41 protein-coding genes and 1 tRNA gene are annotated in these 55727 nt (G+C 54.2%); 8 read left to right on the top strand and 34 right to left on the bottom strand.

Going from position 1 to position 55727, the window contains the following annotated elements:
- Window positions 1–242: 242 nt before the first annotated feature.
- Window positions 243–1064: an AraC family transcriptional regulator gene (locus HYD27_RS27760; protein ID WP_219220745.1), complete on the bottom strand. Its 822-nt coding sequence runs from the start codon at window positions 1062–1064 to the stop codon at window positions 243–245.
- Between the two features lie 122 nt (window positions 1065–1186).
- Between HYD27_RS27760 and HYD27_RS27755 the strand changes: the two genes are divergently transcribed.
- Window positions 1187–2473: a Gfo/Idh/MocA family protein gene (locus HYD27_RS27755; RefSeq protein WP_219220744.1), complete on the top strand. Its 1287-nt coding sequence runs from the start codon at window positions 1187–1189 to the stop codon at window positions 2471–2473.
- A 167-nt stretch (window positions 2474–2640) separates the two neighbouring features.
- Here HYD27_RS27755 and HYD27_RS27750 read toward each other — a convergent pair whose 3' ends face one another.
- Both HYD27_RS27750 and HYD27_RS27745 read right to left on the bottom strand, forming a co-directional pair.
- Window positions 2641–4431, bottom strand: coding sequence for a cache domain-containing sensor histidine kinase (locus HYD27_RS27750; protein ID WP_219220742.1), 1791 nt, complete (start codon window positions 4429–4431; stop codon window positions 2641–2643).
- Window positions 4428–5180 (bottom strand): response regulator transcription factor, encoded by a 753-nt coding sequence (locus HYD27_RS27745; protein WP_219220740.1) that lies wholly within the window; start codon window positions 5178–5180, stop codon window positions 4428–4430. The genes HYD27_RS27750 and HYD27_RS27745 overlap by 4 nt, the downstream gene beginning before the upstream one ends.
- 255 nt (window positions 5181–5435) lie before the next feature.
- On the opposite strand from HYD27_RS27745, the gene HYD27_RS27740 reads away from it, so the two are divergent.
- Genes HYD27_RS27740 through HYD27_RS27730 form a run of 3 tightly spaced genes read left to right on the top strand, consistent with a single transcriptional unit; the run spans window position 5436 to window position 8599 of the window.
- Window positions 5436–6776 (top strand): ABC transporter substrate-binding protein, encoded by a 1341-nt coding sequence (locus HYD27_RS27740; RefSeq protein ID WP_219220738.1) that lies wholly within the window; start codon window positions 5436–5438, stop codon window positions 6774–6776.
- 30 nt (window positions 6777–6806) lie between these two features.
- Window positions 6807–7748, top strand: coding sequence for a carbohydrate ABC transporter permease (locus HYD27_RS27735; protein WP_309242137.1), 942 nt, complete (start codon window positions 6807–6809; stop codon window positions 7746–7748).
- A gap of 2 nt (window positions 7749–7750) precedes the next feature.
- Complete coding sequence (locus tag HYD27_RS27730; RefSeq protein WP_219220734.1) at window positions 7751–8599, top strand: carbohydrate ABC transporter permease; 849 nt, start codon at window positions 7751–7753, stop codon at window positions 8597–8599.
- 95 nt (window positions 8600–8694) lie between these two features.
- Here HYD27_RS27730 and HYD27_RS27725 read toward each other — a convergent pair whose 3' ends face one another.
- The 11 genes from HYD27_RS27725 to HYD27_RS27675 form a co-directional block, all read right to left on the bottom strand.
- Complete coding sequence (locus tag HYD27_RS27725) at window positions 8695–10086, bottom strand: MATE family efflux transporter (protein WP_219220731.1); 1392 nt, start codon at window positions 10084–10086, stop codon at window positions 8695–8697.
- 88 nt (window positions 10087–10174) lie between these two features.
- Window positions 10175–11923: a prenyltransferase/squalene oxidase repeat-containing protein gene (locus HYD27_RS27720; RefSeq protein ID WP_219220728.1), complete on the bottom strand. Its 1749-nt coding sequence runs from the start codon at window positions 11921–11923 to the stop codon at window positions 10175–10177.
- A gap of 29 nt (window positions 11924–11952) precedes the next feature.
- Window positions 11953–12906, bottom strand: coding sequence for a sugar phosphate isomerase/epimerase family protein (locus HYD27_RS27715; RefSeq protein WP_219220726.1), 954 nt, complete (start codon window positions 12904–12906; stop codon window positions 11953–11955).
- 32 nt (window positions 12907–12938) lie between these two features.
- Window positions 12939–13811: a carbohydrate ABC transporter permease gene (locus HYD27_RS27710; protein ID WP_219220724.1), complete on the bottom strand. Its 873-nt coding sequence runs from the start codon at window positions 13809–13811 to the stop codon at window positions 12939–12941.
- 25 nt (window positions 13812–13836) lie between these two features.
- Window positions 13837–14739, bottom strand: coding sequence for an ABC transporter permease (locus HYD27_RS27705; RefSeq protein ID WP_219220722.1), 903 nt, complete (start codon window positions 14737–14739; stop codon window positions 13837–13839).
- Between the two features lie 75 nt (window positions 14740–14814).
- On the bottom strand, window positions 14815–16422 hold the full coding sequence (locus HYD27_RS27700; protein WP_219220720.1) for an extracellular solute-binding protein: 1608 nt from the start codon (window positions 16420–16422) through the stop codon (window positions 14815–14817).
- A complete protein-coding gene (locus tag HYD27_RS27695) occupies window positions 16419–16835 on the bottom strand; it encodes a hypothetical protein (protein ID WP_219220718.1) in 417 nt (138 codons plus the stop codon). Before HYD27_RS27695 ends, HYD27_RS27700 begins: the two co-directional genes overlap by 4 nt.
- A gap of 115 nt (window positions 16836–16950) precedes the next feature.
- The gene (locus HYD27_RS27690) at window positions 16951–19200 is read right to left on the bottom strand and encodes a helix-turn-helix domain-containing protein (protein WP_219220716.1); all 2250 of its coding nucleotides are present in this window, start codon (window positions 19198–19200) and stop codon (window positions 16951–16953) included.
- 1333 nt (window positions 19201–20533) lie between these two features.
- Window positions 20534–20704, bottom strand: a complete 171-nt coding sequence (locus HYD27_RS27685) for a hypothetical protein (protein WP_219220715.1) — start codon at window positions 20702–20704, stop codon at window positions 20534–20536.
- A gap of 65 nt (window positions 20705–20769) precedes the next feature.
- Window positions 20770–21912 carry a glycoside hydrolase family 88/105 protein gene (locus tag HYD27_RS27680; protein ID WP_228745388.1) on the bottom strand — a complete coding sequence of 381 codons (1143 nt, stop codon included), beginning with the start codon at window positions 21910–21912 and terminating at the stop codon, window positions 20770–20772.
- 14 nt (window positions 21913–21926) lie between these two features.
- Complete coding sequence (locus HYD27_RS27675; protein WP_219220713.1) at window positions 21927–25067, bottom strand: alpha-mannosidase; 3141 nt, start codon at window positions 25065–25067, stop codon at window positions 21927–21929.
- A 127-nt stretch (window positions 25068–25194) separates the two neighbouring features.
- On the opposite strand from HYD27_RS27675, the gene HYD27_RS27670 reads away from it, so the two are divergent.
- Window positions 25195–26124, top strand: coding sequence for a helix-turn-helix transcriptional regulator (locus HYD27_RS27670; RefSeq protein WP_228745387.1), 930 nt, complete (start codon window positions 25195–25197; stop codon window positions 26122–26124).
- 181 nt (window positions 26125–26305) lie between these two features.
- Here the strand turns inward: HYD27_RS27670 and HYD27_RS27665 are convergent.
- Window positions 26306–26389, bottom strand: a tRNA-Leu gene (locus tag HYD27_RS27665).
- A gap of 148 nt (window positions 26390–26537) precedes the next feature.
- On the opposite strand from HYD27_RS27665, the gene HYD27_RS27660 reads away from it, so the two are divergent.
- Window positions 26538–26921 carry a hypothetical protein gene (locus HYD27_RS27660; protein ID WP_219220711.1) on the top strand — a complete coding sequence of 128 codons (384 nt, stop codon included), beginning with the start codon at window positions 26538–26540 and terminating at the stop codon, window positions 26919–26921.
- 229 nt (window positions 26922–27150) lie between these two features.
- Here the strand turns inward: HYD27_RS27660 and HYD27_RS27655 are convergent, their stop codons facing one another.
- From HYD27_RS27655 to HYD27_RS27595, 13 genes are all read right to left on the bottom strand, one after another.
- On the bottom strand, window positions 27151–28437 hold the full coding sequence (locus HYD27_RS27655; RefSeq protein ID WP_219220708.1) for a glycoside hydrolase family 18 protein: 1287 nt from the start codon (window positions 28435–28437) through the stop codon (window positions 27151–27153).
- 171 nt (window positions 28438–28608) lie between these two features.
- Window positions 28609–29505 carry an SDR family oxidoreductase gene (locus HYD27_RS27650; protein WP_219220707.1) on the bottom strand — a complete coding sequence of 299 codons (897 nt, stop codon included), beginning with the start codon at window positions 29503–29505 and terminating at the stop codon, window positions 28609–28611.
- A 233-nt stretch (window positions 29506–29738) separates the two neighbouring features.
- The gene (locus HYD27_RS27645) at window positions 29739–32525 is read right to left on the bottom strand and encodes a glycoside hydrolase family 3 C-terminal domain-containing protein (protein ID WP_219220705.1); all 2787 of its coding nucleotides are present in this window, start codon (window positions 32523–32525) and stop codon (window positions 29739–29741) included.
- Between the two features lie 280 nt (window positions 32526–32805).
- Window positions 32806–33057 carry a hypothetical protein gene (locus HYD27_RS27640; protein WP_219220702.1) on the bottom strand — a complete coding sequence of 84 codons (252 nt, stop codon included), beginning with the start codon at window positions 33055–33057 and terminating at the stop codon, window positions 32806–32808.
- A 69-nt stretch (window positions 33058–33126) separates the two neighbouring features.
- Entirely contained in the window at window positions 33127–33456 is a 330-nt protein-coding gene (locus tag HYD27_RS27635) for an ArsR/SmtB family transcription factor (RefSeq protein WP_219220699.1), read from the bottom strand.
- 168 nt (window positions 33457–33624) lie between these two features.
- Window positions 33625–33813: a hypothetical protein gene (locus HYD27_RS27630; RefSeq protein WP_219220696.1), complete on the bottom strand. Its 189-nt coding sequence runs from the start codon at window positions 33811–33813 to the stop codon at window positions 33625–33627.
- A 111-nt stretch (window positions 33814–33924) separates the two neighbouring features.
- On the bottom strand, window positions 33925–36216 hold the full coding sequence (locus tag HYD27_RS27625) for a carbohydrate-binding protein (RefSeq protein WP_219220694.1): 2292 nt from the start codon (window positions 36214–36216) through the stop codon (window positions 33925–33927).
- A gap of 181 nt (window positions 36217–36397) precedes the next feature.
- Window positions 36398–38698, bottom strand: a complete 2301-nt coding sequence (locus HYD27_RS27620) for a GH36-type glycosyl hydrolase domain-containing protein (protein ID WP_219220693.1) — start codon at window positions 38696–38698, stop codon at window positions 36398–36400.
- 124 nt (window positions 38699–38822) lie between these two features.
- Window positions 38823–40400 (bottom strand): type 2 periplasmic-binding domain-containing protein, encoded by a 1578-nt coding sequence (locus tag HYD27_RS27615; protein WP_219220691.1) that lies wholly within the window; start codon window positions 40398–40400, stop codon window positions 38823–38825.
- A gap of 94 nt (window positions 40401–40494) precedes the next feature.
- Window positions 40495–41361, bottom strand: a complete 867-nt coding sequence (locus HYD27_RS27610) for a carbohydrate ABC transporter permease (protein WP_219220689.1) — start codon at window positions 41359–41361, stop codon at window positions 40495–40497.
- Between the two features lie 2 nt (window positions 41362–41363).
- Window positions 41364–42218: an ABC transporter permease gene (locus HYD27_RS27605; RefSeq protein WP_228745389.1), complete on the bottom strand. Its 855-nt coding sequence runs from the start codon at window positions 42216–42218 to the stop codon at window positions 41364–41366.
- A gap of 449 nt (window positions 42219–42667) precedes the next feature.
- A complete protein-coding gene (locus tag HYD27_RS27600) occupies window positions 42668–44248 on the bottom strand; it encodes a response regulator (RefSeq protein WP_219220685.1) in 1581 nt (526 codons plus the stop codon).
- Window positions 44245–46077 (bottom strand): cache domain-containing sensor histidine kinase, encoded by a 1833-nt coding sequence (locus tag HYD27_RS27595; RefSeq protein WP_228745385.1) that lies wholly within the window; start codon window positions 46075–46077, stop codon window positions 44245–44247. Before HYD27_RS27595 ends, HYD27_RS27600 begins: the two co-directional genes overlap by 4 nt.
- A gap of 176 nt (window positions 46078–46253) precedes the next feature.
- On the opposite strand from HYD27_RS27595, the gene HYD27_RS27590 reads away from it, so the two are divergent.
- Together HYD27_RS27590 and HYD27_RS27585 are read left to right on the top strand one after the other, a co-directional pair.
- The gene (locus HYD27_RS27590; RefSeq protein ID WP_219220683.1) at window positions 46254–47573 is read left to right on the top strand and encodes a putative DNA modification/repair radical SAM protein; all 1320 of its coding nucleotides are present in this window, start codon (window positions 46254–46256) and stop codon (window positions 47571–47573) included.
- The gene (locus HYD27_RS27585) at window positions 47564–48403 is read left to right on the top strand and encodes a TIGR03915 family putative DNA repair protein (protein WP_228745383.1); all 840 of its coding nucleotides are present in this window, start codon (window positions 47564–47566) and stop codon (window positions 48401–48403) included. The genes HYD27_RS27590 and HYD27_RS27585 overlap by 10 nt, the downstream gene beginning before the upstream one ends.
- Before the next feature lie 120 nt (window positions 48404–48523).
- On the opposite strand, the gene HYD27_RS27580 is transcribed toward HYD27_RS27585, so the two are convergent.
- The 6 genes from HYD27_RS27580 to HYD27_RS33010 all read right to left on the bottom strand — a co-directional run bounded on the left by HYD27_RS27580 (window position 48524) and on the right by HYD27_RS33010 (window position 55282).
- A complete protein-coding gene (locus tag HYD27_RS27580) occupies window positions 48524–49366 on the bottom strand; it encodes an aldo/keto reductase (RefSeq protein WP_219220682.1) in 843 nt (280 codons plus the stop codon).
- Window positions 49367–49526: 160 nt separating this feature from the next.
- Entirely contained in the window at window positions 49527–51911 is a 2385-nt protein-coding gene (locus HYD27_RS27575; protein WP_219220679.1) for a phosphoketolase family protein, read from the bottom strand.
- A 387-nt stretch (window positions 51912–52298) separates the two neighbouring features.
- Window positions 52299–53021 carry a GntR family transcriptional regulator gene (locus HYD27_RS27570; RefSeq protein WP_219220677.1) on the bottom strand — a complete coding sequence of 241 codons (723 nt, stop codon included), beginning with the start codon at window positions 53019–53021 and terminating at the stop codon, window positions 52299–52301.
- A gap of 414 nt (window positions 53022–53435) precedes the next feature.
- The gene (locus tag HYD27_RS27565; RefSeq protein WP_219220675.1) at window positions 53436–54197 is read right to left on the bottom strand and encodes an SDR family oxidoreductase; all 762 of its coding nucleotides are present in this window, start codon (window positions 54195–54197) and stop codon (window positions 53436–53438) included.
- A 22-nt stretch (window positions 54198–54219) separates the two neighbouring features.
- Entirely contained in the window at window positions 54220–54588 is a 369-nt protein-coding gene (locus tag HYD27_RS27560; RefSeq protein ID WP_219220672.1) for a MerR family transcriptional regulator, read from the bottom strand.
- A 541-nt stretch (window positions 54589–55129) separates the two neighbouring features.
- The gene (locus tag HYD27_RS33010; RefSeq protein ID WP_375373950.1) at window positions 55130–55282 is read right to left on the bottom strand and encodes a DUF6809 family protein; all 153 of its coding nucleotides are present in this window, start codon (window positions 55280–55282) and stop codon (window positions 55130–55132) included.
- Between the last annotated feature and the right edge of the window lie 445 nt (window positions 55283–55727).

Below are 55727 nucleotides of genomic sequence, written 5' to 3'. Positions count from 1 at the left end.
CCTGGAATTTAACATGGAAATCCGAAGCCCGGTCCTCCTGGGGTAGGGGGAAGTGTGTCTTTTTCTCCACTTCGTCCATATTTCCTATGGATAGTCTTCCTTTTTATGTTATCTTTCGTGAGAGGTAATTTCAGGTAGGCCTTGTAGCTATGGGCTTTCGAAATTCAGGATAAATTCTTATATTTGCACAAAATCAATATTGACCAAGCTTCCCCGGAGAAACCGCCTTTGGACCGCATCTTTTATTCCCCCTGGTTCTGCTTCCGGTACTGCAGCGGCGAGCGTCCGGTAAGCCCCTTGAACACCCGCCCAAAATGGGCAATGCTCTCAAACCCTGTCTCCCGGGCGATCCGGGTCATCGGCCAACCGGTCCCCTTCAGCAGAGCCTTCGTCTCGCGGATGCGGACGTAATTCAGGTATTCGATAATTGTAAACCCTGTCGTCTGCTTGAACGTCCGGCACAAATACGCCTGGCTGATGAAGAAATGCTCCGCAATCCCTCCAAGCGTCAGCTTCTCGCCATAATGGATATCCAGATATTCGATGATGCCGTAGACTCTGCGCTGCCCCTCGCTCTGCTCGGGAGCCAGGGCCGGGGGCTTCGCCTTGCGGATACGGTCCAGCCGGATCAACAGCTGCAGCAGCAGCGTTTGCAGATAAGGCTTGCTCCACAAAGCTTCCTCCCGCTGCTCCCGCAGCATCGCCTGGAACAGGTCGGCAAGCTCCCCTTGCTCATGGGCAGTAGGCCGCAGCAGAAAGCTCTCTCCCTGGAACATTCCGGTCCAGTCCGCCTCCAGACCTGCCGCGGGCCTCAGGAACAGATCATCGAAGTTGATCAGAATCCGCTCATGCCGCGAGCGGTTCCGGCTGGTCGTGCGGTGCAGCTGATTTTTATTGATAAAGACCAGATCTCCCGCCTGCAGGGCATAGATACGGTTATGGATGTAATAGTGCCGCTCCCCGGACAGCAAATAATAGATTTCATAGAAATCATGGAAATGATCGGTGTCCATATTGAAATTACCGGTCCGGCTGAGCTGCTCTACCTGAAAAAATGATTCCATCCCTCATCTCCTCCAAGGATAAAATATGCATACTTTTCTCTAAATTGAACTAAATAACGTTCACTTTTTGCATTTCCTATACTATAAAATAGAATCAAATCTAAGTAAATGGAGTGATCCCCTTGTCCAAAAAGAAATATGCGATCGTCGGCACCGGCGGCCGGGCCGAGTTTTTTTACGGCGAGCTTGTTACCGCTTACAACGAAACCTCCGAGCTGGCGGCATTCTGCGATGTCAATCAGACGCGGATGAATTTCGCCAACCATATGCTCACGGACAAATACGGCTACCATGAGGTGCCCACCTACAAAGCAGAGCATTTCGACCGCATGATTGAAGAGACCAAGCCTGACTTCGTACTGGTGACCACGATTGACCGCACGCATCACAAATATATTATCCGCGCCATGGAGCTGGGCTGCGATGTGATCTCCGAGAAGCCGATGACCATCGACGAGGAGAAATGCCGGGAGATCTTCGACGCCATCGAGCGCACCGGCAAGAACCTGCGTGTGACCTTCAATTACCGGTATGCCCCCCATAACACGAAGATCCGCGAGGTCATTATGGACGGCGTGCTGGGCGAAATCCTGTCCGTCAACTTCGAGTGGCTGCTGAACACCCAGCATGGGGCGGATTATTTCCGCAGATGGCACAGGGACAAGCGGAACAGCGGCGGCCTGCTGGTGCATAAATCGACGCATCACTTCGACCTGATGAACTTCTGGCTGGGCTCGCAGCCGGACACCGTCTTCGCCATGGGCGATCTGCGGTTCTATGGCAAGGAAAATGCCGAGAAACGCGGCATCACCGAGTTCTATCAGCGTGCCTATGGCAGCAAGGCGGCCGAGAATGATCACTTTGCCCTGCATCTGGACCGCAATGAACACCTGAAGAGCATGTATCTGGACGCCGAGCATGAAGACGGCTACCAGCGGGATCAAAGCGTCTTCGGCGACAACATCAGCATCGAGGATACAATGAACGTCATGGTCAAATACAAGAATAAAACGGTCATGAACTATTCGCTGAACGCCTACATGCCCTGGGAAGGCTTCATTATTGTCTTCAACGGCACGGAAGGACGCATGGAGGTTCGCATCACCGAGCAATCCTACGTTAATTCCGGCGGCAAAAAGGAAAACGAAGGCGCGCTGGAGGGCGTGGACATTACCATCTATCCGCACTTCAAGGAGCCTTACCGCGTCCAAATCGAAGGCGGAGAGGGCGGCCACGGCGGCGGTGATCCGGTGCTGCTGCGCGATATTTTTGATAAAAAGCAGGAGGACCGCTTCAACCGTGCAGCCTCGCACAAGGATGGCGCCATGTCGATTATGACCGGCATTGCCGCCAACCGCTCCATCCGTACCGGGCAGCCGGTGAAGGTCGATGACATCTGGAAGATGTAATCCATTGACAGATGGCCTGTAAACAAGCAGAAACGGCTACGCCGTCCTTATAAGGACGGTATCCGTTTCAGCGAGAAAGATAAGGCTAATTTTTAGCGTGAAACATATAAATTCTTTAGATAAAGGCGCGCCTTCCGGCCGGAACCGGACAGCACGCCTTTTTCAGGCTACGAGACATCCAGCCGCTCCCTCCCGGACAGCGCAGCCTCGTTCCAGATACACGGCACTATAAGCTCCACCTTGGTCCCAAAGCCGTGTTTGCTTTTGATGGTCAGGCTATAGGCGCGGTCGTACGTCAGCTTCAGCCTTTTGTTCGTGTTGTAGAGCCCCAGGTGCTCCGTCCGTTCCTCGCCCAAGTCCAGCCGCTCCCGGACCTCCCGCAGCCGCTGCGCCGTCATCCCGACCCCGTTGTCGATCACACTGAGCGACAGCCGCTCCCCTTTCCGCACAAACTTTACCTTAATGAGGCCCCCGCCCTCCTTTTCCTTGATCCCGTGATAAATGCTGTTCTCCAGCAACGGCTGCAGCACAAGCTTGAAGGTGTACAGCCGGGCCAGCACTTCATCGTATTCATAGATCACATCGAACTTGTCCCGGTAGCGCTTCTTCTGGATATTCACATAGCTGATCGTGTTGCCAAGCTCGGTCTCCCAGGTCACGGTCTCAGTCGGATTGCTGAAGGAATACGAGAGGATGTCCGACAGGTCCTCAATCATCTCGCTGGCTTTGTTCGGCCGGCCGGTCAGCGCAACCGATTCCCAGTAGACAGAATGCAGCGTGTTGTACAGGAAATGGGGATTAATCTGGGACTGCAGCGCCAGCAGCTCCATGACCTGCAGCCGGTACTTCTTCTCCAGCAGCTGGGTGCGGATATAGCGGTGCTCGATGAAATGCGTAATCATATTCTGGACAATCAGCGAATACTCGTCTTTGACCCTCGCGGGCGGCTTCAGCGGCATATGGCTGTCATCGGCGGCCTTGATCATCATGCGGATCATCTTGAGCTGCTTGTAGTTGCGGCGGATCAGCACAAAGGTCAGCAGAAAGCCGCAAACGACCGAGATCCCCACAAATACCAGCGTGTAGGAAAGGATGCGGGACGGCGTCTTATACAGCTCCGAATGGGGAATGACCGAGATATATTTCCATTTATAGCGTTCGGACTCCACCTTGGTTACATTCACCTTGCCCTCCGGCGTGTCCATATCGAAAAAGGCTTCCGGCTGGTCCGCAATCTCGCGGATATCCGACTGCTGCGGCAGCTCCCCGCGCCCGTTGGAAAAAATCACCTGGTTGGCTTCATCCAGCACAAACATTTGCTGCGCGGGATACCGGGTAATGTCATTCAGCAGACTCTCGATATATTTGGGCCGGATGTTAAGAATGATCGCGGTCTTGCGCGGCACCAGCACATTATAGAAGGTCACCACCGCGGTCGGGTTCGTCTCAAAGGAATAGAAGCGGAGCTCGCGCCTTGCCGTCCATTTGGCCGGAGGCCCCTCATAGCGGCTGAACTGCCCGTACCAGTCCGTATCATAGAAATGATCCAGCGTCACCAGCCCGTCTACGGAAGACAGAAACCGGTTGTACGGATTATCCACATACAGGTAGAAGGACTGAATATAAGGCTTGGAGCTTGTAAAAGCGTTAAGAAAGCTGGAAATAATCCGGTTCGTATTCGAGCTCTCATACGTGTATGAAGGATTCTTAAGCACGGCGGACAGCTCGTTGAAGATATCCGCATTATCGTACAGTGCAAGATAAAGCGTATCAAGTTCATTCAGGATCATTTCCAGCTGGGTCTTCGATTGCTGCAGCAGGAAGCTGCTGTTCTGGTTAATGTCCGACTTGATATCGCGTTGAGTCGAGAACATCGAGAGCGAGCCCAGAAGAATAATCGGGATCAGCAGTGGAACCAGAAAGGTGGCGAGCTGTTTGATGAAATATTTTTCTCTCATGGGGACGCCGGGCCGTTCCGGTATTCTGTGGGCGTCTTGCCATAGTAGCTTTTGAAGGTCCGGGTGAAGTTTTTGGCGTTGCTGTAGCCGACCAGCTCGCTGATCGTATAGGTTTTGTAGCTCATATCCTGCAGCAGTCCGGCGGCCACCTCCATTTTATGCTGAATGACAAAGTCCGAGAAATTCTGGCCTGTCTTTTGTTTGAAGAAAAAACTGAGATAGTTGGCGTTCATATGGACCAGCCTGGCCGCCTGTTCGAGCGAGGCGTTCTGGTAATTTTTATGCACATATTCCTTGATCTGCCGGATAATAAAGCTCTCGCCGCTTCCCTGCAGATCCTCTGCGGGTGAAGGGGCTTCCTCCGGGCTGCCTGCCTCCAGCTCCTCCCGGAGCTTGACGAACACATCCAGCAGCACGTGGTATTTCGCCGGCTTGAGCACATAATTGCTGACCCTGTAATGCAGGGCCTGCCGGGCATATTCAAAATCACGGTATCCGCTCAGGAAGACCACCTTGATATTCCGTTTGCTTCTATATAGATCCTCGGCCAGCTCAATTCCCGACATGACAGGCATCTTGATATCCGTCAGGACAATGTCGACCCGCGTCTCCCCCTCAATGAAGCGCAGGGCCTCCTGTCCGTTGCCGGCCTGGCCAATGATATGAAACCCAATTTCATTCCACGGAAAATAGCTGGAGAGCGCCTCTCGCGTCTCCGCTTCGTCATCCACAATCAATAGGTTATACATCTCGCCACCTCGCTCCCAGGATGTAATGTAACTGCTTACATTAAGTATAACAGAACCATGGAGACTTATTGTATGCCATTCGTAAGGCAAGCCAAACTGCTGTAAAAATGATTCCTTTCACAACATCAGGATACCAGGCCGCCCTTTTAGCGTTTAAAATGATACCCTATTCTAAGATTGGCTCCCTTATAAAAACACTCGGGGCGTCCTATAATTAAAAGCGCTTACACTAAAGCATTTAAAAGGAGAATGACCATGAAAAGAAACAAATGGGGGGCCATAGGCCTGGCATCTCTGCTGCTCGCTTCCCTTCTCGGCGGCTGTTCCTCCGGCAATTCCAACACGGACGCCGGTGCTGACGGCGGCAAGAACAGCGGCTCGGATCAAAAGGTGACGCTGCGCTTCAGCTGGTGGGGCGGCGAAGACCGCCATGCCGCAACGCTTGAAGCCATTGAGGCTTATAAGCAGGTTGAGCCAAACGTCACCATCGAAGCGGAATACCAGGGCTTTGACGGCTATGAGCAGAAGATCAAAACGCAGCTCGCGGGCAAAACCTCAGCCGACATCATGCAGCTTGACCTGCCCTGGCTGCAGGAGCTGACCAAGAAAGGCGATTTCTTCCTCGACCTGAAAACGCAGGCGGAATTCGACGCTTCCGGTTTTGACCAGGACTTTCTGGACAATTACGGCATGTACGACGGCAAGCTGGCCGCTGTGCCCACAGGCGTCAACGCCTACTGCCTGATCATCAACAAGTCGCTGGCCGACAAGCTGGGTGTGGATTCGGGTACCGAATGGACCTGGGATACACTTCTCGAAGCCGGCAGGAAGCTCCACGGGCAGGACAGCTCAAAATACCTCCTGCTGACCGACCATGCGGCGCTGCGCCAGGATATGGCCACCATGCTGAAGCAGCGTACCGGCAAGCAGTGGGTTCAGGAGGATTACTCGCTGGGCTTCACCAAAGAGGATGCGGCGGCGAGCTTCGACTGGCTCTATCAGGCCATGCAGGCCGGTGTCTACCAGCCGCTGGGCGAAAGCGATCTCTTCTTCGGCAAAATCGACCAGAATCCGAAATGGATCAATCAGGAGATTCCAATAGCTCCATCGATGAGCAGCATTCTGCCATCGCTTAAGACAGTGCTGCCGGAAGGCACAGAAGTCATTACAGGTCTTCCTGTCATTGCCAAGGATGCCAAGGATTCCGGCGTTCTCGTCAGACCCTCGCAGCTGTTCGCCGTCAGCAATGACAGCGCCCACAAGACCGAAGCGGTGAAGTTCCTCAGCTGGTTCATGAATGATCCCGACGCCGCCGCAATTCTGGGCGATGTCCGTTCCGTACCGCCGGTCAAGTCTTCGCAGGAGGCTGCGGTAAAGGCCGGTAAAATTGACGCCGCCATTACCAACGCCGTTGAGCTTGGCCTCAGCCATGCCGGGCTTGTCGACAACGCCATCGCCAACAACTCCGAGGTGCAGAAGATCATGGATGATATCGTGCAGAAGGTCAGCTATGGCAAGTCAAATGCGGAGCAGGCAGCGGATGAGCTGATTACCAGCCTGACCTCCAAGCTGAAAGACCTCCAAGACAGAGAATAAACCGCCCCATAGGAAGGGAGAGAACCTGCCGTGTCTATATCACAGCCTGTTCTGAAAAATGTGCAGAAATCCGTTCGCAGCAAGGCCAAGGTTAAAAAAAATTACCAGTATGCCGGACTTCTATATATCCTGCCCTGGCTGATCGGCCTGCTGATCTTTCAATTGTATCCGTTTATTTCATCCCTGTATTATTCCTTCACCGACTACAATATGGTCAGCACACCGAAATTCATCGGGATGGAGAATTACCGCAAGATTTTCACGGAAGATCCCGATTTCTATCAATCGCTGAAGGTGACCGGCATTTATGTGCTGCTGGCTGTTCCGGTCAAGCTGGCCTTCGCCCTGTTTGTCGCCATGCTGCTCAGCGCCAAGCTGAAAGCCATTAACTTCTTCAGAACTGTCTACTATCTGCCCTCCATTCTGGGAGGCAGCGTAGCGATTTCCGTCTTGTGGCGTTTCCTCTTCATGAAGGAGGGGGTCATCAACAGCCTGCTGGCCCGGCTTCATCTGGGGCCGGTCGACTGGCTTGGCAGTCCGGACATCGCCCTGTATACGCTTGGACTGCTTACCGTTTGGCAGTTTGGCTCCTCGATGGTGCTGTTTCTGGCAGGCATACAGCAGATACCGAATGATCTGTATGAGGCCGGCTCGATCGACGGCGCTTCCCGGTTCAGCATGTTCTTCCGCATCACCGTGCCTATGCTGACGCCGATTGTGCTGTTCAACCTGGTGATGCAAATGGTCAATGCCTTCCAGGAGTTCACCGGGGCCTTTGTCATTACCAACGGCGGGCCGATGAAATCGACCTATCTGTATGCCTTGAAGCTCTATGAGGAGGCCTTTACGTTCTTCAAGATGGGCTATGCCTCAGCGCTCTCATGGGTTTTGTTCCTGATTATTATGGCAGTCACCGCTGTTATCTTCAAAACATCGGGCGGCTGGGTACACTACGAGGACGGGGGGAAATAACAATGAGAGAATTGCAGCACGACAACAGGAACTCCTGGTTCAATTATATCTTTCTGATTGTGCTCGGCCTCGTCATGGTGTACCCGCTGATTTGGCTGTTCACCTCATCCTTCAAGACCAACGCCGATATCTTCGGCTCCAGCCGCCTGCTGCCGACAACCTACGTCTGGGATGCCTATAAGCTGGGCTGGCAGGGAACGGGACAGTATGGATTTCAGGACTTTTTTATCAACACGCTGAAGCTTGTCATACCGACCGTCATCTTCACCATTGTGTCCAGCGTGCTGGTGGCCTACGGGTTCGCCCGGTTTAACTTCCCGCTGAAGACATTGCTGTTCTCGGTCATGATCGCTACCCTGATGCTGCCGAATGCCTCGGTGATGATTCCGCGGTACATTCTGTTCAATAAGCTGGGCTGGCTCGACTCGTATCTGCCGTTCATCATTCCTGCCGCCTTCGCCACCAGCGCCTTCTTCATCTATCTGATGATCCAGTTCATCCGCGGGCTGCCGCGCGATCTGGATGAAGCGGCGACCATCGACGGCTGCAACTCCTTCACTGTGCTTACCCGTGTGCTGCTTCCCTTGTGCAAGCCGGCCATCTTCTCCGTCGGGATCTTCCAGTTTATGTGGACCTGGAATGACTTCTTCAACTCCATCATCTACATCAGCAGCGTGCGGAAATTCACCGTATCGCTGGGGCTGCGCCTCTCGCTGGACGCCTCCTCTGCCGTATCCTGGAATCAGGTGCTCGCCATGTCCGTTGTCAGTATCGTCCCTTGTGTACTGCTGTTCTTCTTCTGCCAGAAGTATTTTGTCGAGGGCATCTCGACTACCGGGCTGAAGGGATAGCCCGCGCGTACACAGCAAAAGAACCCATCCTCCGCCAAATCGTGGACAATGGGTTCTTCTTTATATTACAGCCGGGACTCTCCGCAGCCTTTGCTTCAAATGACCTTATGCTGGTACCACTTCTCCCCGAGAAAGCGCCGGATGAAGATGAAGCCCCGCACACCCCACTCACAGTTCATCGCCAGCCATACCCCGATAATGCCCATATTCAGCACGATGCCCAGGATGTAGCCCAGCACGACGCGGAACAGCCACATGGACAGCATAGACACCATGGAGGTGAACTTGGAATCACCGGCCGCACGGAGCGCGGAAGGAGTAATGAAGCTGATCGACCATAGCGGAATCTGGGCAATCGAGTTGATCAGAAAGACAATGAAAATATCCCGCACAATCTCCTCAGGCGGATGAAACAGCGACACCAGCGGATTAAATATCGGAAAGATCAGCAGCGCCATCAGGGCAAAGGAGGCTGAGGCCAGCCACAGAAACGATTTGACAAATTTGCGCGCATCCTTGGTGTTCCGGCTTCCCATACATTGGCCGACGACCGTAATCAGGGTCAGCGACAACGCATTGGCGGGGATCTGCATAACCCCGGCGAGCGAGGAAGATATCGCATTCGTGGCTATCGCATAGGTGCCGAGGCTGACAATGAAGATCTGCGTCAGAATCTTGCCGCCATTGAAGAACATCTGCTCCGCCGCAAACGGCAGGCCGATGAACATAATTCTTCGGAGCATCGTCCAGTTCAGGACCAGCAAATCCCGGATCTTCACATGCAGAGTGCTGTCGAGCCGGAACAGGTAAATCAGCGAGCAGACCGCTGCCAGATACCGGGAAGTGTTGATCGCAATGGTCATCCCGAACACGCCCATATGCAGCCCGTTGATGAATAAAAAGTTCAGCAGCACGTATGAAAAGTTCATAATGAGCGAGAGCACCAGCGATACCCGGGTTCTCCCGATGCCGCGCAGCGCGCCGCATACCGCCTCCATCACAGCAATTCCGAGATAGGACAGGCTGCTGCCGATCAGATATGTGCGTGCGTTCGCCATGACCTCCGGAGAAGCCGCGCCGAACAGCAAATGCAGCAGCGGCCCATGAAAGATGATTCCGAACAGCCCGATGGCAAGAGCCATTAAAGAGACAGACGACACCGCGCCAGCAGTCGCCTTCGACACCATCAGGTCATTGCCGCTTCCCTTGTACTGGGCTACGACAACCGTCCCCCCGGTTGATACCGCTATGAACACGCTGATCAGAAAAATATTAAGTGAATCTATCATATTGACCGCACTGATCGCCGCCACTCCGGACGAACTGATCATCGCAGTATTCACAACATTCAGCCCGACCACAAAGGCCTGGTCTACCAGAATTGGGATGAACAGGGCTATAATCTGACGGTAATCAATGGAATCCCCGGAAAAATATTTATCGAGAAACAGACGCCTCTGCTTCACCTTTACCTTGGGCTCTAGCATAACTTCACTTCTTTATATTAGAATTTAGGCCTCGTAATTCTAACATATAAGGTGCAGAAGTCAAGGAATCTTCCAGTCGCTTCCTCTATCAGCCTCTTAGCAGAGAAGGTGATAGGCTCAACGTGAACGTCTTGTCAAATGGGGTCATCAGATTGACCAGCACCGCCTTGCAGTTATTCTGCAGCTTCGCCTCACGTACTGCAGGCGCCAGATGCTCCTGCCCGCCCCCCGTCAGTTCTATCCAGTCATCGCCGCAGGTGTAGCGGAGATTGCCGCCGCTCCAGAGGCAGCAATCCTCTTCTATAGCCTTCAGTTCCCCCGAGGTGAAGCTTCCTTCGCGGCCAAAAATAAAGGACAGCTGTGCCATGACTTCGCCGGGCTCATCTCCATGCAGCCGGATGGTCCAGCCGCTGTCCGCGCGCTGTACTTCCGCCTCCACACGAAACGTCTGCTCATGTGTAAGCGGACGGCTCTGGTGCGGGAGCAGGTACCAGGGACTGACCGCAGCACCGGCCGTCGGCGGAAGAAGCGCGCCTTCGACCGGTCCGTAATACCCCTTCTTCTGCTCTCCCGCCAGTCGGTATCCCCCGGGCAGCCTGGTCATTTCCTGCATCGGCACAAATCCCGGATAAAAATAAGATGCCAGCTGCACGGCCAGCAGCCGCACGGCACCATGGCGCAGCGCAAAAAACGACGGCGTCTCCGTGATCAGCGTCACGCTGGTGTCTCCATCCCTGAGGCGGGCGACCGGCGCCCCGAAATCGGTATGCAGCCGGCTGTGGAGGATCCGCCCCTGATGGCCGGCCGACTCCATGCTCTGCAAATAGGCATGCCGCAAAAAATCCCCGTTCAGTATCTTCTCATAGTTCACGGGCAGGGCCGCCACTGTCTCCGGCGGCTGCTGAAGCTCCGGCTCGAGCAGCATCCGCACCAGCACGTTGACCGAGCTGACACCCGGATCGGCAAGCGCGCGCCCCGCCCGTTCCGCCATGCCCGCGAACAGCGCGTCCTTGTCGGAACGGGCCAGAATAGCGTAAGGCAAATAATAGGGAGACAGATCGTGCACATTTCCCAAATCCTGCCGCCCGGAATAATCGGTTACGACCTCGCCCGTAGGATGGACCAGATAGACCATCATGTGCAAATTCCGCCGGACCGGCTCCAGCAGCTGCGGCCGGCCGAGCAGCCGGGCGGCATGAATCAGCATGATGTCGCTGACTGCGCTGTAAATCCCGTTGCTGCGCTCCGTCCATTCCCCGTCCGGGGTAATATCCATGCCTTCCGCCAGCCACTGGTCGGCCCGCTGCACTGCCGCATCCCCCCCAAACAGCTCATACAGAAATCCAAGCGCAGCGCACAGCACCCAGCGGTGATTCGGGGTGTGGCAGCCTCCCGTAAGCATGACGGGAAGGGTTCGCTTGAGGAACAGCCGCATGTTGTCCAGCACCGGCTGCAGCGGCAGCCATGCCTGCTGCTCCAGCAGCCGGTACAGCTGGGCATAGCCTACGACAACAAAGGCTGTATCCGGCGGAGAATGATAATTCGTCCAGCCCGGGGAGATGGAGCCGTCCTCATGCTGGGCGCGCAGCACGAATTCCGTCGCCAGCAGCAGCCGGTCCAGCAGCTGCCCGTCCCGGTAGTACCTGGAATCCGGGTTCGCCAGAGCCGCGCCCCAATAACACATGTCAGTCGGCGTGCCTGTCGTATGATTAACCCAGGCAACGCCTGTTCCCGGATCAATTGTACCCCCGTAGTATCGGCTATCCGGATCAAGCACCTGCCGGGATAAGCCTGTCTCTGCCGCTATGTCATTTCTGGCCACCAGTTGCTTGTACATTGTGCTCCCCTCCAAATCGTCATTCTGCTTCATGTGGCCTGCCCTCTGCCTGCAAGCTTAGCCGCAAGCAGGCGGTGGCTTGCATGGATTTCCCCCGGCTGACAGGCCGCCTTCAGCTCATACACCTTAACCTGCGCCCGTTCAATCATCGGCAAGTAAGCATCATAGAAATCCGTATTCCCGCTGTTCACATAGGGACACCAATGGTCAGAGAGGCCAATCGCCTCATGGATGTGGACGCCTACAATATCCTCCATCAGCCCTTCCATTTCCCCCACGCTGTCGTACAACCCCAGCCGGTCCATCATTATTGCATGGCCGGTATCATACCAAATGCCCACAGGCGCCCCCTTCAGCGCCCCTATAATCGTTTTGGCTTCCGCGAGCGTCGGAAGCTGCTGCGGCCTGGAGCGCGTCTCGATGCCAAAACGGACATGCAGCCCCTGGGATGCCGCCCGGTTGCATACTTCATCCAGGCTCTCGATGATTGTCTGCACATAACCGGCGCTGTAAGCTTCACGCCGTTCCAGCAGCTCCGCCCATTTGCTGCGGTAAGCTTCTGAATCTCTGCCTTGCCCGCTGTAAATCTGCTCCAGCTCCTTGCTGATATCATTCGGAAAAGGCACTTCGCCGGGATGCACCACAACGGCTTCACCGCCGTAGCGCCGGGCGTATTCGGCCGAGCGTATCAGCAGATCTACCGCCCGCTGCCGTTTCTCCTTATCCTCAAAGCCCAGCAGCACGGAGTCTGTGCCATAATCGGGGTCCGGCACATGGGGAAAGGTGTTATGGACACTGGATATACCGATCTCCCCCCGCTCAATCATTGGCTCAATCGCGGCCAGCATCGCTTCCGTCACATTATAGTTCAGCTCCACCCGCCGGAACCCGAGCCCGCGGATTTCCCGCAGCATCGCATCCCCGGCAGGCTGGCGCTTAATATTCCAGCAAGTTGAGAATGAAAATTCGCCTTTGTCCTCCATTTCCCTGTTCTCCTTTCTGTACGTGTTGCCGCTCAGCCTTTGACGGCTCCAAGCATGACGCCGCTGACAAAATATTTCTGCAGCCACGGATAGACGGCAAGGATCGGCACCGTAGCGAAGATGACCGTAGCGGCCTTAAGACTCTCCGGTGTCAGCGGCGTCCGGTTGGCGCCTTCCAGCTGCGTCAGTTCGGAGACCATATTGTTCTGCACCATCTGGAACAGCTTCAGCTGCAGCGGATACAGATCCGGATTGTTGATATACATCAGCGAATCCTGGAAGCCATTCCAGCGGCCCACCGCATAGAAGAGCGACAGCGTAGCCATAACCGGCATGGACAGCGGCAGCACAATGCTCATCAGAGTGCGGAAATGGGAGCTGCCATCGATTTCGGCCGATTCCTCCAGGCTGGGCGGAATGTTGTTGAAGAAGGAAATCAGAATAATCAGATTGAACGGGCTGACCAGACCGGGCAGGATAAGCGCCCAGACCGAATTAAGCATGTGCAGATCGCGGATCAGCAAGTATTCGGGAATAATCCCCCCGCTGAAAAACATGGTAATGATGATTACATACATAAAAAACTTGCGGCCCTTCAGTTTACTCTTGGTCAGCGGATAGGCTGCCGCGATCGTGAAAAGCATGCACAGCACCGTGGTGGCCACCGTCAGGATAATCGTGAAGATCAGCGAGCGGATCATTGCGTTGTCGGAAAACACTTTAACGTATGCATTCCAGTTGACTTCAATAGGGAAGATCGTCACTTCTCCGGAAGTGATGGCCCGGTTCGAGCTGAGCGACACGGCAATCACGTGCAAAAACGGAGCCAGACAGAACAAAACGAACAGGGTCACACACGCAATATTGACGGTATCAAATATCCGGTTTGAGGTACGTTCACTCATAGCACTCCGCCTCCTTCCTTCTTTATCATAGAATGCCGTCTCCGGTCACTTTTTTCGAAATATAATTGGAGCCGAGAATAAATACCAGCCCCACCACTGCCTGGAACAATCCGACTACGGTAGCCAGCGTGTATTGTCCCGATTCCAGACCGATCCGGTATACGAAGGTGCTGAGCACATCGGAATATTCACGCACAGCCGTATTACCGATAATATAAGGACGGTCGAAGCCGATGCTGACCATTTTTCCGAGATTAAGGATCAGCAGCGTCACGATGGTTGGCTTGATGCTCGGAAGCGTAATATAGCGGATTTTCTTGAGCCTGGTTGCCCCATCCACTTCAGCCGCTTCAAACAGCTCGCGGTTGACGCCGGTCAGCGCCGCCAGATACAGGATGGTTCCCCAGCCGGCACTTTGCCAGACCCCCGTGAACAGATAAGTGATCAGCCACGGATTCTTTTCCGTCAGAAACGGAATGGGCGAAAGGCCCAGACCCTGCAGCACTTCGTTCACCATACCGGACTGGTTGCCGAACAATTGATATACGATTCCCCCGATGATCACCCAGGAAATAAAATGGGGAATGTAGAGGATGGTCTGCGATATCTTTTTGAACCATACCGTCCGGATTTCATACAGCATAATTGCCAGGAGGATCGGGGCCGGGAAAGAGACGAGCAAATCGAGAAAATTCAGCATAAAGGTATTGCGCAGGGTAGTGTAAAACTCTCTCATTCCAAATACTTCGCGGAAGGCGTCGAAGCCGATCCACTCACTGCCGCCGATCCCCCGGAACAGATTGAAATCCTTAAAAGCGATCTGCACGCCATACATCGGACCGTAGCGGAAGATTACAAAATAGATAATAGGCAGCGATAACAGCGCGTACAGTTGCCAATACCGTCTAAAGTAGGACGCTTTGCTCAAGTCGGTCTCCTCCTATGGAGAAAAACCGGGTGGAGCGGCAATTCACCTCCCCCCCGGTTCTCGCTTTATATTCGTTTATTGAGCCTGAAGCTCCTTAAGCCCCTGCTCCAGCTCTTCCTGCAGCTTGGCTCCGCCCAAGGACATGTAGTCCTTCATTTCCTGCTCGTAAACGGATTCGAATTGCTCCGGCTTGACCATCGCCGTCTTTACAATAATTACGGCCAGCTTGTCATTGAGTGTGGTGCCGTATTGCGATTCCGCTTCAATCGGCTTGCCGAAGACAATCGGGCCGACCGTGTCGGTGTTGGCAATCGCAATCGATTGCTTCAGCATCTCCTGGTTGCGTTCCGGGAAGCCGCTCACCCAAGCTTTTTCATTGGTGGCCTGATCGCCGATATTCTTGCCGTTGGAGATAATCGCCATGTCGCCCGCATTAAACAGACGGTCGGCAAACTCCTGGGAGACATCTGCTTTAACCACCGGTATACCGTCCACCAGATCATAGTTTTCTCCTTCAACGCCGCTGTACATATCAATCAGATTGTTGCCTGAAGCCATCCAGTCCAGATACTTAACCGCTTCCACTGCGCGTTTACTGCTCTTCGGAATCATGATATACATGCCGTTCGAAGCATAGCGGGATTTGATGTGCTTGTTGTCTACATTGGCGTTGGTCAGAACGTCCACCGGAACCACCTTGCTTCCCTCCACATTTTTGTAGAGATTATCAAGGGTGCCATCGGCGTAGAACAGGACATCCACATCCTCGGACCAGTAGCCTACATTGCCGTTCTGAATATCCTTGGCGAGCTGGGTTTTATCCTCATCCAGACTGAAATCCTTGCTGATCAGCCCTTCGTTGTAGAGCTTGTTGAGAAATTGCATCGCGTCCTTAAAGCCCTCGTGCAGCGGCAGCTCGTACCGCTGGCTGTAGGTCAGATCGCCGCTGACCGGCTTCATGAAGGCATAGATCAGCGTCTCGAACTGGGCCGGAGCCAGCGCCATGCCCATCGGGATGTTTTTGCTGCCGAGACCGCCCGGGTCCTTCTCTTTAAACGCTTTCAAGGTAGTGTACAGCTCATCCGTCGTCGTCGGCACCGGCAAGCCCAGCTTATCCAGCCAATCCTGGCGGATATAAGAGCTGTAACGGCCCGTAATCGCCCGTTTGCCCGGGACCGCATACTGCTGGCCTTCAAGCTGGCCGAATGCCAGCGTATCCTCGCCAATAAATTTCTTCAGATTTGTGCCGTATTGATCAAGCAGCTCCCCGACATCGGTCAGGCCGCCTTGCTGGGCATAGCGGTAAAACACGCTGGAATCATACGTAAATACAATATCAGGCACATCGGTGTTGCTTGCCATCAGTACGTTCAGCTTCGTAACTTCCTCTGAGCGCTGAACCGGTACAAATTCGACATCAATGTTGTTCGGATCACCGAATCTTTCCTGTACCAGCCGGGTCAGATAGTTGTTGGTAATGGTATGAGGCGCCGGGCTGCTGCCGCGGTCGAACACCTCCACCTTCAACGTGACGCGCTCTCCCCCCGGTGATGCTGAACCTCCATTTGCGGTATTGGTGCTGGAATCGGAGGAGCAGCCCGCCAGCAGGGCTACGCCCATTACTGCGGCCAATCCTATCCCGGTTGCCTTCTTCAGAACTCCTTGGTGTACGTTCACTGTCATTTGTTCATCTCCTTTGCCTTTACGGGCTTTAATGGTGACTTTATGATCCCCCAACATCTCCTGTACCTAAGCATCGTCCCGATTATGTTTGCGTTGCCTCCTGTTTCTTGGCTGCATGCTGCACCGGGATGACCACAGTATTTCATGAATTTCGGGAGTCTGACAATAAACCAGTTTCGGATGCCGCTCCTGCCGGGAAATCGGACTTTCTGTTTATCGGGCCAACCATTTTCGTAGAATAAACCGCTTTCAAAAAATGTGAAAAAAGAGGCCGCATCCATATTTGCATACTCCTGACGGAGGTTTGCGCGCAGGAATGCGGCCTTAACTATATTAGGACTTACTAAACCGGCTTTGGCAGCGGCGGAGGTGAATGCTTGAACTGCCGGCCGCTGCCGCTCCAGCAGTTCCATACTTCCCCTCCGCCACTTTTGCCTTCCGGTTAACCAAAAATAAGTTCAACATCCCGCCTTCCGGACCGTCAGGCAAAGCCTGCTTCGCCGGTGCACCTTGAACAAAACCTGCGCTTCAGGCTCTGGAGGCTCCGCGGCGCTTCGAAGAGCGGTAATCCCCCGGCGTGATTCCGGCAACCCGCTTGAATACCCTTCCGAACGTAATGGCATTGGCGTAGCCCACCTGGAGCGCGATATCCTGCAGCGAAGCTTCCGTCTCCAGCAGCAGCCGTTCCGCTTCCTTCATCCGCAGCTCGGTAACGAAGTCAACAAATTTCATTTTGAATTCTGTTTTGAACAAGTAGCTGGCATACTTGCCGGATACCTGAAACCGGTCGCTTAAGTGCTTCAGGGAAAGATCGGGATTGGCAAAGTTTTCTTCAATGTAGTTTTTCATCTCGTTCACCATAGCCCGGTAGCTTTTGGTCTCGCTGACGGAGATGTAGGTGCGGAATAAATCCGTCAAATACTCAAATAGAAGGCCCTTCACTTCATCAATCGATTCCGCCTCTTCCAGCTCCTTCAGCCGTACCGAAGCATTCTCCGCCGACAGCTCCTCCTGCAGCTGCTCCGACATTACGGCCACTTCCCGGCTCAGCATTTGCAGCATGGCCTGGATCAGAGAGCGGATATCATCATCCTGCAGAAAATCCTGTTCGAACGCGGCAAAAATCTGCTCCAGCCGCTCCCGCCATTGGCCGCTGGACATCCGGAATTGCTTGACAAACTCGGCAATCATCTGCAGATAGGTGTACGTTTCAAGCAACGGCTGGCGCGCTTCGCCGCATTCCGCCAAGGCGATATCTTCATGCATCAAGAGCTTGTGCTGCATTACATACTCCGCCGCCGCATAGGACTCCCGAATGGTGCCCGGGCCGGCCGCCGCCGGGCCGATGCCGAAGCTGAGGGAGATGCGCAAATTCTGCTCTACCCAGGAGCGGCAGTCCTCGGCGAAGCTGCGGATTTTGGCGGTCATCTCCTCATCGCTTCCGTTTGCCAGGAAGAGAACCGCTGCCCGGTCAGTGCCTATCCACTCCGCCCAGCCCTGCAATTCCGCACCCCGCGCCAATTCCTGGAAGACATTCATCAGGGCGAATTTGAGCGTGTTCTGGTCGCCCCTTGTATACCGTTCCTCAAACACCTTCTCATAACGGTTAATCTCGCTGAGCACCACCGTAAAGCGGGAGGAGGAATGGGCTCCGGTGAGCGGCGACAGCTCCTCCAGCCGCTGGACCGCATTGTCCGGCCGTTCGCTGTGCAGCAGATCGGTGAACAGCTTGCTGCGCTGCAGCAGCAGATTCTCCCTGCTTTTCTTGTCATAATCCGTCATATGGTTGATCAGATCCTCCAGCACTCCGTCAATAAGCATCATTTCGTCCGGTCTGTTGGCGGATTGGTCCATCATCCGGATCTGATGGCCTTCAATCCGGTTCATAATCACCTGAATCGGCTTGTAGTTGCGCCGGGTAACATAGACCAGGTAAACAATCCCGCACGCAACCGTGCCGATGGCAATAGCCACCCAGAGATAGGAAACTACCGACACCCAGCCGAACAGGTTTCCGGCCTTGATCCCGCTGGAGAACGTCCAGCCAAGTCTTTCCAGGTAAAGGGTGTTCAGCTGCTTGCCGTTCTTGGCGCCCTCACTGTCCGAATTCGCCTGATACACAGTCTCCCCGTCGCTGCCGAGAATGGTCAGGAAGGAGAGCTGCTCATTGACCATGCTGTCAACCAGCTGCTCAATCCCGCTCATTTTAATATTGATGACAAGCACACCCTCCGAGCCAAAGGGCAGGGGCATGTCTTTATTTATCGTAAGCACACGCACAGACGTGCGCTGAATGAATTCATCCTTGTACTGACGGGCGGGCTGCCAGCCTCCCGGCAGTGTGCCGGAAGCAATGCGGCCAATCCAGTCTTCGTCTACAAATCCAGAAACATTCTTTAATCCGGTTTCAGTTAAAACGCTTTCATTTATTTTGTCGTAGAGGTAAATAGACTGAATATAGGGAGATTCCCGGGTCAGGCTGCGCAGGCTTTGGGCAACAGCATAGACGGCTCCCATATCCGCCCGTCCCTGATTGTTGAAATATCGCTTGTAGGCATCACTGCGTTCGGCGGCCTCCAGCACCGACAGTTCGACTTCCTTAATCGTCCGGTCCACATTATCCACGAGATAACTGGCAGAGATGCGGTCCGCCTTCTTGGTTTCCATTCGTGAAATATCATTGATAAACACAAAAGAGGCAAAAATCAGGATCGTCACGGTAAGCAAAAAAATAGGAAAGTAGGACAGCAGCAATCGGCGATACCAGGTGCGGAACAATAGACTACCCCCTCCATACAACCGTTTGGATACCTGACCGTGGTTCGGCTGCTCAATGCACGCGCCGTTCCCCAAAGCTCGGCTGCGCTTTCATAGACGGAGCCTCCGTCCGAATTGCTGCCATTATAGCACAGGCGGCCCAGAACCGGCTAACGGGGAAAATAATGGATTCCCGTAAAAAGCATCTTCTATGACTTGCCATTATAAAATTGTGATCATCACCTTTCCCTCACAATTTGGATCCTGGATCATCCCTAGTGGAAAAAAAATACAACTAATCCAACGCATTCGGATTCTGGATCATCACTAGCGGGAAAAAGTACAACTAATCCAGCGCATTCGGATTCCGGGTCATCCCTAGTGGGAAAAAGTACAACTAATTCGGCTGAAATCAGCCATATGGGGTGAGCAGGCCTCTATGAAGTGTACAAAATCCCACTAAAGCCCGTTAAAGCCAGAATTCCAGCCCATTAGTGTTACTTTTTCCACTTCGCTTGCGTTTCCTATGAATCTCCTTGCGTTCCATCAGCTTTTCAGGTCCGCCGGTTCCATTCCAATACATTCAATTACCTTTTTGGCTCAAAAGCAAAATCAGCGGTTGACGAGGTGAATGAAGTCCGCTGCGGATTCAGAGGGTCCTTCCGATCCCGCTGTTAAAGCCCGGTTTCCTGATTGGAATAAGATTACAGGTGGAATTCAGATGGAGCCAGCTTTTTCCCACGATACCTTTAAGACCTTTCCGTCCGTATAAGTGTACTAATTCTTACGAATTCCACTTTACTCCATTCCACTTCACGTCCCTGCCCCGGTAGTAGCCTCGGTTGGACCCGCTCTATTCCGCGCTTCCTCCTGCAAAACATAGAATCCGCAGGTTCAGCACGGCTGCCACGAATTTTAACTCACCCCGATTTTATACACGCCTTACCCACAGCAAAAGAAATTTATAATATCCTAAACAACAAGCAGAAACGGATACGCCGTCCTTATAAGAACGGTATCCGTTTCTGCGAGAAAGATAAGGCTAATTTTTAGCGTGAAACATATAAACCCGAATTTCGAAAGTAAGTATCCACAAATCATCTAAAAAGCTCTACACGAAGGGATTTCTTGCTAAAAATAGCTTGTACCAAATGGGTGATGGAAAAAGAGAGTTTATCCCTTGTCCTATCTGGATGGGTTCAATTCACTTTCGAAATTCAGGATAAATTCTCTTTTGAAAAATGCCGGATTCACACAGCCGCAGCCGTGCAACCCCGCATTTACAGCCGCCCGTGCCGCACATCCTGCAGCAGCGCGATTGTAGCCGCCCCGGTGCCGGCTCCCCGACATTGTCTCACAGCAGGCCGGACCCGATATGCTCCCGGAAGCAGCGCACTTTTCCGCCGTCATCGTAAAAAATACTAGCCCCGTTGGCAAAATGCGGCGCATTGGCGGTCTCCACCGCCTCCTCCACATCCTTGACCGGATCGCCGGCGGCACAGGTGCGAAGATTTCCTCCCGCCAAATTTTCATGGCCTGAGTGACCCCGTCAAACACTTTCGGACCGATCCCCCCCTACCCCGGCAAGCCTCAGCAATGATACAGAGCTTCGCTGAGCGCGGCCAGAGCCATCGCCTGACCGTATGCCATGGGGGCTATAAGGATGCCCTTATAATCTTCCTTGGCTGCACCGATCGGTGTGCCGCCCGATACGCCAAGCACTGTACCTTCATCGTTAATTCTGTCCAGCACAGCCTGAATCGCTCTCAGTGCCGATTCAGCCCATGCCTCCGGCAGCAGCCCACTGCGCACACCATGCAGAATACCGCCTGCAATGGCAGCCGACCCGGATGTTTCTGTATAACTGTCCGGATCATCCAGCAGCGTATGCCACAGTCCGTCCGCGCTCTGGCAGGCGAGCAAGGCTTCCGCCTGTGCGTGCAGGATTTGTTGAAGATATGTGAAGACCCCGCTGTCCAGATAGGGATGCATCAGCTCCAGATATTCCGGCAGGCCGAGCGTAAACCAGCCGTTGCCGCGGCACCAGAAGGCTTCACTGAAATTGTGCCGGCCGCCAAAATGCCAGCCGTGGAAGAACAGTCCCGTCTTTTTGTCATACAGGTATTTAATATGCAGCAGCAGCTGATGCAGCGACGTTTGCCGCCATGCGGAATTGTCGTATTTCACTCCCATTTTTGCCGTAAACAGAACGGCCATGAACAGCGTATCGATCCAAATTTCGTTCTCATGGAGTGAGACTTCATGCTTGCCAGCGCCTGTTGTCACATGCTGGTAGCCTTGCTCCGGCGTCCGGGGCAGGCCATGCATCAGCCAATTTGCCCATTCAAGGCTCAGTTCCTCAGCCTCCTCCAGTTCCATCAGCGACAGCAGCGGGGCTGTCGTATTGATGTTCCTGCCCGGCAGGCCCTTCTCCAGCTGGCGGGCCATCCACGGCCTGGCATAAGCAAGATAACGGCCGTCCCCGAAATGACGGTCAAGCTTTTGCAGACCATACAGCCCGACTCCCTGCGGCCAGTCCCATTCCTCCATACCGAAATCCCGGGCAAAATAGCCCCGCCGGCCCGCATCCTCCCCTAAGTTCTGCAGCTCGGCTTCGTTATCCGGCCGCTCAAGCTGCAGCAGCTTATCCGTCACACGGTTCAGCTTCCCGATGATTTCGGCCTTGTTCACCCGGCTGTTGCCCATCTGTTGCGCCGACCCTTCTCCTGCCATGCCCCGATCTCCTTTCATATTTGCCCCAGCTTAATCCGGAAGGTCCTGATCTCATAAGGCTTGATCCGGAATTCCATTTCATCCTCATGCCACTCTCCCAGCGGTTCCTCCATTAAGCTGCATTCCTGCCAGGACACTATGGAGTAGGCACTTTCCACACGCACCAGATTCCGTGAACCGGCATATTCATGCAGGCGCAGCACAACCCCGGTACCGTCTTCCGAGCGCTTAATGGCATCAATCAGCACATGTCCGCCCCCGATGGAGAACAGCGGCCCGCCTTCCAGCCGTCCCGGCACAATACGCAGGGGATTATTCAGCTCCCACGCCTCCTGGACCACACCGCCCTCCACAAAATCACCCGTATGCGGATAAAGCGCATACGTAAAGGAATGATGGCCCTGATCCTGCTCCGGATCGGGGTGAACGGCCGTTTTCAGCAGCGTCAGCCGCAGCACGCTGTCCTTGATGTCATAGCCGTATTTACAGTCGTTGAGCAGAGCTACGCCATAACCGGTCTCGCTGACATCGGCCCACTGGTGGCCCACCGTCTCGAAACGGGCATAATCCCAGCTTGTGTTCCAATGCGTCGGCCGTTTGACGTTGCCGAACTGGATATCATAGGTCGCTTCCATAGCATGGATATCAACCGGGAAGGCCACTTTCAGCAATTGATTATGCCCATGCCAGTCCAGCTCAGTGCGAAAATCAATTCTGGGCGTATCGCGGTAGAAAATGATATGCTGCACAATCGTTGACCGGTGAAATGTCCACGACATGCGCAGCACCGCCCGCAGCGGACCGTTCTCGACCAGCTCACACTGCGTAAGCTGCGAGATTTCCGTCATTTTCTCCTGGTAGAATATATCGATGTCCCAGGCTTCATAATCCAGCGGCTTATCCTCGAATACCTGGAGCACATTTCCGCGCTGTCCGGGTGCCAGAAGCTCGCGTCCACTCCGGCGGTCGCGCAGCGAAGTGAAATGGCCCTGACCGTTCCAGACCGCTTCAACCAGCGGTGTCGCCAGGCGGCCTGCGGCAACAGCCGCAAGCTGCCCCGCCTCTTCCGCGAGGGTATCCTCCGCCTGCCTCCGCACAAATTGCAGCACCGCTGTGCCAAGTGCGGACACGGAAGGAACATACACCAGGCTGCCGCCGTCTGCCGTCCGCTGTTGTTCCAGCCGCTGTCCGGCGGCGTCAAGGAAGATGTCTGCATCCGCAGCTTTTCCCGGCAGCTCGACATAGCGCGGACGGTCCCAGGCCGAGCTGTTCAGCAGTGTGGAGTATTCCAGCCCGCCGGAATTGCCTCCGGCTTCCCCTGCGCCTCCGCCGTTAATTAATGCCAGCGACCGCGCCTCCCCCTCCGCATATTCAAGGTCGCTGTCCTCGTAGACCTCCTTTATCGACGAACCGGGGATAATATCATGAAACTGGTTGCGCAGCAGGATTTCCCAAATCGCGCGCAGTTCAGCCGCCGGATACGCCGTTTCCAGATCGCCGCGTCTCACACCGTTCAACGTGTGCAGCCACTCCGCATCCCGCAGCAGTAATTCCAGGCGCCGGTTGTACTTTTTATTGCGGGCTTGAGAGGTGTAGGTGCCCCGGTGGCATTCGAAGTATAATTCGCCGTTCCACGTATGCACGTACGCTTCAGATTTCTCAATCCGCTCATGCAGTCCGGCAAAATACTCCCCTGCGCTGCCCATATTCAGCTTCGGCATGCCCGGAAGCTTATCGAACCGTCTCCTAAGCTCCAGCATCTCCCGTGTAGGTCCGCCGCCCCCGTCGCCCCAGCCGTAAGCGAACAGCAGATGGTCGCTGAGCTCCTTATCCTGGTATGAATTCCAGATTCCGCGCAGCAGAGCGGCCGTCATCCGGCCATTATACGTATACGCATCACCGTTCTTCTCCGAGGTGGTGATGAAATGCGTCAGAATTTCCGAACCGTCAAGCCCCCTCCACCGGAAGGTGTCATGCGGCATCCGGTTGAACTGGTTCCAGCTGATTTTGGTCGTCATGAACGTATCGATGCCCGATTTGCGCAGAACCTGCGGCAGCGCCCAGCTGTACCCGAACACATCCGGCAGCCATAGATACTTGCTCTCGATGCCGAACTGCTCGCGGAGATAGCGCTTGCCCGTCAAAATCTGGCGGACCAGCGACTCGCCGGACGGGATATTGCAATCCGCCTCCAGCCACATTGCCCCTTCCGCTTCCCAGCGGCCCTCCTTGATCCGTTCTGAGATCCGCCCGAACAGCTCGGGATAGTCCTGCTTCAGGTAGTCGTACAATTGCGGTTGTGTTTGCAGGAATTGATACTCCGGAAATTCCTCCATCAGCCGCAGAACGGTAGAGAAGGAACGTGCCGTCTTCTCCCGCGTATGCTTCAGCCGCCACAGCCAGGCGACATCAATATGGGTATGGCCCACGGCGGTAATCGTCATGCCAAAGGTTTTGGGCATGGCATCAACAGCCTGGTTCAGGCGGGCCGCCGCCCGGTACAGTGAGCTGATATGTTCTTCCGAGCCGGGCTCCGACCAGTCGATTTCCCGGAACGCGCCGCTCAGCGCTTTTTGGAGCCACTGCTTCTCCGGCTGGTCGCCGCCCAGATAGCGGCAAGTGTCCAGCGCAGCCTGTGACATATAGAACAAATCCTCAATCGTCTCGTCCAGATAGCCAATCACGGCCTCGCTGATCCGGTGCTCCTGAACGACGGGCGGCCCCCCGCCCTCCAGACCGGACCACAGCCGGAAGACCAGTTCTACCGTCTGCCCGCCCAGCTCCGCGCCAAAAACAACCTCCCTGTGGTTCGTATCCACGCCTTGATACGGCGTCCCGTTCACATACAGCAGCGATTCGAACCCGGAGTTATTGAAGCTCCCCGATTTGCCGAAATCAAATCTGCCGGCGAGCTTGAAGCCTGCTCTGCTCTCGGGCAGCACCACCACCGCACGCAGCCAGACATAACGGTCACGCCCCCGCCACTGCTCCTGCAGCTTGATTGTGCCATGAAACGAAACGGCTGCCGGATAGACGCCATTAACCCCGTCCTCATCCTCCGCAAGCTCCAGCTCCGTAAGCTCCAGTACCTGGAGATATCTGTACTTTCCAATTTCGGCCTGGCGCCGGATCAGCTTCTCCTCTGTCAAAAACATACTCCCCACCCCTTTGTATCCGTTTTCACATCGCCACTATAGCAAATCCCTCCGCTCAAAAACTACTTTATTTTTGCTGTAATGACCCTTATACCTTGCAAATCTTGCTTTTTCGGACATATAATAAATGAACATTACAGAAGAAGGCGGCGAGCATATGCTTGAAAGCGACTTGTTGTATGAGCAAGGGTACAGCGTACGCATCAACACTCCGGCCGATCCGCTTTTTTATTACTTTGATTATGACCAGCGGTCCCACAATATCAATATGGAGTTTCAGCATTTTCATGATTTTTTCGAGATTCATATATTAATGGATTCAAGAGCAACCCATATCATCGAAGGAAATGTACATGCTCTTCAGCAGTATGACATCGTTCTGCTTCGTCCCTGCCGGCTGCACAAGACCCAGTATCCCGTAGGCCCGCCGCATAAGCGGCTGATCATCAACTTTGCCATGCCCAAAAATGTACCCGGTTTAGAAACCGCTTACAAAATTATGCTGCTCCCTTTCGGGGAGGAAGTGCCGATCTACCGGTTGACGGGAGAGCCGCGCAGAGCCGTGTTCGATCCGCTTAACGCCATCTTCACCTTGTCACACAACGCTTCGCCGCTGAACCCGGTGCTGATTCACAGCCTGTTCCAGCAATTTCTCTGCGCTCTAACCCGGCAGCGGGACATGAACAGCTATGTGCTGGAGGAAATCGGGAACGCTATGATGCAAAAAATATATTCCATCACCGCTTACATTCATAGCCGCTACGGCAGCGAGCTGTCGCTTGATACCATCTCCAAGGAATTCTATATCAGTTCCTATTATTTATCGCACCAGTTCAAATCGGTCACCGGCTTCACACTGACGGAATATATCCAGATGACCCGGGTCCGCAAGGCCCAGCAGCTATTGATTCATACCCGGCAAAAGATATCCGTCATCGCCGAGCAGTGCGGGTTCAACAGCTTCTCGCAGTTCAACCGCATCTTCAATAAGCTCAGCGGCATGTCCCCGTCTGCGTTCCGCAAGCAGCAGGCCAAAGCGGCCTTGCACTCTTATTAGATGGAGCACAGCGAATCAATGAGCCAAGCAGAAACGGCTACGCCGTCCTTCTAAGGGACGGAGTGTTTCAGCGAGAAATAGAAGGATCATTTAGTGTGCAAGGCAATATAATTTCTTAGATTTGTACAAAAAAAGCTTCCGGACTGCCCGAAGGGCAATTCAGAAGCTTTCCTCATGATTATGCGGTCGAGAGGACTCGAACCTCCACGGTATTGCTACCACACGGACCTGAACCGTGCGCGTCTGCCAATTCCGCCACGACCGCAAATTTATGAAATGCAACGCAAGAGATAATATATCATGATTCTTACGTGAGAGCAAGTTGTTTTTTTAAATAAATTTCTGGAATGCACAAGCACCCCGCCATTCTCTGAGTAATATAAGAGTAAATAGTACAACGAGGTGAATGACAAATGGGACAGCCAACCAAGATACGCAAGCGGGCAAAGGAACTGAAGGGGCGGCCGGTCTGCATTACGCTTCATGACGGACGTTCATATGTAGGCTATATAACCGGAGTTGAAAAGGAAGTGCTGATTCTCTCCAGACCCCATACCCGCAAGGCATCGGCCAAAAAATCTTCCGCCCGTTCGCGGAAAGCGGAAGTCTCCGGCTTCATGCCGCTTCTGGGATCATTCTTTGGGGGCTCGGGAGGCGGTTTAGGAGCAGCGGGGCTTGGAGGCGGGTTACGCTTCCTGGGCATGATACAGAAGGCAATGCCGGTGATGAAGATGGGCTACGGTATGATTAAGTCCATTCGGCCTTTTTTTAACGGGCTGAAAGGGTTAATGGGGTAACAAGCTTGCTTGTACGCCCGCCCTTATAAGGGACGGGGTGTTTCAGCGAGAAATAGAAGGATCATTCAGTGTGCCAAGCATATAAATTCTTAGATTTCGAAAAAAGACACCCCGCAAGGTGTCTTTTTGTTTGCGCCCGCCCATTGCTCTGCCAGCCCGTCGCGTTCATTCAAACGGGAGGTTCATCCGGCAGCGGCCGAATCGCAGAGCCTGCTTTCCGTGAACTTGTTTATCTTTTGACCACATTGAAGTTATCTTCAATCAGCAGCCAATTCTGCGGAAAGGGAAGCCCCAGCTTCCAGTAGCTGATTCCCCTGAGGCCCAGCTCCTTCAGCAGAGTGAACTTCGCCTGAACCGAGCGGGCATCCTCGAACCACACCTTGTGCGGATTGCCGGAATCATCGGTGTAGTCGAAATGCGGCGCCTGATCGTTGTAATCATACTGAATGGCCGCGTTCCGGTTTCTGGCCAGATCAATCGCCGCCTGGGGGCTGAGCGCCCGGGCGTAAGCTCCGCCAGCGACATAAGGCAGGGTCCAGTCATAGCCGTATAAATTCTGCCCCATCATAATCTTGGACCCCGGCATTTCGCTCAGGGCATATTCCAGCACCCTGCGGACAGGGCCTATCGGGGAAACCGGCATCGGCGGCCCTCCGCTATATCCCCACTCATACGTCATAATAATTACAAAATCGGCAACCTCTCCATGCACCCTATAATCATGGGCGGTGTACCAGGCACCCATCTGGGTTCTGCTTGTTTTGGGCGCCAATGCCGTGGATAACAGGAAGCCTTCCTGGTGAATCACGGCCGCAGCTCTGCGGAGAAAGGCATTATATGCCTCACGGTCCTCCTGACGGAGGAACTCGAAATCAAAATGAATGTCCCGGAAATTCAGCTGCTTCGCCGTGGTGATGATGTTCGCCAATAACCGGTCCTGGACAGCCGGATCATTCAAAATGATCTGCCCCAGCTCAGAGCTGAACTGCGCATTCTCCAAGTTCGTCACGACCATCATCAGTGTCACCCGGTTTTGCCCGGCAATCGAGGCCAGGCCGTCCAGAGGCGGTGCCTCCAGGGAGCCGTCCCGCTGCACCCGGAAGCTGAAGGGAGCCAGATAGGTGAGATGGGGTGCTGCCTCAGCCGCGGCATCCCTTAAGCTCTGGGATACCTCTTCCCCTCTTGGCTCTATATAGGCGTTAATTTCCGCATCCCGCTTCGGCTCCGGCGGGATATACAAGCGAAACCCTATCTGCAAGGGCTGGCTCACAGACAGCCGGTTACTGTCAGCGAGGATATTCACATTAAGACCGAACCTGCGGGCGATGCTGTACAAGCTGTCCCCCGGCTGCACCCAGTAATACATACCCGCTATGGGAATCACCAGCGTTTGACCAACCACCAGCCTGCCGGGTGCAGACAGTTGATTGGCTTCGCTGATTTCATCCGCGGGCACCTCATAGGCCTGTGCTATGCCATACAGGGACTGGCCCGCTTGCACCACATGAATTTGCATATTAACCCCCTCTTCATCCACACACAACGAATGATATATTTTATTCGGTTGAGTGAAGGGGTATGCGGACTTTGGCGGAATGAACCGGATCTGCCTGTCCGCCGGCCGGTCTTCCTGCTTAAGCTGACCGGCAGCCTGCCTGGCCTGGCCGCAGCGGCTTCGCGCCCGCGCTTATGGCGTTGGCATGCCGCCGTTGGCATTCAGCGTTTCACCGCTGATGTAGCTTGACTCCTGGCTGGCCAGGAACACATAAGCCGGAGCCATCTCGGCGGGCTGGCCTGGACGGCCAAGCGGTGTTTTGGCCCCGAAATCCTTAAGCACCTCCGTCGGCTGTCCGCCCGATACCTGCAGCGGGGTCCACACGGGACCGGGGGCTACAACGTTGACGCGGATGCCCTTGCTCGCCACTTGCTGGGCGAGCGACTTGCTGAAGGTGTTGATTGCGGCCTTGGTCGTCGCGTAATCCAGCAGAATCGGTGAAGGCTCATAAGCCTGAACGGAGGCGGTATTGATAATCGTGCTGCCCGGCTTCATGTGCTTAAGCGCCGCTTTGCACAGCCAGAACAATCCGTAGACATTGGTTTTGAACGTAGCGTCGAACTGCTCGGTCGTGAGATCGGCAATCTCCGGCACGAACTGCTGCATGCCCGCGATATTCGCCAGAATATCAACGCCTCCCAGCTGCTCCACCGCGGCAGCTACAAGCTGTCCGCTATATTTCTCGTCCTTCAGATCACCGGGTACGGCCACTGCGGTGCGGCCGGCTTCCTGCACCAGCTTGATGACCTCCCGGGCATCCTTCTCTTCCTCGGGCAGATAGGACAGAACCACATCTGCGCCCTCCCGGGCAAAAGCAATGGCGACCGCGCGGCCAATGCCGCTGTCCGCTCCGGTAACAATCGCCTTGCGTCCGGCAAGACGACCGGTTCCGCGGTACGTGTCCTGTCCCGCATCCGGAAGCGGGTTCATTTCCTGTTCAATTCCCGGAGGGTTCTGCTGCTGCTCAAACTCCGGACCAGCCTTGGTGTACTGCTTCACAGGGTCCTGCAGCTTATACTGATCAGTCATCTTATGTTTCCTCCTCTTAATAGCTTGTGGCAGCCATTCCAGCTTAATGGCTTTGCTCCTTCTAATGTAACCGGGTTGTTTCCAATCTAAACAAAGCTGCCCAGCTGCTGCAATTCAATAACTGCTCCACTTCTCTGCGTCAACGAACAAGACCGGACCGGTTCGGACCTTACAAATAAAGGCACCTCCCGCTGTTGCAATAGCTGGGGGTGCCTTTAAATGGATTTCTGCGCTTACACTGTTTTAAATTCAATCCAGCCGATCTGCAGCCCGGGCTTAACGAAATCCAGCTTCAGCTCATACAGGCCGGCCTCCAGCTCGACCTTTACCAGCTTCTGCCGGACCCACTTGCCATCCGTGCCATTCGTCTGAATGGTTGCCAGCATCTGACCGTTCAGTGTCAGATTGCATGCGCTTTGCGCCAATTCCGTCTCGGCGGACATGATCTCCACAATAATCCGGTATTGTCCTGCCTGCTCCACCTTCACAAAGGTCGATCCGGCCACGGCTGGCATCACCTGTGCATTCTCAGCTATAGATAGCGCCTGCTCAGCCGGAAGGGTAGAATCCGCCTTGAAGCTCTCCGCTGTTTCTTCGCTCACATGAGGCCTGGAGAATACCGGCGCGTTCATGATGAACCGGCAAATGTTCATGGCGGAGCGCTGCAGCTCTCCGCGCGTCAGCGTACCCTTTTCCAGAGCATCCAGGGTGTTGTCATCATAAGCGTTGACTTCGGAGCCATAGTTGCTTACAACCATGTATAAGTCATTTTGTGCACGGACCATCCAGTTGGTGTTCTTCCGGTCCGCTGGCCCACCGTCAACAACATCGTTCATAATCGCCCACCAGTCAGTCATCACGATGCCCCGGAAGCCCCATTCTCCGCGGAGAACTGTGGTATTCAGGTCATAATTGGAAGCCGCCCAATGCCCGTTAACCGGATTATACGAGGTCATAATCGAGTTCGCGCCGCCTTCCTTGACGGCAATCTCGAAGCCCTTGAGATAAATCTCGCGGATGGCGCGTTCAGACACAATGGCGTCCACCTTGCTGCGGTGCCTTTCCTGATTGTTGCAGGCAAAATGCTTCAGGGTGGCGTTCGAGCCGCCTCTCATAATCCCCCGTGTGCAGGCAGCCGCAAAAACCCCCGAAATCAGCGGGTCCTCGGAAAAATACTCAAAGTTGCGTCCGTTAAGCGGACTGCGGCGGATATTCAGTCCGGGTCCGAGCAAAGTGTCCACGCTGTTTCTGACCAGCTCCCGGCCTTCCATCACATACAGCTCTTCGACAAGCTCCGCGTTCCAGGTTGCCGCAAGCAGGGTTCCAATCGGGACCTGCGTCGCCTTGTGTCCGCTGTCCATCCGGATGCCGGAAGGGCCGTCTGCCGTACAGGCTACCGGAATCCCGTAGCTGAACAACTGATCGCTGACCCCGCCAAAAGCCGAAGCCGTACCCGGTGTAACCAGCGGACTGCTCATCCCTTCGCCTCTGACGATTACCGCCAGATCCTGATCGCTAAGCTGGGCGATGAAGGTAGGCATGTCTACTTTTCCATCGTATACATCTCTCAGGGTGTGTCCCTGATTGCCGGTCTGCGTCAGCGTTTCGGGCAAATTCCGCCCAATCCGTTCTTTCATGGAAACTTTGCGCGTCGGAGCTTCGGCAAAGAGCAGCTCATACGAGCCGTCTTCCTTGCGGGCTCCCGGCATCATCCGGGTGAAGCTCTCGGTTGGCGCCAGCGCCTCCTGCAGCTGCTCTACGACCTCAAGAGCCTCCAAAATATAACCGCTGCGGCCTTCCACCTGTATTTCCGCTGCTTGCTTAATGCTGCTTCCCGCATACAAACGGTAGGTTCCCGCTTCCAGTACATAGGCGGAAGGATGTCCCGTCACACCGGCATCATCATAAGAAGCCATCGCATGAACCGGGAAGCTTACAGTAAGGCGTTCCGACTCCCCCGGCTGAAGCAACTTGGTTTTCCCGAAGGCCGCGAGCACTCTGGCCGGCTGCCCCAGCCTGCCTTGCGGCGCTTCGTAATAGACCTGTACAACCTCTTTTCCGGCAAAATCGCTTCCTGTATTCGTTACGGTGGCACCGATTTCAGCGTACAGCTTTCCGTCCTTATCCATCAGCTTGGCTTCTTCGGACTCAATGGCAAATGTGGTATAGGAGAGTCCATAGCCAAACTCAAACTGGACCTTTTCCGGGCAGAACGTCTCGAAATAACGGTATCCCACATAAATATCTTCCTGGTATATGTTTTTGAATTCATTGCCGTAATTGGAGGTCGAAGGATAATCCTGAATGGAATAAGCAATTGTATCGGTTAATTTGCCGCTTGGCGTCACCTCGCCGGCCAGCACACCGGCAATGGCATTGCCCCCCTCCATGCCGCCGTGCCAGGAGTAGATTACGGAAGAAATCGGGTGTACATAGCTGTCATCGTTCAACCAGCTCATATCCATAATATTGGACACATTCAGCACGACGACGGTTTGATCAAAATAAGCCGTCACCTGCTTCAGCATCGTCTGCTCATCCGCCGTTAATTGATAGCTGCCCGGAGCGTCGGCGTTATCCTGGTCCTCTCCCGCTGTACGTCCGATTACAATGATTGCCTTGTCCGACTTGCTTCTGGCCTGCGACACCAGCTCATCCGTCAAAGGCATTTCCTTCTGGTGCCAAGGCTCTGCCGCCCAGGCCCCGCCGCCGTTGTCAAAGGGATTCTGTTCAATCCACTTCTCATATACCGCCGCCAGTTCTTCATTGACTGTGAGGTTCTTCTTGCTGCGCAGCCCGTCCAAAAGATTGGTCGTATACGAGACATGCACGCTCCCGCCCGAGCCTGTACCGCTGCGATAATAATTCACCTGGGTCCGGCCAAAAATAGAAACGTTTCCATCGCCGCGCAGCGGAAGCACCCGGCCTTCATTTTTCAGCAGCACCGCGCCTTCTGCACCTACGGTCCGGCTGAATTCTGCAAACCCTTCGAGTGGAACTCCTAGCTTCTGTGTACTCAAATTTGTTTCCTCCTGATTGTCATTTCCCTATCCAGTGCAGGTTCCAAGCAGAAACGGCTTCGCCGTCCTTATAGGACGGTATCCGTTACAGCGAGAAAGATAAAGATATTTTTTAGCGTGAAACATATAAATTCTTATCTTTTGAAAAAGGGCTCCCGTCCCTTCCGGAATTTCTAGATTCCGTGAACCCGTGCATACCTCCTACTATAAAGAATCCCCTTTCAAGAATCAAAGGTATTCGTTCAAAAACAGTGTTTCCTGGCCCCACATCCCCAATTTATTACTCAGGCTTCCTTTTCCTGTTAATCAAAAAAGCACTTGCAAATGATCCAATAAGCAATAAGATGGCAACGAACAAACTCACATCTTTCATGCCGGCGTTGAAAGCACTAAAAACAATATTCTTAATGTCTTCAAAAGCTGGCATTGGTTTGAAGACTTCAGCTTGTTTACAATCAAAAATTTGCGGGCCGGCAAAAGCTCCGGTTTTATGAAAAACATCCAGCATTTGATTTTTAAATTCCGAATCCATATTCTGAATCTCCATAATGTGTTCTAGTGCGCACAAATGCACATATGTAATAAAATGAAAAGCACCCTGCTATTTCAAATTCATGAGTGCTTTCATATTATTCGCTGTCTCTTCAAACGTATCGACAATGAATTTTTTATTTGCTTGGTAGTACACTTCCCGGCCTTCTTTCCTTCTCTGCACAATACTAAACCGTTTCATAAAATCCAGGTGACGAGAAATCACTGAACGATTTTGAGGAAAATGCTCTGCTATTTCCCCAATCGTCATTTCCCCATTAACAGAAAGGAATATCAACAGTTCACTTCGAACCGGGTCGAAAATTGCTCTGAAAAATTCAATATCAATATTGTCTTCAATCAATTTCTTACATTTATCCGGATCATGACTGAGTCCCATAATCTCACCGCCTGATTCTATTATATGCATCCGCGTGCACATGTCAACAAATCAAATCAGCAGCCCAAGCAACCTGCCTAACAGACCCGGCAGATCGCTTGAACAGGTGGAAGTCGTGTCACTAGAATAGTCTGAACTGTACATTTTGCGCCCTGGATGGCAGAGCTTCTATTTACGGCGCTGCTTCATCATCCGGTTATACATCACAAGCGCGGCAATAATCATCCCGATCATCGCGACACTGCTTGCTGAATCCGGCGACATGCCAAACATGAGGCAAATGCTGTTCACCAATGTCCTCGTAAGCAGCGCAACCATGATCAGCATCAACGGACGCCAAATATTATATCCTCTCATCCCAACACTCCCGCCCATTTATGATAGAGTAGCAATACCATGATTATAGCATAGCGGGCAGCAACATCTAAACCGGACCCGGACAGCGCCGGATGCTCCATGCATAAGAAGCTAGGGGATGAGCCTGATATAATCGACGGATAGATCGTAGCCCGTGCTGGACGGATTTTTGCCGTTAACGTAAAACTTGATCCGCTTATTGCCCGTGGTCTGGAAGGTATACGTGCCGATCGCCAGTTCCTCATACACGTTGCCGGCGGCATACAAATCCTGTTGTCCGCCCACATTGACGCCATCTACCGACAGCTGGAACTTGCCGCGCGTGCTGTATTTTTTGACGCCAACCTTGATGCTGTAGGTGCCGGTCTGCGTAATATTGACATTGAACTGCATATCGTCGCCCGCTGCATTGGTGTCGAGCTTCACCAGCCTGCCTCCGCTTGCTCCCGTGTCATTCAAATACGTAAACGGATCCCCCGACGTGCTCCATGGGGTCAGCGACTCCGCCTCGAACGTAATCGTCCGCCGCGGAATCAGCTGGATGCTGTCCACACCGAGATCATAACCGCCGCCTGTGCTGCCGGCCGCCGTAAAGCGGAATTTGCGCTCGCCGGTTATGCCGAAGTTTTTGTTGCCAATGTAGTAGGTGTCGTAGAACTGACTGGAGGCATAATAATCCTTGACCTCGCCAACGTTCTGCCCGTCTACGGACAGCTGGAATTTCCCGCGGTCGCTGCCTTTTTTCACCGTGGCATACACTGCATACATGCCGGCGTTCGGTACGTTCATCGTGTACTCGACATACTGTCCGGACGCCGTGCCGTCAAATTTACTGAAGGCTCCGCCGCTTGCGCTGCTGTCGGCCACATCCGTCTGGACGGCTCCGGCGGATACCGCAGCCGGCAGATCCTCGGCTTCTCCGTGATGGACCGGGGTCAGCACAACCAGAGTCATCGCATTTTTGCCCAATGTGAAGGCAGGGGCGATGGAAACCGCTGGAGCGGCGATGTAATCGGCGACCTTTTCCAATTCGGCGCTGCCGCCGCTGGAGGTGTAGTTGCTGTGGGTCTGGTCAACCAAGTACCGCTGGACGCGAATCTGCTTGCCGGTGAAGATAGACGGCAAATTCGTGATATTCATCGTCAGATTGTAATCCGCCGTACCCGTGGTCCACTGGTAATTGGAGGCCAGCACTGCTACTCCGGTATCATCCCGGGTGCCAAGGGCATGGATGCCCAGACCGTCGCCGGAGAGCGCATTCGACGAGGTGGTAATGCGGTTTTCCTTCAGCATGCTCTGCATTTTGACCAGATTATAGTAAGGGTACGGCGCTCCGTCGGCTTCATCGGCGAACATGGACTTCCGGTTGTTGTTCGCGTGGTCGAATACCCAATGCATCGGCATATCCATGCCGCCCTTGACGAAATAATAGCCAAGGGCCGACATCGCGGCTGCCTGCGTCAGCAAATCTTCATTATATGTGGTCCCGGTGTTGGAGCCGGGGAACACACCGTACTCGGTGACAAACACCGGTGTGTTCGGATTCAATCCCCGGGCGCTCAGCCAGCCTTGGACAGTGGCCTTGTCGGATTGCACATCGGCAGGATTGCTCCTCCTGTTATAGCTATGATAGGAGAAGAAGTCGAGGCGTTTGTTCGGATTGGTGTCCGCGGCATATTGATTCAGAAACTGCTGGTTGAACTCCATATCCAGAGATACGCTCGCCGGTCCGCCGATCTTCAGCGGAATGGCGGGGTTCAGCTCGGCGTTAAGCTCCTGAACAATGGCGTAAAACTGCTTGTACCAGTAGTAATACGTATCAATCTCCATATTGGGAGCCTCATCATAGCCCGGCGTCCAGCTCTTCTTCGGTTCGTTGAAAGCTTCGATATATTCGATCTGCGGATACCGCTGCTTGTAATGGCGGATGCCGTTCTTCAGCACCTCCCGGGCCAGCGCGGGCTGATTGTAGGTCAGCTCGGTGGAGCACTGGTCGATATTGAGAAAAATCCGGTCCGAATGCAGCGCAATCTGATCCATATAGCTATATGCCGTATTGCCCTCATGCTCAATATAGTTGTAGCTGTACGTGCCGTTTGCCTCGTTGTAATATTTGGTCGGCTTGATCCAGGCCCGCGTGTACTTTACACCGAGTGCCTGCACCTTGGCCATGTCTCCCGCTCCGAGATCAGGGGAGTAATCCGCCTGGTTCTGATACCATACCGGGTTGTTGAACTTGCCGAGATCGGAACCGGCATCAACGGTCACTGTGGCGCTGCCGGCGGCTTCCGCCGTTTGACCCGTCCCGGGCGGCAGCAAGGGAGCCAACAGCGTAATGAGCAGAAGAAGAATGCCCTTGTGTCTCCATTTGTGTAAGGCCCGTTGTTTTTTTACTCTTTCCATATCAATTCCTCCTTTGATTGTAAGCCCTTTCATTCATTCGCAAAAAGAGGGCTCCGAGCGCGGGCATACGCCTGCAACCCGGAGATAAAGCTGAATATCCGTAATAATGACTGGGACCAAACGCCTTAGCACAGCTCCATCCGGTCCGTGCCCGGACTGCCGCTTTCCTGCCCCGGCGGCTTCACTCCGTCAGCACCGCGACCACCCGGTAGGTCCGGCCCGGCTCATAAGGCAGCCTCGCCCCCGGCCATGCCGATCCATCCACAGTCAAGCTGACCGCCCCTTGCTCCAGCCCGTCCGGATTGAGCACGGTAATCTCATACCTCGCCTTTCTGAAGCTGCGCGCGGCCTTGTACCAGCGCCAATCCGGAGGGATGTGCGGGTCGAGTTCAAGGCCTTCCGCCGTGGCCCGGATGCCCAGCACATAATCCAGCGCGGTCCACAGCATCCAGCCTACGGTTCCGGTAGAATTATGATGGCTCGACCGTCCGAAATTCGGGGAATCCCGCAAGCCGAAATAAAAATTCGGCAGGAAGATCGGCACTTGCAGATTCCGCTCCGGCGGATTATCCGGATTGGTAGGCAGCGTGCGGCGGATCGTGTCGTAGGCGCGCGCGCCGCGCCCGGAACGGCAATCGGCAAAGGCCTTGAACATTGAGGCATGGCAGTATACCGAGCCGTTCTCTGCCGTTCCGGCCAGCTTGATGCTGATCCGGCCCCACTTCGGATTCCAGTCCGTGAACGCGGGCGCAAGCAGCAGCGGTCCGGCTGGCGTATCCAGCGAATCCACCGCGGACAGGCAGGCTGCCAGCCGTGCTCCGCGCGCCGCCCCGCATATCACCGCCCACGTCTGGGTGTTCAGGAACAGCTTGCCTTCCCCGTCGCTGTCCGTGCCGAACGCCTCGCCGTTGTCGTCGAAGCCGGCCACATACCATGCCCCGTCCCAGCAGCTGCCGTTGATGGCCTCATCCAGCCGCCGCGCCAGCTGCGCCAGACGCTGCGCGCTGCTCTCATCGCCCCGCAGGCGGCATAGCGGAATCAGCTCAGCTGCTCCGTACATGAGGGCCATCGTGCTCCAGGCCGATTCCCCGCGCCCCAGCCGGCCGGGACCGTTGATGGGGTCGTTCCAGTCGCCGTGCCCCATCAGGCAAAGACCGTGGGCGCCGGTATCTCCGGCCATGTAATCTACGGCCAGCAGCAGACGATCATAGACGGAAGCGGAATCCCCGGCATCCTTGAAGGGTACCTGCCGGTCCAGCAGCGCCGGGTCCCCCGCCTGATGAACCAGCGCAATCAGGCAGATCAGGAGCCACAGCGGACCATCCTTGTGCGTCAGCAGACAGAGCTTCTGCGGCGGCGAGCCGTCGGTCATGATCCACTGCTGGATGAAGCCGCTGCGCTCCTGCCGCGCCAGCACGGTTTCCATGAAGGCAAGGGCGCCTTCGGGATCGATCATGGCGTAGCCGAGCGCATCCTGGAGCTGATTGCGGACCGGACAGTACACCGACATCCGGTTCGTCCGGGTCTGGAGCACGATCTGCTTCTTCAACCAATGGTTCATGAAATGGTTGAGGCTGCTATCCGGCGTCTCCACCGTAAAAGCCGCCGACACTGCAGCCCAATACCCGTTCACCTCTTGCAGCAGGGATTCTGTACCGGCGGCGAGCCAGCTGTCGCGGATTGTCCGGACCTCCTCCAGGGTCCGCGCGCAGCCCAGTACCAGATCGGCAGCCGCCTGCCCGCCGGGGGCAAGCTCCAGGAGGTGCTGGAACACACCCGCCGGATTCTCCGCTTCGCCGGTCAACCCTGAGCAGTGCCCCCTCTTAACCGCTGCCGGCAATCCGCCGGTCTCATCGCCGCCGAAGAAGTTCCGTTCGCTGCAATCATACGAATCGGGCCGGCGGTCGGAGAACAAGTAGACCAGGCTCAAGTCGTTGTCGTATTGCTCCTTCTCCTCATAGAAGACATGGTACGGGAAGGAGAAGCTGGACAGCACTCCGCTGTCCGCCTCATATTCGCACTTGCTGCCCATCACCCCGCCGTTCTCCAGCGAGAATGCGGAGAACAGCGACAGGCGCCTTGGCCGGTCCGTGTTATTGCTGACCGTGACGGTCCAGTGCTCGCGCACGCCCTCCCTTGGCACGAACACACGGATGGCGGCCGAGATGCCTCCGTGTGCCGAACGGATCTCACTCCAGCCCAGGGCATGGGTACAGGTAAAGCCCCCGTTCTCCGTATCAAGCGGCTGCCCGGCCGGACACCAGCATTCACCGGTATCGTGGTCGAGCAGATAGAAGTATTTATAGCCCTCCCGGTTGAATTCCCGGTGCCGGGGAAGGATAACCGCACTTTTCCCCTGGCCGGTCTGTGATACCTCCGTATAATAGCTGTCATTGAACAAGTAATTGAACCAGCGGGCGGGTGTCTTGGCGGTTGTAATCACATATTCCGCTCCGCCGCCTGCAAAATCGCCGTAACTCATCGCAAAACTCCCCTGTATATATTTCTGACCCGGCCGGCAGGGCTGCAGCCTGAGCCTCTCCGGCAGGAGTCACTCACGGCTTGCAGCCTGCTGCGGGTTTGAGCAGGTTATATTGCCGCCCTGCCTACTTATTGACCTTGTCATACCATTCTCTGGCCCGCTTGGTAACCTCCTCGCCCCCCGACTTGTTCCACTTATCGACGAATTCATCGAATTTGTCGATGGAGAACTGGCCGAGGATGATTTTGGTGGCGTACTCGACGTACAGGGTGCGGTTGTTGATATCCGCGTAGCCGTCATACAGGCTGGCCGGCATGCCGTCACCCGCGATCGTCTTCACATACTGCTGGTTGTCCTCCATGTTCCGGATATTTTGCTCCACTGCCCACATGCGGTCCTCGGAGGCGGTGTTTCTGAACAGCTCGCTCTTGAAATCGATGGTGGCGACATCGTTATATGGCTGGAACAGCTTGTTCTCCATCGTGCTCTTGTCCTCCGGCAGCAGCGACGGCTTGCCGTCCTTGAGCTCATGGTGCATCCCCTCCAGTCCCAGGAAAAGCGCGTTCCAGTTATTTTTGTCGTACAGGCTGTTCAGCAGCGTCAGCGTGGCATCCAGCTTGGCGCCTTTGTTGTTCTTGACCACCCAGACCGGATTCTGGGTCTTCTTCAGGGAATAGAAGCCCTCGTAACCCTCCACCTTGGGTACAGGCAGAACCGAATAATCAGCCTTCACATTCGTATTTTTGTGGATGGCCTCAATCCGCTCATTGACCCCTTCTGCCCAGTGGTAATAGTTGCCTACCTTATCCCCTTCAATCTTCCCGTCCCATTTCGCTTTATTGTTCAGCAGGCTCTCGGGATCGATCAGCCCATCCTTGTACAGCTTCGCGATGAATTCCAGCGCCGCCTTCATGTTCGGCGTTACCGCCGCATAGGTCAGCTCGCCGTTATACAGATCCCAGTCCGGCTTCCCATCATTCATCGCCACGCCGTACATCGCGAACAGATGGTCCATCCACGCTGCCTGCTCGCGGCCGCCGGTCGGAAGCTCATCCTTCTGTCCGTTGCCGTTCGGGTCCTGGTCGCGGAAAGCTTCCAGCACCTTAACGTATTCCTCCTGCGTCGCCGGCATCGCAAGACCCAGCTTATCCAGCCAATCCTTGCGGATCAGCCCCGAGGTTCGCCCGTAATCCAGCACGCCGGGAATATAATAAATCCGTCCCTGGCCGGTTGGGTCGTTCGCTTTGACCACGTTCCAGATTTCTTCCGGAATCGCATTCCAGACATTTGGCGCTTTCTCAGGGAGCAGATCGGTCAAATCGGCAAGGGCGCCGTTCTTGGCCAGACTGCTCTCCATCCCCTGCTGCGGCAGGAACAGATCCGGCATTTCACCTGCGGAGATTTTGAGGTTCAACTGATTGAGATAGGTCGTCCCGCCGTTCCATTCCACATACGGATGGATGACGCCGACGCCGAGAAGATCCTTATAGAAGGTGTAGAGCGGACTGCCGTGCGTAATCGGCTTGAAGCCCAGGTTCGTCGTCCATACCTCAATGTCTGCCGTCTCCGCCGCCGCGTTTCCGCCCGGCACAGCAGCTCCTTCTTCCGTCCCCGCCTTGTTCCCGTCATTGCCGCAGCCGGCAAGGATGGATGAGAGCAGGGCCGTGATCACCGCGAGCCTGCCTATTTTGTTAAACCGCATGATGGTTCCCCCTAAGCTTGATTTGTATGTGAAGACCTGCAGGCCTTGTCACCGTATTGCATTTGCCAGTACCAGGACGTTAATTATCATAGCCTCAGCCTTTGACCGAGCCGATCATGGCTCCTTTGACGAAATACTTCTGCAAGAACGGATACACCATAATAATCGGCGTGATGGCGAACATCACAGTTGCTGCCCTCAGCGTGCGCTCGTTGTAATTGATGTCCAGCGTGGACGCGGCGAGCGGCATTTCATTGGAATCGGTAATAAACTGGCGGATCTTGATCTGCAGCGGGAACCAGTCGGTATCCTGTATGAAGAACAGCGGATGCTGAAACTGATTCCACAGCACCACCCCGTAGAACAGCGCAAGGGTCGCAAGCACCGCCTTGGACAGCGGAAGCACGAACTGGAACAGCATGCGGAAGTAGCCGCAGCCCTCCAGAAAAGCCGCCTCCTCCAGCTCCTTCGGGAATTCCTTGAAGAACGTCCGCATGATAATCAGGTTGAACGGATTAAGCAGATGCGGCAGGACGAGCACCAGCGGGTTGTCGTACAGCCCGATGCCCCGCACCGTCAGGAAGTAAGGCACAATCGGCGCCTTGAACACCATACAGATTACCACTGCCACCATAATGAGCCTGCCGAGCCGGAACTCCGCTTTGGACAGCGGATAAGCAAACAGGGCAGTCAGCAGCAGGGCCAGCACCGTGCCGATCAGCGTCGTGGACACGGTGACCAGGAATGCGCGCCACAGGTCGGGGCGGCCGAGAATATACCCCCAGGAATCCAAGGTGAACTCCTTCGGCCACAGCGTCACTGCGTTCAGATCGACCATCCGGCTGGAGCTGAGCGACGTGGAGAGTACAGACAGCAGCGGGATAAGCGCAAAGACCGACAAAACAACCAGCAGCCCCGTAATGGCAGCGGTGAACATTTTTTCTCCTCTGGCTTCACTCATGCTTACCACAGCCCCCCGTCCGAAACTTTTCTTGATACCCGGTTGAACGTATAGACCAGGGCAAAAGCGATAACCGCCTGGAACAGGCCCACCGCTGTTGCGAAGCTGTACTGCGCCTGCTGAATTCCGGTGCGGAAGACGTAGGTGTCCATAATGTCGCCGACACTGTAGGTCATCGGAGTCAGGAGGTTATACACCTGGTCAAAGCCCAGATCCATGAAATTTCCGATCTCCAGCAGGAACAGCACCAGAATAGTCGGTACCAGCAGCGGGAAGGTAATATGCTTCATCTGCTTGAATTTCGAGGCCCCGTCGATCATTGCCGATTCATACAGCTGCGGGTCAATGGCGCTGATGGCCGCCATATAGACGACCGTGCCCCAGCCTGCGTCCCGCCACACGGCGGTAATCATATAGATAAGACGGAAGAATTTGCTCTCCTGCATGACCAGCACCGGATCATGGCCGAACCAGCCGATAACAATGTTGAACAGTCCGCTGAGCGCAAACAGGTCGAAGGCGATTCCCGCCACAATGACCCAGGACAGAAAGTGGGGAATGTACAGCGCAGTTTGAATGCCTTTTTTCAGCCGGGCCTTGCGCACCTCATTGATCATCAGCGCCAGCAGCACCGGAACCGGAAAGACGCAGAATACCTTGATGAAGCCGAGAATCAGCGTATTTGTGAACACCCGGGTGAATTCTGGATAATGAAAGAGTGTGGCAAAATGCTTGAAGCCGACCCATGGACTGTCTGTAAAGCCCTTGAAGACGGAATAATCCTGAAACGCGATCACCGAGCCGGCCAGCGGAATATACTTGAAAATAATCAGGAACAACAAGCCCGGAACGGCCATGGCGTAAAGCGGCCAATAGGGGCTGAGCCTTCTCAGCAGGGTGTCTCGCAATCCGAGCCGCTGCAGCCCCGGACCCCTTGCCGCCGCAATATCGGCTGTGTTTAATGCTTTTTTCAATCTTGTTTCCTCCATCCCTCTATGTTTGTATTCGCTTACATAAAGCATAGCGCCATGCCGCCAGCCGCACAAAGGGACATTTTATAGGTTCTTGCCTGTCATTTTTAAGATTTACCAGATAGTTTCGATCCCTCCCAAATCCTCCCTTAGCCAAGGGAGGGCCCTAAGTACTCCGACCTCCGGACGCCCGCAACGCTATCGTGGAAGTCAGGCGGGGCCGGAATGGGCAAATACCCCCGCAAGCAGCCCTGCGGCGGCATGCCGCCGCAGAGAAGGCCCGTGGGGGGGGGGGAAGCTTCCCGGCGGAACCCGGACAAAAAGGCGCGGACCAGCTATCGCCCTGCGGGATTCTTCCGGTATTCTGTCGGCTTGCGGCCGGTATGCCGCTCAAACAGCCTGGCAAAATGGTTAGTGTCGCTGTATCCGACTCTCTGGCAGATTTCGTATACCTTAAGATCGGTCTTCTCCAGAAGCTCCTTTGCTTTGCCCATGCGGAGATTGATCAGGTAGTTCAGATACGTGTCGCCGGTCTTCTGCTTGAAGAGCTGGCTCAAATAATAGGGATTGATATAAAAGCGGCCGGACAGCTCCGCGAGACTGATGCTCTCGTGGTAATGCTCCGACACATACTCCTTGATTTCGGCGATGTGATCTTTTTTCTTCGCCGTATTGCGCACCGATTTGAATTCTATAATGCGCCCGATGATCTCCGTCAGCCAATCGCGCAGCTGCTCCAGCGTCCGGAAGCGGGAAATGCCCTCCAGCGACAAAATCGTCCGGCCGAGCGTATCATTCTGCTGAAGCTGGTGAAACGGCATTTTGCGTACGCTGGAGAGCAGTATGTTCAGACACTGATACTGCAGATCGGCAAGGCTCAAGGAGGAGTCGGCGGCCAGGCTCTCAAAGATTTCGCGGATCACCTGCACGCTTCCGGCCGTATCCTCATTGTCGACGCAAGCCTCCAGCCTGGCGATATGCTGCTCCGGAACGGCATTGCGGCTTCCGCCGCTGCGAACGGTTGCGGAATAGGAGAGTACTGTTCCGCAGCCCTTCAGCACCTTGCAGCTCAGCGCTTGACGGGCCTCATCGAAGGATTTGCCGATGCCGTCCCGGCCCATGCAGACCGAGCCCACGCCCACAGACAGGGTAAGGCCGGCTGCCAGAGTAACGGTGTTCTTCACCGCTTCGAGCGAGCGGACCATACGGGCTTCATCCAGTTCCTTGTCGTGGCAGACCACTACCGCCACCTGGGAGCCGACATAACGAAGACGGTAAACCGCCTTGTAAGCCTTGAGCCCGGAGTCAAGTGTGCCATAGAGCAGCTGCAGCTTGTCCGGCCTCAGCTCCGTCAGGCCGTCGAACTCAATCAGGGCGCACAGATAGCGGAACCCGGGGCGGCCAAACGGATAATCTCCGCCCAGCTCCTGGAGATAAGCCGGGCTGTCGCTCCCGGCGTCAAGAATATCCCGCAGCATCTGCTCGGCCGTACGGCTGCGGATTTCCTCCTTCAGCTCGTTCATCTGCCGCAGCCGGGCCCGCTCCCCAAGGATTTCCGCGATTAAGGACCGCACACTCCTCTGCAGATCCTCTTCCTCCACAGGCTTGGTGACATAAAACTGTACCCCCAGCTGCATGCCCTTCTTGGCGTATTCGAAATCGGCATAGCCGCTTAAGATGATGAATCTGGCCGTGCAGCCCCCGGCCTTCAGCGCTCCGATCATTTCCAGTCCGTCAGCCTGAGGCATGCGGATGTCGGTAAGGACGATATCCGGCTTCTTCTCCCGGATCAGCCTGATGCCGTCGACGCCGTTATGGGCGGTGCCGATCACCTTGCATTCAGGCAGATTCCGTTTCACGATCAGCTTCAAGCCTTCCAGAATTCCCGGCTCATCGTCGATTAATGCTATATTCATACTTCCCCTCCTCTATCCTCACCGGGAATATAAATTTCCACCGTGGTCTCCTTCCCCTGTCCGCCGCCCACCCGGATCCGGCTGGCCTCGCCGTAATGCAGCCTGAGACGCTCGGCGATGTTGCGCAATCCGATGCCCTGATCCGGACCGTCCCCGGCCTCGTCCAGCTTCAGCCTTCCGCCGCCGGCCTCGCGCAGCAGTTCGTTCAGCGCTGCGGCCTTCTCCGGCGGCAGGCCGCAGCCGTTGTCGGCGATGCTCAGCAGCAGTCCGCCGTCCGGCAGCTCCCGGCCGTCGACCACGATCGTCATCATGCGGCTGTATTCCAAGAAGCCGTGCTTGATGCTGTTCTCCACAATCGGCTGAAGCACAATCGGAATCATCGGCCGCTCCAGAACCGCGCTGTCCAGGCGGGACTCGAAGCGGAACCGGTCGCCGAAGCGGATATTCTGCAGCCTCAAAAAATTGGCGGCGTAATCCAGCTCATGGCGGACCAGATTCTGCGCTACGTCCTTGCCAAGCGCCAGCCGGAACATTCTGGCGAGAATTTTGATCATATCGGCAATCTCGTCCTGCTCCTTCACCAGCGCCTTCATGCGAATCGACTCCAGCGTATTGTAGAGCATATGCGGGTTAATCTGGTTCTGCAGGGCAAGGAACTTGGCCCGCCGCTGCTTGATCTCCGCGATATAGACATCCTCAATCAGCGTTCTGATGGTCACGATCATCTTGTTGTAGCTGCCTACGAGACTGCCGATTTCATCGCCGGACGCCGCCTTCTCAATCGGGGCGTAATGCCCCGTTTCCGCCTGCTTCATGCTTCGCCGCAGCTCTTTGATCGGTTTAATGATCGTATAGCTGAGCGCCATGGAGATCACCACGATGAATACGCCGCAGACCAGGATGACAATGATTGTGGCATATTTCATTTTGCCGATTTTCAGCAGCAGACGGTCGCGGGGAATCTCCGTTTTGACGGTCAGACCTCCGCTCTCCGCCCTGCCGGACAGGATAATCAGACTGTCGCTTCCTTCCTCCGCAATTGTCAGCCCGGAATCCCAAATCTCCCTCCAGGTCATTTTGCCGCTGGCCGCATCGGAATGATAGACAATCTCCCCATCCCCGGTTCCGATGACGACGCGCATATCGTAACGGTCCCGCGCCACCACAAAAGCCTGGTTCAGCTTCAGCAGCTGAAACGTGTCCAGATCGGCGAGCAGCACGCCAGCGTAGGAGCCGTCCGAGCTAAGCAGCACCCTTGCCACAGTAAAGACCGCCCCTTCTCCATTGCCCTCGTAATAGGACCGGTCATGCGCCGGCGTGATAAAAAACGTTTCCTTGGAGTCATGCAGGCGCTTGTACCAATCCTGGCCCAGCAGCCGCCCTTCGTTGACCACATTCGATGTATTCGTATACTGGTGAACCCTGTTGTTCCTGCTGATCAGCACCAGGCTGCTGATTTCCGGCTTCAGGACGGCGACGCGCATCAGTGTCCGTTCAACCGTCAGCTTATGCGCAATCTGCTCATCCATGGACATCGCCTCCTCGCGGCTCAGCCGGGATATAATATCATTGTCAATCAGAACCGACTTCGTGAGCTTGTCATACTCCTCAATGAACTCATTCAAGGAGGCTTCAATTTGCGAGGTATACAGCGAAGCGAACTCCAGCGCCGAATCCTCAAGGCTGGATGATGCCCACCGGTAAATGACTGCGCTTACAATCAAGACCGGGATCATACATACCAACAGATAGCTCACCATGAACTTGTTCTGCAGCTTCATATTCCGCAATCCGCTTCTCCACGCATGCCGTCCATACCATTTGTTCATGCTGCCTTCCGTCCCTTCACGGCTACTGTTGAATACACTTTATTCTACTAAAGGATTGGATAGGGCGGCAGTGTGATTTATTGCAGGGAAAAAAATCTCTTGAGGCATTCGCAATTCAATGCTTTTGACAAGAACACATGTTCGGTATATAATGTCCGTTATCAGGAGGGATCGGCATGGATGTGATGGAGAAACTTGAAATTCTGACCGCTTCGGCCAAATATGATGTAGCCTGCACCTCAAGCGGCTCCAGCCGTAATAGTCAGGCCGGGGGGATCGGCAATACGGTCAGCATGGGCATCTGCCACAGCTTCGCCGCAGACGGGCGCTGCATCTCGCTGCTTAAAGTGCTGATGACCAACGGCTGCGTGTACGACTGCGCATACTGTGTCAACCGCAAATCAAACCCTGCACGCCGGGCCGCATTCACGCCGGAGGAACTCGCGGATCTGACCTTGCAGTTCTACCGGCGCAATTACATTGAAGGACTGTTCCTAAGCTCCGGTATTATGCGGAATCCCGATTATACAACCGAGCAAATGATTGCCGCCCTTGAACTGCTGAGGAATGTCTACCATTTCAGAGGTTATATCCATGTGAAGGCCATTCCCGGCGCCGACGACGCGCTGTTGTCCAGGCTCGGCCTTCTGGCGGACCGCATGAGTGTCAATATTGAGCTGCCTTCCAAGGAAAGCCTCGGACGGCTTGCCCCCGACAAAAGCAAAGACTCCATTCTGAAGCCCATGTCCCTGATCAAGGAAAAAATTAACGAGAACCGCTCGGATCTCGTCAAATATAATCATGCTCCCCGCTTTGCTCCCGCCGGACAGAGCACCCAGATGATTGTGGGGGCAACGCCGGACACCGATTACCGTATTCTGACCCTCACCGAAGGGCTGTACCGGAAGTACGGCCTGAAGCGCGTTTTTTTCTCTGCGTATACGCCTGTGGTGGAGCATTCCCTGCTGCCCGCTCTGGATACCAAGCCGCCGCTGCTGCGGGAGCACCGGCTCTACCAGGCCGATTGGCTGCTGCGCTTCTACGGCTTTCAGGCGAGTGAGCTGCTGGATGAGGCGGCTCCGAACTTTAACCCGCTGCTTGATCCGAAATGCGGCTGGGCCGTTAATCACCGGGAGCAATTCCCGGTTGAAATCAACCTTGCGCCGTATGACATGCTGCTGCGGGTGCCGGGCATCGGCGTAAAGAGTGCACAGCGGATTGTGAAGGCGCGCCGGGCCGGATCGCTGGACTTCCACAGTCTGAAGAAGCTTGGCGTTGTACTCAAACGCGCCCAATTCTTCATTACCTGCAAAGGGAAGATGCTGGAGGGGCTTAAAGTAGGCGAGCACACCTTGCTGCGTTCGCTCATGTCCGGACAGGAGCTTGCCTCGGTAGAGCCGCCGCAATACGAGCAGCTTACCCTGTTCGACGACACGCAATTGGCAGCCTTGCCGGCGGCCGGACCGGCGGTGCTGAAGGGAGGGGAATGGATCTGATGTTTCAGCCGGCCGCTTTGGCCTATACCTACGACGGCAGCTTTGAGGGCCTGCTGTGCTGCGTATTCGAGAGCTACCAGTGGAAGGAGGTCCCGCTCGCCATACATTCCGAAGGGGAGAAGCAGGGCCTGCTGCTGGAATCGAAATGGATTGATACCGACAGCAGCAAGGCAGAACGTGTGCTGAAGTCGATCCCGCTTCGCATCTGTCCTGAGGCAGCGGAACTGGTGCGCCTTGGATTCTGGACATGCACGCCGGACAAGGAGCTGCTGCTGCTGAACTTTCTGTATCTCGGCTTCGCCCATGGCCGCAAGGTAATGAACATGCTTGCCGATGATACCGTAAATGCCCTGCACAAGGCCGTTCAGCAGCTCCAGCGGGAGGGCCACCATTATCTGGGGTTTGTCCGGTTCTCCGTTTACGGTCCGGTGATGGCGGCGGTCATTGAACCCCGGGGCTTCGTGCTTCCGGTCATTCAGGAGCATTTCTGCGACCGGTTCCACGGCGAGAGCTTCATGATCTACGACAAAACCCACAGCATGGCCCTCATCCACCAGCCCGGACAGCAGGCCATTATTCCGCTCGATGAATGGGTACCGCCGGAGCCGGATGCCGCAGAGGAAGAATACCGCCGCCTGTGGAAGGGATTCTATCACGCCATCGGCATCAAGGAGCGCCGCAACGACCGGCTGCGTTCCTCGCTCATGCCCAAACGCTACTGGAAGCACCTGCCGGAGATGAACAGCAGCCAAGCAGCCGCGCCGGACAGCAAGCCGAAGCTTGAGGTTGAAGAGAGCCCGCCTCGATTGGAGCACGGGAAGCTGAAATAAAATCCCTTAAGGCCTAACAATCATTCTGCTTAAGCTGGCTGTACAGACAACAAGGACTTTGGAGTTTATCCAAGTCCTTGTTGTCACTTTTATATTTTGTTAAGCAAATCCTGCTTAACTCTACATCTCCTCATACACCGCCGGGTCCTGATCCCACAGCCGCCCGTCTTCCCTGCTCAGCCCCGAGATCACCTTCATCTCGGCCTCCGACAGCTCGAAATCGAAGAGTTCCAGATTCTCCTTCTGGTGCTCTACAGAACTCGCTCTGGGGATCGGGATCGCGCCAAGCTGGACATGCCAGCGCAAAATCGCCTGTGTCGGCGTTTTGCCGTGGGCTGCGGCAATGCTGCTGATCTCTTCATTCTTCAGCATGCTGTGGCCGCGTCCCAATGGGCTCCAGGACTCCGTTACGATACCATGCTCAGCATCCTTGGCACGCTGATATTCCTGATTGAACCAGGGATGCAGCTCTACCTGATTGATGCTTGGAGCAACACCTGTCTCCTGAATTAGGCGTTCATTATGCTCCGGCAGGAAATTGCAGACACCGATGGAACGGATATAACCCTGTTTTTTCGCCTCAATCATCGCCTGCCAGGCCTCCACATAATTGTCAACTTTGGGATTCGGCCAATGGATCAGATACAGATCGTAATAATCCAGGCCCCCTCTATATAAGGATTCCTCGATCGTTTCCAGCGCTTCCCGGTACGCATGGTGACGCCCCGGCAGCTTCGAGCAGATCAGCAGTTCCTCTCTTGGCACCGAGCTTTGACGGACTGCTTGTCCTACAGCTCCCTCATTCTCATAGTTGAATGCCGAATCAATCAGCCGGTACCCGGCATCAATCGCGTCTGTAAGCACCTTGACTCCGGCTGCTCCCTTGATCCAAGCCGTACCAAAGCCGATAGCCGGCACCTTCAGCCCGTCATTCAATACCTTTTCCGCAATACCCTTGCTCATCCAGAGAACCTCCTTCACTATGATCTTATAAAAATAGCACTTCTGCGTGCGGTAAGCAAAATCCAGTCCACCAGGCGCTGTACACAGACAGCAAAAAGGAGGTGCCTGCAGCCATTTCACATGACTTCAGGACACCCCCTGCAAGAGGATTTACATTACATTAGCTCAAAGCCTTCCATACCCAGTTCTCCACCTCCGGAAGATCGATGCCTTCTTCACGGATATATTGATTATGCTTCTTCACCATAGCATCCATTTCATCCGCGATAGCTTGATGCTTGCCGGCATCCGGCAAGCTCAGCACAGCTTCCTTCGCCAGGTCGAAGCGGTCCATCTGATTCAGTACACGCATATCAAACGGTGTGGTGATATCGCCATTCTCACGGTAACCATGGACATGCAGATTATGGTTGTGGCGGTCAAAGAACAGGTCCTTGATCAGGCCTTCATAGCCATGGAACGCGAAGATCACCGGCTTATCCTTTGTGAAAAAATGATCAAACTCAGCGTCGGATAGACCGCGCGGGTCCAGCTTCCGGCTTCTCAGCTTCAGCAGGTCAACCACGTTGATGTAGCGGATTTTCAGCTCAGGCAATTTCTCATGGAGGATAGAGATGGCAGCCAGGCTCTCCATCGTCGGCTCTGTACCGGACGAAGCAATGACCACATCAGGCTCTCCGCCCTTGTCGGTGCTGGCCCAATCGATGATTTTGAGTCCTTTATCCACCAGCTCCTGCGCTTCGTCTGCCGAGAACCATTGTGGACGCGGATGCTTGGATGACACGATCAGATTGATTTTCTGGCGGTCATTCAGGATAGTGTCAAAAACAGCAAGCAGGCTGTTGGCATCAGCCGGTAAATATTCACGGATAAATTCCGGCTTCTTGTCTGCCAGGTGACCGAGCAGGCCCGGGTCCTGGTGGGTATAGCCGTTATGATCCTGCTGGAATACCGTCGAAGTTGCAATAACATTCAATGAAGGGATATCTGTACGCCAGGTTTGGTCTGTAGCCTTGCGCAGCCACTTGAAGTGCTGGGTAATCATCGAATCCACCACACGCAGGAAGGCTTCATAGCTTGCGAAGAAACCGTGACGGCCTGTTAATACGTAGCCTTCCAGGAAGCCTTCCGCCTGATGCTCGGATAGCTGCGAATCAATAACACGGCCATAAGGAGCCAGGAATTCATCATGAGGTTCCTTGATCTCATCCATCCATTGGCGTTTGGTCACCTCAAACACAGGACCCAGGCGGTTCGACATCGTTTCATCCGGCCCAAAAATTCTGAAGTTGCGGTTATCCTCGTTCAGAAGGACAACCTCCTTCAGGTATTTGCCCAGTACCGCCATATCCTGTGCAATCACTTGACCGGGAACGGAGTTATCGAGTGCATAATTGCGGAAATTCGGCTTGTGCAGATCCTTAATCAGGCTGCCGGCGTTGGTTACAGGGTTCATTCCCATTCGTCTGTCGCCTGTAGGAAGAATTTCGGCCAGGTCTGCGTTTAAACGTCCATTCTCGTCGAACAACTCTTCAGGTCTGTAGCTGTTCAGCCAGTCGAGCAAGGCGGGGGCATGCTTCATGTTCTTTTGATCCACCGGTATTGGAACCTGGTGGGCACGGAAAGAGCCTTCGTTCGGCACTTTATCCCATTCCTTGGGACCGGTCCAGCCTTTGGGAGTGCGGAATACAAGCATCGGCCAGACAGGACGGGCAGTATCATTGTTTTCACGCGCATTTTTTTGAATCGCGGCAATCTTCTCGATGATCGTATCCAGCGTCTTCGCCATTTCCGGGTGCATCAGCTCTGGATCTTCACCTTCAACAAAGAACGGTTCCCAGCCCATGCCTGTGAAATATGCAGTTAACTCCTCTTTCGACATCCGGGACAGAATGGTCGGGTTGCTGATCTTGAAGCCGTTCAAATGCAGAATCGGCAGCACCGCACCGTCCGTGACCGGGTTGATGAACCGGTTGGAGAGCCAGGAAGCAGCGAGCGGTCCGGTTTCAGCCTCTCCATCGCCCACAACAACTGCCGAGATCAGATCCGGATAATCCAGAATCGCACCTACGCTGTGGGACAGGGAGTACCCAAGTTCTCCGCCCTCATGGATGGACCCCGGAGTTTCGGGAGCAGCATGTGAAGCGACGCCGCCCGGGAAGGAGAATTGCTTGAATAATTTTTTGAGGCCTGGGATATCCTGCGTAATTTCCGGGTAGATTTCGGTGTAGGTACCATCCAGATAGGAGTTGGACACCATAACCTGGCCGCCGTGACCGGGGCCTTCCACGTAGAACATATTCAAATCGTATTTGGTAATGACACGGTTCAAGTGGGCGTAAATAAAGTTCTGGCCAGGGATGGTGCCCCAGTGTCCAATCGGCTTAACCTTGACGTCTGCATCCTTCAAAGGTTCTCTTAACAACGGGTTATCCTTCAAGTATAGCTGTCCTACCGATATGTAGTTGGTTGCGCGCCAGTAGGCATCGAGCTTTGCCAAGTACGTCTTAGATGAATAATCCACCGGTATTGTTGACAATCCCATTTCATCCGCTCCTATTCGTTTTTTCTATTTTCTGAACCTAATTATTTCTACAAGTACATCATACCTCTGCATTTAATAAATTCAATCTTTTTAACAATTGATACGGTCCAATTTTGTGAAATTTTGAACATAGTATGAATAACGGAGCAAATCGCTTGCTAAACGGTCTTAATTTTTATAAAAATGTAATTATATGTTCAATTCATGCCGGGATCTCGGTTAGCCCCCATTCATAAATCCCCAAACAAGTGGAAACGGCTACGCCGCCCTTATAAGGGACGGAGTGTTTCAGCGAGAAATAGAAGGATCATTTTGTGTGCAAGGCATTATAAATTCTATATTTCAAAAAAGACCAGGGTAAACTCCCCGGCCTTGTCGTCTGGAACGTTATTGTACAGATACAAACGTGTTGAATTTCAAATACTTGTAGTGGAAGCGCATATGCGAGAACTCGAAGGGCGTGCCGTTGTCCAGGAAGAAGATCCCCTCCATAATCCCTACAGGCTCATTCTCCTGCAGATGAAGCAGCTCCTGATCCTTAGCCCCCGAAGGCTCGGCAAAAATAGATAAAAACGATTTGGTAACCGCCAGATTCCGCGACTCCTCCAAGTAGTGAAAGATCGAGCCTTCGATAATCGTCTGGTCCAGATTCTGGACAATTTTGATCGGAATATAGCCTGTTTCAATCATGAACGGCTCATCGTCGAACAGGCGCAGGCGGACGATTTTGTAGACAAAATCATGGGGCTGCAAAAACAAATCCCGCTGCAGCTCTTCCGTAGGCCGGATGACCTCGAAATTCAGCACTTTGACCTTGGGCTTTTTGCCGTCCATCTGAAAGTTGTCGGTAACCCCCAGATTCGTGCCCTCGTAATTAAAGATCGATTCATTTTTTATGTATAACGGGTTGATGAAGGTGCCTGAACCCCGTTTTTTGAAAATAATTCCCGAATTCTCCATTTTGGTCAACGCCCGTTTGATGGAGCTGCGGCTAACCCGGTACGTTTCACTGAGACTCCGCTCATCCGGCAATCTCATATCCGCAAACTGTCCCGCAAAAATCTTCATTTTGAGGTCATCAATAATCTGCTTATAGACAAATTGTGTCATGGGGTACTCCTTCTTCAGATCTATAAAAAAACGGAATTTTCAATATTAAATATAACATAATTGAAAGAGGGATTATACAGAGTAATGTGGGCGGCATACCGCTGATGGTTTATAGTAAAAGCAAGCAGAAACGGCTACGCCGTCCTTATATAGGAGGAGGTGTTCCGCGAGAAATAGAAGGATCATTTAGTGTGCTGAGTGCCGCGCAGCGGCATGGGGGGCTTATATGTCTTATATCTATAAACATTCATGAACCGCTGGGTCACAAGTTCGAATGAAAATGTTGGCAGAGAAGTTCATTCGGTCAGGAAGGAGAGGCTGATTGATACAAAAAAAGCAAGGCCTCCATTTGAGAAGGCCTCTCTTTTTCTATAATGCCATCCGGTCAGGGCAGGCGTCTCCCTTTTACGGATTTCATTCAATCATGCCCTTCGTAGCCTGATACATATTTGCTGTGTACACGTCCACTTCATCCCGGGACATGCGCAAGCGGTCCGCAGATGTCCCGTAGCCGATCTCCGGTTTGCCCTCTGCCAGGCCTTTGAAGATCCCGTCTGCGAAGGCATCCAAAGGCTCCCCATGTGTATGCAATCCCGCACCGCCCAGATCCGTATTCACTGCCGGAGGAGCCACCTCGATGACTTCTACGGACGTATCGGACAACTGGTGTCTCAGGCTCATCGTAAACGAATGAAGCGCGGCCTTGGTCGCGGAATAGATTGGGGCGATGGCAAACGGTGTAAAGGCCAGCCCCGAGGTCACGTTAATGATCGCGGCCTGCTCTTTTCCTGCAAAATATGGAGCAAACAGCATCGACAGGTGGAAGGGCGCATCAAGGTTGGTGGTGATCTCTTGATTGAAGTAACTCCAATCGTGCTTGGCGTCCGCCTTCAGCACATTGAACCGTTGCTGAGTCCCTGCATTGTTCACCAGTACATTGACTTCCGGATAGCTTTCGGTAACCCAATCGAACAAGGCTACACGCTCGGACTCTACATTCATGTCACATGGTCGGGTAATCAGGCCAGGGAGCTTTTCTTGCGCACCGCGAAGCACCTCTTCACGCCGCCCGCAGACAATCACTTGATTGCCCGCCTGTATAAACCGCTCGGCAAAAGCCAGTCCGATTCCGGCGCTTCCACCAGTAATGAGTATAGTGTTTCCTGACAGCTTCATCAGTTTTCCTCTTTTCTGTGATCTATTTTTTCTGCAAACGCTCTGTATACCGGTTAATCTTCACATCAATGCCCTGCAAGGCATCCGTCATGGACGCAATCTCATCCAGCACCGCCTGCTTGTGCTTTGTCATCATCTCAAGCCGCCGGTCCGTGGTGCTATCCCCTTCAATGACCCAAGCTATATATTGCTTGATATCGTGTATGGGCATATGAGTCTGCTTCAAGCGAAGCACCGTCCCAAGCAGCGCCATCTGCATTTCAGAAAATAACCGCCTGTCGGCGGCATCACGCTCCATCAGCGGCAGCAGCCCTTGCTTCTCATAATATCTTAACGTGGATTCCGGAATATGATAGGTAGCCGCAGCCTCACCAATCGTTGCATATTTCATTTTGAAGGCCTCCAAATCTGATCTTTCCATGTCGACAGGATTAGCATACGACTTAAAGCATAGTTTAAGTCAACTGGAAATAAAATTCCAGACGAAAAAAGACACCCGCTTCTCTTAATCATCGGTTATATAGATTGAACTTGTAATTTTTCTATTTAGGACTGGTCGCAATTCCAGAGAATGCTTGGACATCCCGCCGCTGCCCGTCTGCGGATTTCTTGATGTAGTTCGCGGTGGAAATCCGCAGACAAAGGCAGACGCTCCGCTCCTGCAGTCTCCAAATTCCCTTCCGCCGCTTTTTCGCCAGCTGTAATTAGTGGTAAAAAGGAGCCCTAAGGTAGCGCATTCGGATACTGGATCATCCCTGGTGGGAAAAAGTACAACTAATTCGCCTGAAATCACCTTGTATGGGGGAGATGGCCTTCAATAAGTGTACAAAATCCCACTAATGCCTGTTAAATCCGGGATTCCAGCCCATTAGTGTTACTTTTTACACTTCGCTTTCGTTCCCTATGAACCTCCTTGCGTTCCATCCGCTTGTTCAGGTTCTCCGGTTCAATTCATATAGAACTTCAATCATCATCGCCGCCCCGGTCTTGAACCCACATGCGAACGCCGCCGCCGGCTCCAACCCCTGCGCTTGTGAATACAGTTCCAATAAAGATTCCAGCTCTTCAAACTCCCCTGCGGACAGCCTCTGCTTCCAAAATCTCCAGAGACTTCATACGAAGCCGCAGGAGTCAAACCCCTGCCTAGAGTTGACAGCTCATAGATTCCTTCAAGCTTAGTAGCCCTCTCTTCCATCCACATTGTGGAGATACAGGTTAAAGCACGCACACCGCTTCTCAGGGCCATTTTTTCCTCATATCAACAAATGCTTGATTTAAGGCAATTACTAGTTCATGTACATGACTGAATGGAATACCCGAATTAGCATCTGCACAAATGATCTCCAGGAATTGGCCCAGATGATCCAAGTACATTGTTTCCTGACGGGATCATAAGAAAAAACAGTAGGGTAAGACGAGGGATTACTCCCTCGGACTCCCCGTCAAACCGTGCATGCGGATTTCCCGCACACGGCTTTCCTTCGTCAGTTCCCCATCTTCAGGAGTGAGTTTCCTTCATCCGTCACCGGA

It is taken from the genome of Paenibacillus sp. S150 (genome assembly GCF_019352175.1).
Classification (GTDB): domain Bacteria; phylum Bacillota; class Bacilli; order Paenibacillales; family Paenibacillaceae; genus Paenibacillus_AQ.
The sequence above is the reverse complement of the archived record's forward strand: the minus strand, read 5'-3'. Positions and strand labels throughout refer to the sequence as shown.

What these genes read in the sequence shown, in the direction of transcription:
- HYD27_RS27760 (WP_219220745.1), bottom strand. Translation starts at nt 1,064, where the DNA reads ATGGAATCATTTTTTCAGGTAGAGCAGCTCAGCCGGACCGGTAATTTC.
- HYD27_RS27750 (WP_219220742.1), bottom strand. Translation starts at nt 4,431, where the DNA reads ATGAGAGAAAAATATTTCATCAAACAGCTCGCCACCTTTCTGGTTCCA.
- HYD27_RS27745 (WP_219220740.1), bottom strand. Translation starts at nt 5,180, where the DNA reads ATGTATAACCTATTGATTGTGGATGACGAAGCGGAGACGCGAGAGGCG.
- HYD27_RS27740 (WP_219220738.1), top strand. Translation starts at nt 5,436, where the DNA reads ATGAAAAGAAACAAATGGGGGGCCATAGGCCTGGCATCTCTGCTGCTC.
- HYD27_RS27730 (WP_219220734.1), top strand. Translation starts at nt 7,751, where the DNA reads ATGAGAGAATTGCAGCACGACAACAGGAACTCCTGGTTCAATTATATC.
- HYD27_RS27725 (WP_219220731.1), bottom strand. Translation starts at nt 10,086, where the DNA reads ATGCTAGAGCCCAAGGTAAAGGTGAAGCAGAGGCGTCTGTTTCTCGAT.
- HYD27_RS27720 (WP_219220728.1), bottom strand. Translation starts at nt 11,923, where the DNA reads ATGTACAAGCAACTGGTGGCCAGAAATGACATAGCGGCAGAGACAGGC.
- HYD27_RS27715 (WP_219220726.1), bottom strand. Translation starts at nt 12,906, where the DNA reads ATGGAGGACAAAGGCGAATTTTCATTCTCAACTTGCTGGAATATTAAG.
- HYD27_RS27710 (WP_219220724.1), bottom strand. Translation starts at nt 13,811, where the DNA reads ATGAGTGAACGTACCTCAAACCGGATATTTGATACCGTCAATATTGCG.
- HYD27_RS27700 (WP_219220720.1), bottom strand. Translation starts at nt 16,422, where the DNA reads ATGACAGTGAACGTACACCAAGGAGTTCTGAAGAAGGCAACCGGGATA.
- HYD27_RS27695 (WP_219220718.1), bottom strand. Translation starts at nt 16,835, where the DNA reads ATGGAACTGCTGGAGCGGCAGCGGCCGGCAGTTCAAGCATTCACCTCC.
- HYD27_RS27680 (WP_228745388.1), bottom strand. Translation starts at nt 21,912, where the DNA reads ATGGCAGGAGAAGGGTCGGCGCAACAGATGGGCAACAGCCGGGTGAAC.
- HYD27_RS27675 (WP_219220713.1), bottom strand. Translation starts at nt 25,067, where the DNA reads ATGTTTTTGACAGAGGAGAAGCTGATCCGGCGCCAGGCCGAAATTGGA.
- HYD27_RS27670 (WP_228745387.1), top strand. Translation starts at nt 25,195, where the DNA reads ATGAACATTACAGAAGAAGGCGGCGAGCATATGCTTGAAAGCGACTTG.
- HYD27_RS27660 (WP_219220711.1), top strand. Translation starts at nt 26,538, where the DNA reads ATGGGACAGCCAACCAAGATACGCAAGCGGGCAAAGGAACTGAAGGGG.
- HYD27_RS27655 (WP_219220708.1), bottom strand. Translation starts at nt 28,437, where the DNA reads ATGCAAATTCATGTGGTGCAAGCGGGCCAGTCCCTGTATGGCATAGCA.
- HYD27_RS27650 (WP_219220707.1), bottom strand. Translation starts at nt 29,505, where the DNA reads ATGACTGATCAGTATAAGCTGCAGGACCCTGTGAAGCAGTACACCAAG.
- HYD27_RS27640 (WP_219220702.1), bottom strand. Translation starts at nt 33,057, where the DNA reads ATGGATTCGGAATTTAAAAATCAAATGCTGGATGTTTTTCATAAAACC.
- HYD27_RS27635 (WP_219220699.1), bottom strand. Translation starts at nt 33,456, where the DNA reads ATGGGACTCAGTCATGATCCGGATAAATGTAAGAAATTGATTGAAGAC.
- HYD27_RS27630 (WP_219220696.1), bottom strand. Translation starts at nt 33,813, where the DNA reads ATGAGAGGATATAATATTTGGCGTCCGTTGATGCTGATCATGGTTGCG.
- HYD27_RS27625 (WP_219220694.1), bottom strand. Translation starts at nt 36,216, where the DNA reads ATGGAAAGAGTAAAAAAACAACGGGCCTTACACAAATGGAGACACAAG.
- HYD27_RS27620 (WP_219220693.1), bottom strand. Translation starts at nt 38,698, where the DNA reads ATGAGTTACGGCGATTTTGCAGGCGGCGGAGCGGAATATGTGATTACA.
- HYD27_RS27615 (WP_219220691.1), bottom strand. Translation starts at nt 40,400, where the DNA reads ATGCGGTTTAACAAAATAGGCAGGCTCGCGGTGATCACGGCCCTGCTC.
- HYD27_RS27610 (WP_219220689.1), bottom strand. Translation starts at nt 41,361, where the DNA reads ATGAGTGAAGCCAGAGGAGAAAAAATGTTCACCGCTGCCATTACGGGG.
- HYD27_RS27605 (WP_228745389.1), bottom strand. Translation starts at nt 42,218, where the DNA reads ATGGCCGTTCCGGGCTTGTTGTTCCTGATTATTTTCAAGTATATTCCG.
- HYD27_RS27600 (WP_219220685.1), bottom strand. Translation starts at nt 44,248, where the DNA reads ATGAATATAGCATTAATCGACGATGAGCCGGGAATTCTGGAAGGCTTG.
- HYD27_RS27595 (WP_228745385.1), bottom strand. Translation starts at nt 46,077, where the DNA reads ATGAACAAATGGTATGGACGGCATGCGTGGAGAAGCGGATTGCGGAAT.
- HYD27_RS27590 (WP_219220683.1), top strand. Translation starts at nt 46,254, where the DNA reads ATGGATGTGATGGAGAAACTTGAAATTCTGACCGCTTCGGCCAAATAT.
- HYD27_RS27585 (WP_228745383.1), top strand. Translation starts at nt 47,564, where the DNA reads ATGGATCTGATGTTTCAGCCGGCCGCTTTGGCCTATACCTACGACGGC.
- HYD27_RS27580 (WP_219220682.1), bottom strand. Translation starts at nt 49,366, where the DNA reads ATGAGCAAGGGTATTGCGGAAAAGGTATTGAATGACGGGCTGAAGGTG.
- HYD27_RS27575 (WP_219220679.1), bottom strand. Translation starts at nt 51,911, where the DNA reads ATGGGATTGTCAACAATACCGGTGGATTATTCATCTAAGACGTACTTG.
- HYD27_RS27570 (WP_219220677.1), bottom strand. Translation starts at nt 53,021, where the DNA reads ATGACACAATTTGTCTATAAGCAGATTATTGATGACCTCAAAATGAAG.
- HYD27_RS27565 (WP_219220675.1), bottom strand. Translation starts at nt 54,197, where the DNA reads ATGAAGCTGTCAGGAAACACTATACTCATTACTGGTGGAAGCGCCGGA.
- HYD27_RS27560 (WP_219220672.1), bottom strand. Translation starts at nt 54,588, where the DNA reads ATGAAATATGCAACGATTGGTGAGGCTGCGGCTACCTATCATATTCCG.